Genomic DNA, 54739 nt, shown 5'->3' with positions numbered 1-54739 from the left:
ATCAGGATCGTTGGGCATCGATTCTCATCGAGGCGCGGGGTAGCTCCCCCACTCAGACGCCGAATAGATGAAAGCAAGCCAAACACGACATCAGAAACAGTATTGCAGAAAAGGGGGTAACCATAGATGTGGGAGCTGGCCGGGCGGCGCTCCGCTCGCCCGCGATGGGGCCGGTACATTCAGCATCGATGATGCCTGATATACCGCCATCGCTGGCAAGCGGAGCGCCGCCCGGCCAGCTCCCACAGTGTCATTTTTGTAGAACGGCTTTTACCGCCGCGACAACCCGCTCGACATCATCGGTGCTCATGCTCGAGAACATCGGCAGCGACACGATCAGCCGGCCAACCCGCTCGGCCACCGGAAACATCCCCTCCTTGAAACCGCGCTCGCGGTACAGACTCAGCAGGTGAATCGGCGGGTAGTGATAGCCGACGCCAACCCCCAGTGCCTGCATTTTCTCCATGAACGTGGCCCGTGCCGGTTGGCCATCCGCACGTTCCGGCAGCACCAGCTGGAACAGGTGCCAGTTGCTCTGGGTGAAATCGGCCGGCGGTAGTTGGGCACCGTACCGGGCCTCGAAATCACCGCCAAAACACGCGAAGTAATGTTGCGCCAGCATGCGGCGATGGGCGGTGATCGCCTCGATCCCGGCAAACTGGCCCAGGCCGATGGCGGCGGCGATATCGGTCATGTTGAACTTGCCACCCAGCACATCCACGTCCAGGCCATCAAAACCACTGCGGGTTACGCCTTGCAGACGGTACTTCTCGGCCAACTGCGCCTCTTGCGCGTTGTTCAGCACCAGGCAGCCGCCCTCGGAGCAGGTGACGTTCTTGTTCGCCTGGAAACTGAACGACACGAAGTCCCCCGTCGCCCCGATGCGTTGCCCATTCCAGCTGGAGCCCAGCGCCTGGGCGGCATCTTCGACGACGCGCAGGCCATGTTTGCGCGCGATGCCGTACAGGCGCTCCATGTCCAGCGGCAAGCCGGCCAGGTACACCGGGATTATGGCCTTGGTGCGTGGGGTGATGGCGGCTTCGAGCCGGTCCAGGTCGATGTTGCGGGTGATCGGATCGATGTCGGCAAACACCGGGGTAGCGCCGACCTCGAGAATCACGTTGGCCGTGGCCACCCACGAGATGGGGGTAGTGATCACTTCGTCGCCGGCGCCGATCCCGGCGATGCGCAAGGCGATCTCCATGGTGCAGGTGCCCGAGTTGAACGTCCGCACCGGCCGTCCGCCGAAGTACTCGGACAGTTGGGCTTCGAAGGCCTGGACCTTGGGCCCGCTGGTGATCCAGCCGGAGCGCAGGACATCGCCGACGGCGGCAATGGTGGCTTCATCGATGACGGGTTTGGAAAACGGCAGAAAAGGCTGTTGGCTCATGGCGATCAGGGGACCCGAGTGGCGGACGTGGGTGATGCGCTGCACAGAATGGCTCCGATTGGCCGAAGACACCATACCGTGCGCACAGGGCAGCTATGCTGCCAGAACCGAGTTGAACAGACGCTGAGCGCCATTCAAGAGAGAGCCCGTCATGTCCCAGTTGCCCAGCTTGAGCCAGTTACGCGATCCCAATGCCTTCCTGCGCCGCCACCTGGGGCCGGACGCCGCCGAACAACAGGCCATGCTCGACAGCCTCGGGCTTGGCAGCCGGGGCGAGTTGATCGAGCAGACGGTACCGCCGGCCATTCGCCTGAATCGGCCGCTGGACCTGCCGCCGGCCCTGGACGAGCAGAGCGCCCTGGCCAAACTGCGTGGTTATGCCGAACAGAATGAGGTCTGGACCAGCCTGATCGGCATGGGCTACCACGGCACCCTGACGCCCGCCGTGATCCTGCGTAACGTGTTGGAAAACCCCGGTTGGTATACGGCCTACACCCCGTACCAGCCGGAAATCGCCCAGGGCCGGCTCGAGGCCCTGCTCAATTTCCAGCAATTGACCATCGACCTGACAGGCCTGGAACTGGCCAACGCGTCGCTGCTCGATGAAGCCACGGCGGCGGCGGAAGCCATGGCCCTGGCCAAGCGTGTGGCCAAGTCGAAAAGCAATCTGTTCTTCGTCGACGAGAACTGCCATCCGCAGACCATTTCCGTGGTGCAGACCCGTGCCCAGGGATTTGGCTTCGAACTGATTGTCGACGCGGTGGATAACTTGCCCCGGTACCAAGTGTTCGGCGCGCTGTTGCAGTACCCCGACACCCACGGCGAGATTCGTGACCTGCGGCCCTTGATCGACCACCTGCACGCCCAACAGGCCCTGGCCTGTGTGGCCGCGGACCTGCTGAGCCTGTTGTTGCTGACCCCGCCAGGTGAAATGGGCGCCGACGTGGTGTTCGGTTCGTCCCAGCGCTTTGGCGTGCCCATGGGCTATGGCGGCCCGCATGCGGCGTTTTTCGCCAGCCGTGACGAATACAAACGGGCGATTCCCGGGCGCATCATCGGCGTCTCGAAAGACGCCCGGGGCAATGTTGCCCTGCGCATGGCCCTGCAAACCCGCGAGCAACATATCCGCCGCGAGAAGGCCAACTCGAACATCTGCACCGCCCAGGTGCTGCTGGCCAACATTGCCAGTTTTTATGCGGTCTACCACGGCCCGCAGGGGCTCAAGCACATTGCGCAACGGGTGCACCGCCTGACCTGCATCCTCGCCGCCGGCCTTGAGCGCAACGGCATTACCCGGCTCAACCAGCAGTTTTTCGACACCCTGACCCTGGACGTCGGCGGCAGCCAGACGGCAATCATCGAATCGGCCAAGGCCGTGCAGATCAACCTGCGGATTCTCGGTCGCGGCCAGGTCGGCCTGAGCCTGGACGAACGTTGCGACGAAAGCACGGTGGCGAAGCTGTTCGACGTATTCCTCGGTGCCGACCATGGACTGCAGGTGGCCGAACTGGATGGGCAGACGCTGGCCTCGGGCATTCCGGCAGAGTTGCTGCGCACCAGTCGCTATCTGCGCCACCCGGTGTTCAACGCGCACCACAGCGAAACCGAGATGCTGCGCTACCTCAAGCAACTGGAGAACAGGGACCTGGCGCTCAACCAGTCGATGATCCCGCTGGGCTCCTGCACCATGAAACTCAATGCCACCAGTGAGATGATCCCGATCACCTGGCCAGGTTTCGCCAACCTGCACCCCTTTGCCCCGAAAGAGCAGGCGATGGGCTACGGGTTGATGATCAGCGAGCTGGAGCGCTGGTTGTGCGCGATCACCGGTTTCGACGCGATCTGCATGCAACCCAACTCCGGCGCACAGGGCGAATATGCCGGGTTGTTGGCGATCCGCAAGTATCACGAAAGCCGTCAGCAGGGCGCGCGCGATATCTGCCTGATCCCGGCATCGGCCCATGGCACCAACCCGGCGTCGGCGCAGATGGCCGGGATGCAGGTGGTGATTGTCGAGTGTGACGCTGCCGGCAACGTCGACCTTGAAGACTTGAAGAGCAAGGCGTCGGCGGCCGGTGATAAGCTGGCCTGCCTGATGGCCACCTACCCCTCGACCCATGGGGTGTACGAGGAGGGCATCAGCACGATCTGCGACGTTATCCACAGCCACGGCGGCCAGGTGTACATGGATGGCGCCAACCTCAACGCCCAGGTTGGGTTGGCGCGGCCGGCGGATATCGGTGCCGATGTGTCCCACATGAATCTGCACAAGACCTTCTGCATTCCCCACGGCGGAGGTGGGCCGGGGATGGGGCCGATTGGCGTGCGCGCGCACCTGGCACCGTTCGTGGCCAATCACCCGGTGGTACCGCTGGACGGGCCGGACCCCAAGAACACCGCGGTCAGCGCCGCGCCCTGGGGCAGTGCGAGCATCCTGCCGATCAGTTGGATGTACATTGCGATGATGGGCCCGCAACTGGCTGATGCCAGCGAAGTGGCGATCCTGTCGGCCAACTACCTGGCCGAACACCTGTCTGGTGCCTTCCCGGTGCTGTTCAGTGGGCGTAACGGGCGGGTGGCCCATGAATGCATCCTCGATCTGCGACCACTCAAGGCCCAGACCGGGATCAGTGAAGAAGACGTGGCCAAGCGCCTGATGGACTACGGCTTCCACGCGCCGACCATGTCGTTCCCGGTGGCGGGGACCTTGATGGTCGAGCCCACCGAAAGCGAGTCCAAGGCGGAGCTGGACCGTTTTATCGGCGCGATGCTGAGTATCCGCGCGGAAATCACCGAAGTGCAGAACGGCAACTGGCCGGCCGACGACAACCCGCTGAAGCGCTCGCCCCATACCCTGGCGGACATTACCGGGGTCTGGGAGCGGCCCTACAGCATCGAACAGGCGGTGACCCCGGATGCCCACACCCGAGCGCACAAGTACTGGCCGACGGTGAATCGGGTGGACAACGTCTATGGCGACCGCAATCTGTTCTGTGCCTGTGTGCCGCTGGATGAGTACCGATAAAGGCTGATTTCCAGGCAAAAAAATGCCGCTCGAACGAGCGGCATTTTGGTCTCGGCAACCCGTTACTGTTGCGCGAGGGTGTTGCTGGCCAGGATCGCGTTGGCCAATTCCATATCAGTGGCCTTCAGGCCCGGGTTGTCGGCGCGGACCTTTTGCAGCGCCGATTCGAGGAACGGGCCACGAATGTTGCCGTCACTGGCCACGAAGCTCCCGGCGTCGTCCTGGGCAGCAAGTACCATCTTGTGGTCCTTGGAGGTCAGGTAGGTGGAGGCGGTGGTTGCCCCCGAGGAGATGACATTGCGCCAGAAGGTATCGGCCATGACGGACCCGGCAGACAGAGAGAGCAGGGCAAGGGTAGCGGCGGCCAGTTTGACACGCATGTAAGGTGACTCCAGTGGGTTCAGATTGACTGGCGGATTGGATCGGCAAAGCGCACTTGAGTTCCGTGACCGCTAATCAACCTGTTCAACCAGGATCACCACCCCCTCCAGGCCCACCACCCGTACTTTGGCCCCCGCCGGGGTATCCGGCCCCCTGGCCATCCAGACACCGTCAGCGACCTTGACTTTGCCACGTCCGTCGACAATCGCCTGGTGCACCACAAAGACCTTGCCGATCAGCTCCTGGCCCCGCAGGTTGAGGTTCGGCTGGTCGCTGGCGCGTACCGCGCTGCGCTGGCGATGCCACCAGTACAGCGCGGTGAGGATCGACAGCAAGCCGAACAACAGCAGTTGCAGTTCCCATGACAGGTCGGGCAGGACGAAGGTCAGCACCCCGACTGCGGCAGCGGCCAGGCCGATCCACAGCAGGTAACCCCCGGCACCAAACACTTCGAGGATCAACAGGACGGTGCCCAGTGCGAGCCAGTCCCAGAACGACAGGTGTTGCAGGAATGCCCACATAGCTCTCGCCTCAGGCTTTCTTGGAATCGAACGTGGCTTTGACGATCTCGCCGATACCGCCCACCGCGCCGATCACCTGGCTGGCTTCCAGCGGCATCAGTATCACTTTGCTGTTGTTGGCCGACGCCAGTTTGCCCAGGGCGTCGATGTATTTTTGCGCGACAAAGTAGTTCACCGCCTGCACGTTGCCATTGGCGATCGCCTCGGACACCACTTTGGTGGCCTGGGCTTCGGCTTCGGCTTGCCGCTCGCGCGCCTCGGACTCGAGGAATGCCGCTTGCCGGCTGCCTTCGGCTTCGAGGATTTGCGCCTGCTTCTTGCCCTCGGCGGTGAGAATCGCTGAAGCCCGCAGGCCCTCGGCCTCGAGGATTTGCGCACGCTTGATCCGCTCGGCTTTCATCTGCCCGGACATGGCCGCCATCAGGTCGGCGGGTGGGCTGATGTCCTTGATCTCGATCCGGGTGATCTTGATGCCCCAGGGGGCCGTCGCTTCGTCCACTGTGCGCAGCAGTTTTTCGTTGATCCCGTCACGCTGGCTGAGCATGGCATCCAGTTCCATCGAGCCGAGCACGGTGCGGATGTTGGTTTGCAGCAGGTTGCGGATAGCGTGTTCGAGGTTGTTCACCTCGTAGGCTGCCTGTGCGGTGTTGACCACCTGGAAGAAGCACACGGCGTCGATCTGCACCGTGGCGTTGTCGGCGGTGATGACTTCCTGCGGCGGGATATCCAGCACGCTTTCCATCACGTTGATCTTGCGGCCGATGCGGTCCATCACCGGGATAATGATGTTCAGGCCGGGCTTGAGGGTGTTGGTGTAGCGGCCAAAACGCTCCACGGTCCACTGGTACCCCTGGGGCACGACCTTGAAACCCATGAAGAGAATGGCGACCACCAGGCCGAGGAAAAGTAAAAGTACGCTACCGGTTTGCATGAAATGTCCCTATTCAATCAATGAAGGTGCAGGCCTGAGTGTAGCGGCGCGTGCTTGCCACGGGCACGCTTTACTTTGGTTCAGGCTGCGGCGTGACCCGCAACACTTCTTCGACGGTGGTCAATCCGGCCGCGACCTTCTCCGCCCCCGCCAGGCGCAGGCTGCGCATGCCGTCCAGGATGGCCTGGCGACGGATGGCCTGCAGATCGCAGTCGGCACCGATCAGGGCCTTGAGGCTGGTGCTCAACGGCATGATTTCATAGACCCCGGCGCGGCCGCGATAGCCGCTGTCGCGGCACTCCAGGCAACCGATGGCGCGTCGTGCCTGTTGGGGCGCTGGCACTTGAAGAGGCTGGTTGAGGCTGTGCCAGGTGTCGGCGTCCAGGGTCAGCGGCGCCTTGCAGTGCGGGCACAGGGTGCGCACCAGGCGCTGGGCCATGACGCCGAGCACGGTGGCCTTGATCAGGTAAGGCGCGATGCCCAGCTCCAGCAGGCGACTGATGGCGCCGGGTGCATCGGTGGTGTGCAGGGTCGACAGCACCAGGTGCCCGGTGAGCGCCGCCTGGATGGCCATCTCGGCGGTTTCCAGGTCGCGGATTTCGCCGATCATGATGATGTCCGGGTCCTGGCGCATCAGGGCACGCACGCCGCTGGCAAAGCCCAGGTCAATGTTGTGCTGGACCTGCATCTGATTGAATGCCGGCTCAAGCATTTCGATCGGGTCTTCGATGGTGCAGAGGTTGATCTCGGGTGTCGCGAGTTGCTTGAGGGTGGTGTAGAGCGTGGTGGTCTTGCCCGAACCCGTGGGCCCGGTGACCAGGATGATGCCGTTGGGCTGGCCGGTCATGGCCTGCCAGCGACGCAGGTCGTCGGCGCTGAAGCCCAGTTGATCGAAGTCCTGGAGCAGCACCTGGGGGTCGAAGATGCGCATCACCAGTTTTTCACCGAAGGCGGTGGGCAGCGTCGACAGGCGCACTTCCACTTCGCCGCCTTCCGGCGCCCGGGTCTTGACCCGGCCGTCCTGGGGTTTGCGTTTTTCGGCGACGTTCATCCGCCCCAGGTTTTTCAGGCGACTGACCATCGCCAGGGTGACCTGCGGCGGGAACTGGTAGACGTTGTGCAGCACCCCGTCGATGCGAAAACGCACCGTGCCTTGTTCGCGCCGGGGTTCGATGTGGATATCGCTGGCGCGCTGCTGGAAGGCGTACTGGAACAACCAGTCGACGATATTGACGATGTGCGCGTCATTGGCGTCCGGCTCCTGGTGACTGGCACCGAGGTTGAGCAATTGTTCGAAGCTGCCTTGGGGGGTGAGCGGCTGAGCTATATGGCTCGCGCCGTTGACCGATTTGGCCAGGCGATAGAACTCCACGCAAAAGCGCCGGATCTCTAGCGGATTAACCACCACCCGCCGGATCGGCCGTTGCAGGACATGGCTCAGGTCGGCTTCCCAACTGCGTACGTAGGGTTGCGCACTGGCCACGGTGACTGCCTCGTGGTCGACGGCCAGCGCCAGAATCCCGTGGCGCTGGGCGAAGGCGTAGGACATCAGCGGGGTGGTGCGCGCGACGTCGATTTTCAACGGATCGATGCGCACGTAGGGTTGGCCGGCCTGCCGTGCCAGCCACTGGGTCAGGCGTTCGAGATCCAGCGGGTGACCGCCGTGCAGGGCGTCGGGCAGGTGGTGGCTGGCGAGCAGTTCCAGGGGGTGCAGCGGCGGGTTGGCGGCGCTGCGGCGGGCGCTCAGGGCCTGTTCGGCCGCGGCGTGGCTGATCACGCCTTGAGCGAGCAGGTCGCGCAGTAATTGATGGAAATCCAGCCAGCGATCCTGGGGGGCGAGTTGAACGGACATCCGGACTCCTTGGGCAATGACCCTGCACTCGGTGCTGTCGCAGCGTTGAATGCCAAGCCTAGCCCCCGTCCAGGCCGCCCGTTCGAGCCTTGCCCGATCAAGCGTTGCGAGGTTTTGCCGGGACCTTCAGCCCGCCGCCTGCGCCGGCGCAAGCCATTGTGAATCAGCCGGTTGCAGTTGGACCGAGCAGACACAGATCAAGTTACGCAGTTTTTCCGCGAGCACCTCGGCGCGGTGCCAGCTCAGGCCGTCAATCACGATATCGAGTGACAACACGTCGCCCTCGCGGGTCATGTGGACCGCTTGCGGCAGCAGCAACTGCAAGGCAAACAGGTTCAGCGCCCGGCACAGCAGGTCCGGTTCGGCTTCGGCGAGCACCTGGTAGTGCACGCAGCAGTGGGCGTTGCCGGCGTGCCAGGCATCGGCGCGGCTGGGGGTGGTGCTGACGGCTTCGAGCGGGGGCATGGCGGGTCTCCAGATCAATGGAGGAATTTTTACATTCGAGGCCGGGTATTTCTTATCTATGATGGGATCTATTGGCTTTATTTCGAATAAAACAATTCATCAACTGCGTCTTCAAGGGTTTTTTTATGCACAGTGAGCTGGACGTTTATGACCGCCGGATTCTCGCGCTACTGCAAGAGGACGCCTCGCTGTCCAGCGCGCAGATCGCCGAGCAGGTTGGTTTATCGCAGTCACCCTGCTGGCGCAGGATCCAGCGGATGAAGGAGGAGGGGGTGATTCGCGGGCAGGTGACATTGCTTGACCGCAAGAAAATCGGCCTCAACACGCAGATCTTCGCCGAGGTCAAACTCAACGCCCACGGGCGTTCCAATTTCACTGAATTCACCGAGGCGATTCGCGGCTTTCCAGAGGTGCTGGAGTGTTATGTGCTGATGGGCGCGGTGGATTTCCTGCTGCGCATCGTCACCGCCGACATTGAAGCCTATGAGCGCTTCTTCTTCGAGAAGCTGTCGATGGTGCCGGGCATCCAGGAAGTGAACTCGATCGTGGCGTTGTCAGAGATCAAGTCGACCACCAGTTTGCCGGTGTTGCGAGGATAAAGACTTTTGGTGAATGAGCGGGCCTCATCGCGAGCAGCCCGCTTGCGGCCTGCTCGCGATGACGGTCTTACATGCGCAACAGCATTTTCCACGCACGGTTCTGGTACACCGCGATCGCCTGCTGCTTGCGTGCGTCCAACGCTTCGTCGGTGATCGGCTCGTTGGCCAATTGCGCCAGTTTGTTCAGTTCACCGTACAGGCGATCCATTTCCGGGATGTCCAGCACCGCGCGGGCGTGGTGCAACCAGGCCTGGATGCGCTCGATACGCGGCAGTTGCTCGGCGAGGTCTTCGGGCTGTTGCTGGTAGCGTTGCAACTGCAGTGAAGTGGCCTCTTCACCCAGCAGGCGTGGCAACCAGTTGCCCAACTGCGCGGCGCCCTGGCGATTGCCACGGGTGTTGCGCTCGGCTGTCCAGGTGCGGGCCAGCAGCCAGCGCGAGGCGTTCAGCGAGAACTGGCCCCAGCGCGGATCTTCAAGCTCTTCGAGGAACTGTTCTGGAGCGGCCTTGCGCACATCTTCGTCGTCCTGGCCGAACTGCACCAGCGGACGCCAGTCTTCGAGCAAGGCATCCAGGGCTACGCGCAGGTCGTGGGTCGACTGGCGCGGGGCGGCCTGGCCCAGGCTGCCGATCAGGGCGCGCAGTTCGGCGAGGCTCTCGACCCAGTCTTGCAGCAGGCGCCAGTGACCATTGAAGCGATACTGCTCGGCCAGGCGCTGGCTGCTGCCCAGCAGGTACCAGCCCAGCGCGGCGAAGGCGTCGTCCAGCGGCAGTTCGAAGCTCAGTTGCGGGGCTGGCAGGCTCAGCGAATAGCTGTGGGCGTCGAACAGGCGATAGCCGCGTTCAGCCTTGCTGATGTCGCACGGCATCAGCGCCAGGGTGGCGGCCAGCTCGGCGGCCAGTTCCAGCAATGCAGCCGGCTCGCCTTCGCGCAGCTCCAGCTCCAGTTCGCAGATTTCTTCTTTCTGCTTGCCGACTACCACGTGACCGAGGTCCAGGGCGGCTTCGATGACCACCTTGGCCTTGCCGCGACCCCAGGCGATTTCGGCGCGCTCGCGGACGAAGTCAGTGGTGAAGATCGGCTTGAGGGTTTTTTTGTCCAGCTCTGCCAGCTCTTGCGGCCAGCATTCGCCGTCGAGTTTTTTCACGTCGAGCTTGGCTTTGGCCAGGTTCCAGTCGTATTCGTTGCGCTCGGACAGACCCGCGACGCTTTGGCCACGGGTCTTGAGGGTCTGAATCACTTCTTCGCCGTCGCGGCGCAGGCGCAGGGCAACCTTGGCGCGGGCCAGGTCACGCTCTGGGGTGTCGAAGTACTGATTCATCAACTCACGGCGTTCCCAGCCACTTTTGTTGCGTTTTTTCAGTAACGGGTGCTCGCGCAGAGCGGCGAGGGTTTCGCGGCTGACGCGGAGTTTGATTTCGGTTTCTTTCTGCATGGCCGGAAAATCCAGGATCGGGAGCGCAGCCGGGGAAATGTGTGGCTGCCAAGGCCGTGCAGTGTACAGCACTCACTAAACCTGCGCGCCGCGACGGTTTATTCCGGTGACCGGATGGTTCTATGATGGACTTCAATCCGGGAGTTGGAGTCAGCGATGCCTTTGCCATCCATGAAAGACCAGTTCGCTGCGCTGATTGCCGCACCGTCTGTCAGTTGCACTCAAGCGCACCTGGATCAGAGCAATCGCCCGGTCATTGATTTGCTGGCCACCTGGCTCGGCGACCTGGGTTTTGCCTGTGACATCCAGCAGGTCAGCCCCGGTAAATTCAACCTGCTGGCCACCTTCGGCACCGGCCCCGGCGGCCTGGTGCTGGCCGGGCACAGCGATACGGTGCCCTTCGACGGCGCGCTGTGGCAGACCGACCCTCTGAAGCTCACCGAAGTCGACGGGCGCTGGATCGGCCTGGGCAGCTGCGACATGAAGGGCTTTTTCGCCCTGGCCATCGACGCCGTGCTGCCGTTGCTCGACCAGCCGTTCAAGCAACCCCTGATGATTCTTGCCACCTGCGACGAAGAAAGCTCGATGTCCGGTGCCCGCGCCCTGGCGGCGGCCGGCAAGCCGTTGGGCCGGGCGGCGGTGATCGGTGAGCCGACGGGGCTCAAGCCAATCCGCCTGCACAAGGGGGTGATGATGGAGCGCATCGACATCCTTGGGCAAAGCGGCCACTCCTCCGACCCGCGCCTGGGTCATAGTGCGCTGGAAGCCATGCACGATGCGATGGGCGAGCTGCGCGGCTTGCGCCTGCTGTGGCAGCGCGAGTTCCGCAACCCGCAGTTCAGCGTGCCGCAACCGACCCTCAACTTTGGCTGCATCCACGGCGGCGACAACCCCAACCGCATCTGCGGCCAGTGTTCCCTGGAGTTCGACCTGCGGCCCTTGCCCGGCATGGACCCGAACGCCCTGCGTGAGGCCATTCGGCAGAAGCTGGGGCCGGTCGCCGAGCGCCACCAGGTGAAGATCGACTATGCGCCGCTGTTCCCCGAAGTGCCGCCGTTCGAGCAGGCGCAAGACTCGGAACTGGTACGGGTGGCCGAAAGACTCACCGGGCATAGCGCCGAAGCAGTGGCGTTCGGCACCGAAGCGCCTTATCTTCAGCGCCTGGGTTGCGAAACCCTGGTGCTCGGCCCTGGCGATATCGCCTGCGCCCACCAGCCGGGGGAATTCCTGGAAATGTCACGTTTGACGCCTACCGTGCATCTATTACGGCAACTGATCGAACATTACTGCCTGACCCCGGCGTAAATCCCGGGGTCAACCACCCGTATTCATGAGGAGAGCGCGCGTGTCGCCAAGCCTGTTCCGACGATAACCATCAGCCCGCTGTGCGTTTTGCTTCGTCCTTTTTTCGGCTGCTATTTATTACAGGTGCAGGTGTTATGCCCGAATACGTCAACTGGCTTCGTCACGCTTCCCCTTACATCAACGCTCACCGCGACTGCACCTTTGTCGTCATGCTGCCCGGTGACGGCGTCGAGCATGCGAACTTCGGCAACATCGTCCACGACCTGGTGCTGCTGCACAGTCTCGGGGTGCGCCTGGTGCTGGTGCACGGTTCGCGCCCGCAAATCGAAACCCGCCTCGCCGCGCGCGGCCTGACCCCGCATTACCACCACGGGATGCGCATCACCGATGCCGCCACCCTGGAGTGTGTGATCGATGCCGTTGGCCAGTTGCGCATCGCCATCGAGGCGCGCCTGTCGATGGACATGGCGTCCTCGCCGATGCAGGGCTCGCGCCTGCGGGTGGCCAGCGGCAACCTGGTGACGGCACGGCCGATCGGCGTGCTCGAGGGGGTCGACTACCACCACACCGGCGAAGTGCGCCGGGTTGACCGCAAGGGCATCAACCGTCTGCTGGATGAGCGCTCCATTGTGCTGCTGTCGCCCTTGGGTTACTCGCCCACCGGGGAAATCTTCAACCTGGCCTGCGAAGACGTCGCCACCCGTGCCGCCATTGACTTGGGGGCTGACAAGCTGCTGCTGTTCGGCGCCGAAACGGGTCTGATCGACGAAAACGGCCGCCTGGTCCGTGAACTGCGCCCGCAACAAGTGCCAGCCCATTTGCAGCGCCTGGGTGCCAACTACCAGGCCGAACTGCTGGACGCGGCCGCGCAAGCCTGCAGCGCCGGTGTCGGTCGTAGCCACATCGTCAGTTATGCCGAAGATGGCGCGCTGCTCACTGAACTGTTCACCCGTGATGGTGGCGGTACGCTGGTGGCCCAGGAGCAGTTCGAATTGCTGCGCGAGGCGGCCATCGAAGACGTCGGTGGTTTGCTGGATTTGATCAGCCCACTGGAAGAGCAGGGGATCCTGGTGCGGCGCTCGCGCGAAGTGCTGGAGCGCGAGATCGAGCAGTTCAGCGTGGTCGAGCGCGAAGGGATGATCATTGCCTGTGCGGCCTTGTATCAGATTGCCGACTCGGATGCCGGCGAGCTGGCGTGCCTGGCCGTGAACCCGGAATACCGGCACGGCCGGCGTGGCGATGAACTGCTGGAGCGGATCGAAAGCCGGGCCCGGGCCCAAGGCCTCAAGACCCTGTTTGTCCTCACCACGCGCACTGCGCACTGGTTCCGCGAGCGCGGTTTTGTGCCCAGCAGCGTCGAGCGCCTGCCGTCGGCCCGGGCCTCGCTGTACAACTACCAGCGCAATTCGAAAATCTTCGAAAAAGCCCTCTGATCCTCCCGCTGATGCCCCGGCTTTTGTTGACAAAGGCCGGGGCTGACGGCCGCCGTGTGCCCGAGTGAGAAAGTATTTCACCCGATACACAAACTGTAACAATCCCCTTGGATGATGCGCGCCTCGCCCAATGAAGTCGCGTTTTTGATCGTGATTGACGATTGATGAAGGTCTTTTCAATCAAAAGATCTAAGGGCGTTCCGATAAATACCGATTAGTAATTACCCACGGGCGTTCGCTTCGACGAATGGGGATTTGCTATATTCCCGAATCGTATGAAAAACGATGAAATAATTCTTTTTGGGTTTATCGAAAATTCATTAACCTGAACCGACCGAATCATGCGGTTAGACCTTGGTCGTAGACACGCCTTGTTACGATTGACTTGGCTGTCACGCTCTGGCGCTAATCGCGCATCTGTGGATCCGGGGCATCAGACCCTGGACCAGGAAACACAAAAATTAGAAACGAGAGGAGTGAAACATGAACAAGTCCACCTTGGCCCTGGCAGTGGCCGTAGGGGTTGTCGCGCAGCAGGCAGGCGCCGCCGGTTTTATCGAAGACAGCAAGGCCACCCTGGGCCTGCGCAACTTCTACATCAACACCGATAACCGCGACAACAACACCAAAGCCGCTGGTGCACAGAGCAAACAGGAAGAATGGGGCCAAGGTTTCGATCTGCGCTTCACCTCGGGTTACACCCAGGGCACCGTGGGCTTCGGTCTGGATGCCATCGGCCTGGTGGGCGTCAAGCTGGATTCCGGCGGCGGCACCAACGGCGCCACCGCCACTTCCTACGGCGGCACAGTGTTCCCAAGCAAGTCCAACGGTGAAGCCGTGGACAACTTCTCCAGCCTGGGCCTGACCGCCAAGGCCAAGATTTCCCAGACCGAACTGAAACTCGGCACCCTGCAGCCAAAACTGCCGGTGATCGTGACCAACGACGGTCGCATGCTGCCGCAAACCTTCCAGGGCGGCCAGATCACCACCAACGAGATCAAGGACCTGACCCTGGTCGGTGGCCAGATCGAGCACGCCAAAGGTCGTAACTCCAGCAACAACGAAGAACTGTCGATCGCTGGCGCCAACAGCCCAACCGCTTCGGGCCGCGACAGCAATAAGTTCATCTACGGCGGCGGTGACTACAAGATCACCAAGGACCTGACCGCGCAGTACTACTACGGCAACCTGGACGATTTCTACAAGCAGCACTTCCTGGGCCTGGTACACAACTGGGCAATCGGCCCGGGCGTGCTGAAGTCGGACTTCCGTTACTTCAACAGCCGCGATGACGGTGCCAACGGCCACGATCCGGCTTACTACACCACCGGTGACTACGGCACTGGCATCACCAAGGGCAAGGTCGACAACAACCTGTTCAGCGGCCTGCTGCTGTACACGGTGTCTGGTCACACCTTTGGTGGCGGTTACCAGGTCAGCAACGGCGACAGCGATTTCCCTTGGCTGAACCAGGGTGATGGCTCGTCGGCTTACCTGACGACCGACATGCAGATTGCCAAGTTTGCCCGTGCTGGCGAACGTACCTGGCAAGCTCGCTACTCCTACGACTTCGCTCAAGTGGGCGCGCCTGGCCTGACCGCGGGTATCGTCTACCTGCGTGGCGACAACATCGACACCTCGGGTAACGTCGGCACCACCAAGCCACAGACCAAAGTCAATGCCACTGGCGCCAGCGAGTGGGAACGCGACCTGACCGTGGCTTACGTGATTCCGCAGGGTCCGCTGAAGAACCTGGGTCTGACCTGGAAAAACGCCATGTGGCGCAACGACATCCCGGGTCAACGCGACCAGGATGAAAACCGCCTGATCGTCAGCTACTCGATCCCGCTGTTGTAACAGCGCGCTCGCCTGACTGATAAAAAAAGCCCCGCCAGGCATGACGCCTGGCGGGGCTTTTGTTTGCCGGCAGACCCACCCCCGTGTGTCTGCCGGCTTCCCTTCTTACAGCAACTCAAGGCCTTCTCGAACCTTGGGCAGCAGCGTGGTCGCTGCGGGCGCAGGCGTCCAGTGAACAGATATTTAATATTCGTTATTGTTCTAAATAAATCGATATTTATTCTTTTTAATTAGGAGAAAGGCCGGGCACAGTAGGCTCATTCCGCACTCATCAGGAGCAGCACCATGAGCCTCAGACTGGGCGACATCGCCCCCGATTTCGAACAGGATTCCAGCGCCGGCACCCTTCGTTTCCACGAGTGGCTGGGCGACAGCTGGGGCGTGCTGTTTTCCCATCCGGCGGACTTCACGCCGGTGTGCACCACGGAGCTGGGGTTGACCGCCAAGCTCAAGGATGAGTTTGCCCAGCGCGGGGTCAAGGCCATTGCCTTGTCCGTCGACCCGGTGGACTCGCACCATCGCTGGATCGAAGACATCAACGAAACCCAGAACACCCTGGTCAACTTCCCGATCCTGGCTGACGCCGACCGCAAGGTCTCGGACCTCTACGACCTGATCCACCCGAACGCCAACGATACCCTGACCGTGCGCTCGCTGTTCGTGATCGATCCGAACAAGAAGGTGCGGCTGACCATTACCTATCCGGCCAGTACCGGGCGCAACTTCAACGAAATCCTGCGGGTGATCGACTCGCTGCAACTCACCGACCATTACAAGGTGGCCACGCCGGCCAACTGGCAGGACGGTGACGAAGTGGTGATTGTGCCCTCGCTCAAGGACGAAGCAGAGATCGCCCAGCGCTTCCCTAAAGGCTACCGCGCGGTGAAGCCGTACCTGCGCCTGACGCCGCAGCCGAATCGTTAACAATCACAGGCCGTGGGAGCAGCCGCAGGCTGCGATTTTTTCCAGATGAACAGCAAAGCAGGGGTTTTCAGGCCGTTTCGACGGCCTTTTTTTGTCCGAACCTGGACTGTTTTGATATTCATTTTGAGTATAAACAAATTAATAAATATGATTTATAGATATATGAATCACCTGTTAAGGTCATTCCATCACCGCGAGATCGCAAGCTGCGAATCGCCTACAACCTACAAGGAATCAAGGTAATGCTGGTCGTCTCACTCGGAGGAAGTCCCAGCCAACGCTCCCGTTCTGGGGTGCTACTGGATCGCTCCCAACGCTGGTTGCAACAACAAGGGGTGGAAGTGGTGAGCTACCAGGTGCGGGACTTCCCGGCCGAAGACTTGCTGCATGCCCGCTTCGACAGCCCGAAGGTGATCGACCTGCTGCAACAGATTGCCAATGCCGATGGCCTGTTGATCGCCACGCCGGTCTACAAGGCGTCCTTTTCGGGCGCACTGAAAACCGTACTGGACCTGCTGCCTGAACGCGCCCTGAGCCACAAGGTGGTGCTGCCAATGGCCACGGGTGGCAGTATCGCCCACATGCTGGCGGTGGATTACGCGCTCAAGCCGGTGCTGTCGGCGCTCAAGGCCCAGGAAATGCTGCACGGCATCTTTGCCGAAGACCGTCAGATTGCCTACGGCGAAGGCAGTGCCCAGGCGAAGTTGGCACCTGAGTTGGAGCAACGGTTGAACGAAGCCCTGGAGCAGTTTTTCAGCGCCATGGCCCGCCGTCCGAAGCCGCTCGATCCCCACCTGTTGAATGAACGTTTGTTGAGTGCTCGCTGGAGCATTTGAGTCCCACCCGAAGTTTGAAGTACTGGCCTTACTCGCCCGCTAACGGGCAAGCAGGTGCAGCCACAACCCCACTGCAAAAAGGAGAGCGCCATGCGCCCTGTCATTTTGCGTCGCGGTCTGGTCGCTCTGTTTGCTGCGGCTGTGTCCTTCGGCGCCATTACTCAAGCTCAGGCCGAGACGTTACGCATCGGCTATCAGAAATACGGCACCCTGGTGCTGCTCAAAGCCAAGGGCACCCTGGAAAAAAGCCTCGCCGCCCAAGGCGTCGACGTGCAATGGACCGAATTCCCCGGTGGCCCGCAACTGCTCGAAGGCTTGAACGTCGGCTCCATCGACTTCGGCGTGACTGGCGAAACCCCGCCAGTGTTTGCCCAGGCCGCCGGTGCCGATCTGCTCTATGTCGCCTACGAGCCGCCCGCTCCCCACAGTGAAGCGATCCTGGTGCCGAAGGACTCGGCAATCCAATCGGTACAGGACCTCAAGGGCAAGAAAGTCGTGCTCAACAAGGGCTCCAACGTGCACTACCTGCTGGTGCGCGCCCTGGAAGACGCCGGCCTCAAATACAGCGACATCCAGACCGTGTTCCTGCCCCCGGCCGATGCCCGCGCGGCCTTCGAGCGTGGCAGCGTCGACGCCTGGGTGATCTGGGACCCGTACCAGGCTGCCGCCGAACAGCAACTGCAGGCACGCACCCTGCGTGATGGCAAAGGCATCGTCGACAACCACCAGTTCTACCTGGCCACCCAGCCTTACGCCGAGCAGCACCCGGCCGTGATCAAGACCCTGGTGGATGAAGTCCGTGCTGTCGGTGAGTGGTCCCAGGCCAACCCCGAGGACGTGACCAAACAGGTGGCGCCACTGCTCGGCCTGCCCGCCGACATCACCCTGACCTCGGTGAAACGCCAGGGCTACGGTGCGCATTTCCTGACGCCGGAAGTGGTCGCGGCGCAGCAGAAAATCGCCGACAGCTTCTACCAGCTCAAGTTGATCCCCAAACCCTTGAGCATCAACGACGTGATCTGGACGCCGCCGGCGACCGTTGCCAAAACCCAGTAATTCGACTTTCCAAGGAGACCACTCCATGAGCCTCAATATTTTCTGGTTCCTGCCGACCCACGGCGACGGCCATTACCTTGGCACTGCCGAAGGCGCGCGCGCCGTTGACCATGGCTACCTGCAGCAAGTCGCCCAGGCGGCGGATCGCCTGGGTTTCGGCGGGGTGTTGATCCCCACCGGACGCTCCTGCGAAGACTCGTGGCTGGTGGCGGCCTCGCTGATCCCGGTGACCCAGCGCCTGAAGTTCCTGGTCGCCCTGCGCCCCGGGATCATTTCCCCGACGGTGGCGGCGCGTCAGGCGGCGACCCTGGATCGCTTGTCCGGTGGCCGGGCGTTGTTCAACCTGGTGACCGGCGGTGACCCGGAAGAGTTGGCGGGCGATGGCTTGTTCCTCAGCCATGAAGAGCGTTATCAGGCCTCTGTGGAATTCACCCGGATCTGGCGCCGCGTGCTGGAAGGCGAAACCGTCGATTACGACGGCCAACACATCAGCGTCAAAGGCGCCAAGCTGCTCTATCCACCGATCCAGCAACCGCGTCCAGCGCTGTACTTCGGCGGTTCTTCGGAGGCGGCGCAGGATCTGGCGGCCGAGCAGGTCGAGATGGTGTTGACCTGGGGCGAGCCACCGGCGGCGGTCGCCGAGAAAATCGCGCAAGTGCGGGAGAAGGCGGCCAAGCTGGGCCGTACCGTGCGCTTCGGCATTCGTCTGCACGTGATCGTGCGCGAGACCAATGACGAAGCCTGGCAGGCCGCGGACCGTCTGATTTCCCATCTGGATGACGACACCATCGCCCGGGCCCAGGCGTCGTTGGCGCGCTTTGACTCGGTGGGCCAGCAACGCATGGCCGCGCTGCACGGTGGCAGCCGTGACAACCTGGAAGTCAGCCCGAACCTGTGGGCCGGTGTCGGCCTGGTGCGTGGTGGTGCTGGCACGGCGCTGGTCGGCGATGGCCCGACCGTGGCGGCACGGGTCAAGGAATATGCGGACCTGGGCATCGACACCTTCATCTTCTCCGGCTATCCACACCTGGAAGAGTCGTACCGGGTGGCCGAACTGCTGTTCCCGCACCTCGAGATCGAGCGCCCGGAGTTGCCGAAAAGTGGCGGCTACGTCAGTCCGTTCGGGGAAATGGTGGCCAACGACATTCTTCCCAAAGCCGCGTCCCAGAGCTGAGGCGCGCCATGAAGAAGCAAACCCTTATCCACAGTCTCGCGCCCTGGGCCTTGCCGGTGCTGTTGCTGGCGGTGTGGCAGTTGTCGGTGTCGGCGGGCTGGTTGTCGACGCGGATTCTGCCGGCACCGATCGCGGTGATCGAGGCGGGCGTGAGCCTGGTGCAAAGCGGCGAAATCTGGAAACACCTGGCCATCAGCGGCTGGCGCGCTGGCGTCGGATTTGTCATCGGCGGCGGTATCGGCCTGGTGCTGGGTTTCATCACCGGCCTGTCGAAGTGGGGTGAACGCCTGCTCGACAGTTCGGTGCAGATGATCCGCAACGTGCCGCACCTGGCGCTGATCCCGCTGGTGATCCTGTGGTTCGGCATCGACGAGTCGGCGAAGATTTTCCTGGTGGCCCTGGGCACGTTGTTCCCGATCTACCTCAACACCTACCACGGTATTCGTAACGTCGACCCGGCGCTGGTGGAAATGGCCCGCAGTTACGGCTTGAGCGGTTTCAGCCTGTTCCGCCAGGTGATTCTGCCGGGGGCGCTGCCGTCGATTCTGGTGGGGGTGCGTTTTGCCCTGGGCTTCATGTGGTTGACGCTGATCGTGGCTGAAACCATCTCGGCCAGCTCCGGTATCGGCTACCTGGCGATGAACGCCCGGGAGTTCCTGCAGACCGACGTGGTGGTGCTGGCGATTGTGCTCTATGCGGTGCTCGGCAAGTTGGCCGACCTCGCGGCCCGAGGCCTGGAACGGGTGTGGCTGCGCTGGCACCCGGCCTATCAAGTGGCCAAGGGCGGTGCAGCATGACGGCTCAACAACCGCCGCGCCTGCTGCGCGGGATTCCCCTGGCGGTGCGCAAGCTGCAAAAAACTTTTGGTGCGCGGCAAGTGCTGCGTGACATCGATCTGCATGTTCCGGCCGGTCAGTTCGTCGCGGTGGTCGGTCGCAGCGGCTGTGGCAAAAGCACTTTGCTGCGTTTGCTCGCCGGCCTCGACCAGCCAACGGACGGGCAATTGCTGGCGGGCTCTGCAGCCCTCAGCGAAGCACGGCAAGACACCCGGCTGATGTTCCAGGAGGCGCGGTTGCTGCCCTGGAAAAAGGTCATCGACAACGTGGGCCTCGGCCTCAAGGGCAACTGGCGCCAGCAGGCCCTGGATGCCCTGGATGCGGTGGGCCTGGCCGACCGCGCCGATGAATGGCCGGCGGCCTTGTCCGGTGGGCAGAAGCAACGGGTGGCCCTGGCCCGGGCACTGATCCACCAGCCGCGCCTGCTGTTGCTCGATGAGCCGCTGGGTGCCCTGGACGCTTTGACCCGGATTGAAATGCAGCAACTGATTGAGCGCCTGTGGCAGCAGCATGGTTTTACCGTGTTGCTGGTGACCCACGATGTCAGCGAAGCGGTGGCGATTGCCGACCGGGTGCTGCTGATCGAAGAGGGCGAGATTGGCCTGGACCTGCACGTCGAATTACCGCGCCCCCGGGTCCGCGGTTCACATCGACTGGCAGCGCTGGAAACCGAAGTGCTCAACCGCGTGTTGGCCCTGCCGGGCGTGCCGCCCGAGCCGGAACCTGTTTCACCCTTGCCCACGCAATTGCGCTGGGCTCAATAACTCATCGTTCTTCCCACGACAGGAATCATCCCCATGACGATCAAAGCCATCAACGTTCGCAACCAGTTCAAAGGCACCATCAAGGAAATCGTCGAAGGCGATGTGCTATCGGAAATCGACGTGCAAACCGCTTCCGGCATCGTCACCTCGGTGATCACTACCCGCTCGGTGAAAGAGCTGGAACTGGTGATCGGCAGCGAAGTGATTGCCTTCGTGAAGTCCACCGAGGTCTCGATCGCCAAGTTGTAAACCGTGCGCTACGAACAACCCCGAAGGGTGCGAGCCCTTCGGGGTTTTGTTATGGGGTTACATGTTTGTGGGAGCTGCCGCAGGCAACGATCTTTTAAAGCGCAACCCGCTTAGGCAGATACGGCGGCAGATACAGCCCCAGGTACGCATCAAACACCCGCATCCCTTCTTCCGCCATGCGCGGGGTGATCTGCCCATGCTGCTGCACCGAGCGCGCATAAACCCGATCACCCAGCTCCATGGCCAGGGCAAACACGTCGACGTCCGTGGGCAGCGCCGGCAGTTCGAAGTGCTGGTCGAAGAGGGTGTGCATCAGGTCGCCCAGTTCGAGGTCGTGCTGGCGGTCGGCCTGGGTGACTTCGGTGAGCCCGTGCTGGGCCAGGATCAACTGGCGGGCGGCGGCGTCTTCGCTGTAGATCTGCAACATGCGTTGCTCCACCAGTCGCGACAGGTCGTGCCAACGGGTGAGCGCAGCCGTTTCTATCGGTGCCTGCAAGCAGGCGCGAAAGGCGCTGTGGACATCGGCCGTGAGGGCTTCGAGCAGCGCCGGGACGCTGGCGAAAAAGTGGTACACCGACGATGGCGGAATCCCGGCCCGCTCAGCCACGCTGTAGATCGACAGGCTGGCCACGCCTTCGGTGGCCAGCAGCGTGCGTGCGGCATCGAGGATCGAGTCGATCCGGGCCTGGCTGCGAGCGCGGGGTTTGCGAAGGGGGGCGGGGCGGGTCATTGAGGTCTCCTGCAGGGCAGGGGGCATTGTACGAGCAGGGGTGGGTGTTGTCTTGTCGGCTGCCATAAAAAAACGCCATCGGCCAATTAGGCGCGATGGCGTTTTTTCACTGCAGCCGCTTACACGGTATGCAGGTACCAGTTGTACTCGAGGTCGGAGATGGAGTGTTCGAACTCCTCCAGCTCGCTCTCTTTACAGGCCACGAAGATATCGATGTACTTCGGATCGATGTACTTGGCCATGACTTCGCTGTCGTCCAACTCGCGCAATGCATCGCGCAGGTTGTTCGGCAGGCTTTGCTCGTTCTGCTCGTAGCTATTGCCTTCCACCGGTGCGCCAGGCTCGATCTTGTTGACCAGGCCATGGTGTACGCCTGCCAGGACCGAAGCCATCAGCAGGTACGGGTTGGCATCGGCGCCGGCCACGCGGTGTTCGATGCGCACGGCATCGGCGGAACCGGTCGGCACGCGAATCGCCACAGTGCGGTTGTCCAGGCCCCAGCACGGCGAGTTCGGCACGTAGAACTGCGCGCCGAAACGACGGTAGGAGTTGACGTTCGGGCAGAGGAAAGCCATCTGCGCCGGTAGGGTCTCGAGCACACCGCCGATCGCGTGACGCAGTGCGGCGTTCTGCTCGGGATCCTCACTGGCAAAAATATTCTTGCCGTCTTTATCAAGGATCGAGATGTGGACGTGCAGACCATTACCCGCCTGGCCTGGGTAAGGCTTGGCCATGAAGGTGGTGTCCATCTCATGGTCGTAGGCGATGTTCTTGATCAGACGCTTGAGCAGTACCGCGTAGTCGCACGCCTTGATCGGGTCGGCAACGTGGTGCAGGTTCACTTCGAACTGCGCCGGAGCACTTTCCTTGACGATGGCGTCAGCCGGGATGCCTTGCTCTTTCGCACCTTCCAGGATGTCCTGGAGGCAGTCGACGTATTCGTCGAGGTCGTCGATCAGGTAGACCTGTGTCGAGTGCGGGCGTTTGCCGGAAACCGGCGAGCGAGGGGGTTGCGGACGACCGTTCACGTTCTCCTGGTCGATCAGGTAGAACTCCAGTTCGAACGCGGCGCAGATGGTCAGGCCCATTTCGTCGAACTTGCGTACCACGTTGGCCAGCACTTCACGCGGGTCGGCGAAGAAAGGCTCGCCTTCAAGTTCGTGCATGGTCATTAGCAGTTGCGCGGTCGGGCGCTTCTGCCAAGGCTCATTGCACAGGGTGTCGGGGATTGGATAGCAGATTCGGTCAGCATCGCCGATGTCCAGGCCCAGGCCGGTGCTTTCCACCGTCGAACCATTGATATCCAGAGCAAATAGAGAGGCCGGCAGGTTGATGCCTTTCTCGTAAACCTTGTGGAGACTGGTGCGTTCGATGCGCTTGCCGCGCACCACACCATTCATATCCGCAATCAGAAGGTCAACGTACAGAACCTCAGGATGTTCCTTAAGGAACGCGTTCGCTTCGTTAAGCTGAACGGCACGCGGGGGTACCGACATGATGCAACACCTTTGTTGTTAAAAATATCAATCATTGATCTTTTCAGATTCCAGTCAACCCGAACGGCATGCCGAAGTCAAGCGAGGCCTTTTTTGCCCTAAAAAAGCGCTCGAAGGGCATTTTTGAGGCAGTTTGGGGCGTTTTGATCCCTTTCCCTTCGTTGCCGCCCGCAGGCTTGAGCGAGCCGTGTTGTATTTTTTACGGGGGTGTTGTGTAAAAAAATGAACAAGGCTAAGCTCGAATCAAACCCATAACAGCAATAATACCGGGGTGCTTCATGTCTCGCCTGCCGTCAATCGGCGTGACCACCTGCTCCAGGCAGATCGGTCTGCATGCTTGCCACATCAGTGGCGACACGTCCGTCCGCGCGGTGGCCAAGGGCCTGCCGGCGTTGCCGGAGCCGCTGTCCCCGTCCGATATTCTGGACGTTGTAGAAGCCCTTCTCGTTAGTGGCACTTTCTCCAATATAGATCCTGTTCACTATAGCGGTCCTGCGAATACACCGGGAACTGCTCATGATTCTGCACGCGTTGCCACTTCCTGCCCATTGATTCGCGCCGTCGTTGCGGTTCCTGCACGCACGGCTTTTGCTGCAAGTATGCAAACCAGACCCCAATGGCAGGTAAGCTCTAACCTGCATGGCCTGGCCATGGTCCAGACACGACAACGCGACGCGGATGCGTCAAACATCGCCTGACTCTTAATGAAGTCAGGACACTCAGCCCAGAGGCATTTATGAGTAACAACCTCGACCAGCTCACCGATTGGTTGAAAGACCACAAGATCACAGAAGTCGAATGCATGATCGCCGACTTGACCGGGATCACCCGTGGCAAGATTTCGCCGACCAACAAGTTCATCGCCGAAAAAGGCATGCGCCTGCCCGAGAGTGTGTTGCTGCAAACAGTGACGGGCGACTATGTCGAAGACGACATCTATTACGAGCTGCTCGACCCGGCCGACATCGACATGATCTGCCGCCCCGACCAGAACGCAGTGTTCCTTGTGCCCTGGGCTATCGAGCCGACCGCCCAGGTGATCCACGACACCTACGACAAGCAGGGCAACCCGATCGAGCTGTCGCCGCGCAACGTGCTCAAGAAGGTCCTCAAACTCTATGCCGACAAGGGCTGGCAGCCGATCGTGGCGCCGGAAATGGAGTTTTACCTGACCAAGCGCAGCGACGACCCGGACTACCCGTTGCAACCGCCGATCGGTCGTTCCGGGCGTCCGGAAATCGGTCGCCAGTCGTTCTCCATTGAAGCGGCCAACGAATTCGACCCGTTGTTCGAAGACGTCTACGACTGGTGCGAACTGCAGGAACTGGACCTGGACACGCTGATCCACGAGGACGGCACGGCGCAGATGGAAATCAACTTCCGTCACGGTGACGCACTGTCCCTGGCCGACCAGATCCTGGTGTTCAAGCGCACCATGCGCGAAGCCGCGCTCAAGCACGACGTGGCGGCGACGTTCATGGCCAAGCCGATGACGGGCGAGCCGGGCAGTGCCATGCACCTGCACCAGAGCATCATCGACATCGAGACTGGCAAGAACGTCTTCTCCAATGAAGACGGGACCATGAGCCAGCTGTTCCTCAATCACATTGGTGGCCTGCAGAAGTTCATCCCTGAGCTGCTGCCGCTGTTCGCCCCCAACGTCAACTCGTTCCGCCGCTTCCTGCCGGACACCTCGGCACCGGTCAACGTGGAATGGGGCGAAGAGAACCGCACCGTGGGCCTGCGGGTTCCGGACGCGGGGCCACAGAACCGTCGGGTGGAAAACCGCCTGCCGGGTGCCGACGCCAACCCGTACCTGGCGATTGCCGCGAGCCTGTTGTGCGGCTACATCGGCATGGTCGAAGGCCTCAACCCAAGCGCCCCGGTGGTTGGGCGTGGTTATGAGCGACGCAACCTGCGCCTGCCGTTGACCATCGAAGACGCCCTGGAGCGCATGGAAAACAGCACGACCATCGAGAAGTACCTGGGTCACAACTTCATCACTGGCTACGTCGCGGTCAAGCGGGCCGAGCATGAAAACTTCAAGCGCGTGATCAGTTCGTGGGAACGGGAATTCCTGCTATTCGCCGTCTGACACGCCGGGTGCGGCCCACCAGCCGCACTCTTACCTCACTAGGAAGGAGCGCTTTATGACCAGCAACAACCCGCAAACCCGTGAATGGCAAAGCCTGAGCAACGACCATCACCTGGCGCCGTTCAGTGACTTCAAACAGCTCAAGGAAAAAGGCCCGCGCATCATCACCAGCGCCAAGGGCGTTTACCTGTGGGACAGCGAAGGCAACAAGATCCTCGACGGCATGGCCGGCCTGTGGTGCGTGGCCATTGGCTACGGTCGCGACGAACTGGCGGACGCCGCCAGCAAACAGATGCGCGAGCTGCCGTACTACAACCTGTTCTTCCAGACCGCTCACCCGCCGGTGCTGGAGCTGGCCAAGGCCATTGCCGACATCGCCCCGCAAGGCATGAACCACGTGTTCTTCACCGGCTCCGGCTCCGAAGGCAACGACACCATGCTGCGGATGGTCCGCCACTACTGGGCGATCAAGGGCCAGCCGAACAAGAAAGTCATCATCAGCCGCAAAAACGGCTACCACGGTTCGACCGTGGCCGGCGCGAGCCTGGGCGGCATGACCTACATGCACGAACAGGGCGACTTGCCGATCCCGGGCATCGTGCACATCCCGCAACCCTACTGGTTCGGTGAAGGTGGCGACATGACCCCGGAAGAGTTCGGGGTCTGGGCCGCCAACCAGTTGGAAGAAAAGATTCTCGAAGTGGGTGTCGACAACGTCGGCGCCTTCATTGCCGAGCCGATCCAGGGCGCCGGCGGCGTGATCGTGCCGCCTGAAAGCTACTGGCCGCGTATCAAGGAAATCCTCGCCAAGTACGACATCCTGTTCGTCGCCGACGAGGTGATCTGTGGTTTCGGCCGTACCGGTGAGTGGTTCGGTAGCGATTTCTACGACCTCAAGCCGGACATGATGACCATCGCCAAGGGCCTGACCTCCGGCTACATCCCGATGGGTGGCCTGATCGTGCGTGACAGCGTGGTCGAGGTGCTCAACGAGGGCGGTGATTTCAACCACGGCTTTACCTACTCCGGTCACCCGGTGGCGGCGGCAGTGGCCCTGGAAAACATCCGCATCCTGCGCGACGAAAAAATTATCGAGCGTGTCCATGCAGAAACGGCACCGTACTTGCAAAAGCGTCTGCGTGAACTGAACGATCACCCGTTGGTGGGCGAAGTTCGCGGAGTAGGGCTGTTGGGGGCAATTGAACTGGTTCAGGACAAGGCCACGCGCAAACGTTACGAAGGCAAGGGTGTGGGCATGATCTGCCGGCAGTTCTGCTTCGACAACGGACTGATCATGCGCGCAGTGGGCGACACCATGATCATCGCTCCACCTCTGGTGATCACACCGGCAGAAATTGATGAGCTGGTGGCCAAGGCACGCAAGTGTCTGGACCTGACCCTGAGTGCGTTGCAGGGCTAAGTGCTAGGCTCTGAGCGATGGAGCTGTTGCGCTGTCGCTCGTAGCTGTCAGAAAGGCGGGTCTTTTCTTGAAAGACCGCCTCGGATCTTGCCAGACTAGCCGCGGTTCCAGTTGTCCGGGTTCGGCCGCTGAACAAAGTGGTTCAAAAAAGAAAAATTTGGAGCATTAACGCATGAAGGCATTAGGCAAAAAGCTCGCTGGCAAGACTCTGATCGCCATGTCCCTGATGGGCGTGATGGCGGGTGCGGTTCAGGCGGACGACAAGGTGTTGCACGTTTACAACTGGTCCGACTACATCGCGCCGGACACGGTTGCCAATTTCGAGAAAGCCACGGGTATCAAAGTCGTCTACGACGTTTTCGACAGTAACGAAACCCTGGAAGCCAAGCTGCTGGCCGGCAAATCCGGTTACGACATCGTGGTGCCTTCCAACAACTTCCTGGCCAAGCAGATCAAGGCCGGTGTTTATCAGGAACTGGACAAGTCCAAGCTGACGAACTGGAAGAACCTCGACGAAGACCTGCTCAAGGCGGTTGGCGACGCCAGCGACCCGGGCAACAAACACGCGTTCCCGTACATGTGGGGTTCGATCGGCATCGGCTACAACCCGGAGAAGGTCAAGGCCGCGCTGGGCGTCGACAAGATCGACTCCTGGGACATCGTGTTCAAGCCTGAAAACATCGAGAAGCTGAAAAGCTGCGGCGTGAGCTTCCTCGACGCCCCGACCGAAATGATTCCGGCGGCTTTGCACTACCTGGGCAAACCGACCAACAGCAAAGACAAGGCTGACTTGAAAGCCGCCGAAGACCTGTTCCTCAAGGTGCGTCCTTCGGTTGCCTACTTCCACTCCTCGAAGTACATCTCGGACCTGGCCAACGGCAACATCTGCGTGGCGGTCGGTTACTCGGGTGACCTGGAACAATCCAAGGCCCGCGCCAAGGAAGCCGGTGACAAGGTCAAACTGGCCTACACCATTCCCAAAGAAGGTGCCGGTACTTTCTACGACATGGTCGCCATTCCCAAGGATGCCGAAAACGTCGAAGCCGCCTACAAGTTCATGAACTACCTGCTCGAGCCGCAAGTGATGGCGGGCATCACCAACGCCGTGCGTTTCCCGAACGGCAACAAGGCTGCCACGCCGATGGTGGACAAGGACATCACCAGCGATCCGAGCATCTACCCTTCGGCTGAAGTGAAGAAGCAACTCTATGCGATCAGCGATCTGGACGCGGCCACCCTGCGCCTGATCACGCGCAGCTGGACCAAGATCAAATCCGGTAAATAAGCCGGTTTGAAGCAGCCACCGCTGGCCGTCGTCTGCGCGAAGGCGGCCAGCGGTGCAATTAAATGACAGAAAGTTTTGCTGGAACGGTTTTTCGAGGGTAAGTTGCGCGCCGGTTTTGTTGCCGGGCAGCCATGGCTGTCATGCAACGGGGGGCAACTTGGGCCCAACTAAACTAGAGGACCTCCACTTGCCTATTTTTTCTTCTTTGCGCAATGCCCTGCTGGCCGCTGCCGGCCTGACGTTCGCTGTCGGTGCCCAAGCTGCCGGTACTGTGCATATTTATAACTGGTCGGATTACATCGGCGAGACCACCCTGGCCGATTTCCAGAAAGACACCGGGATCAAACCGGTCTACGACGTGTTCGATTCCAACGAAACCCTGGAAGGCAAACTGCTAGCCGGGCGTACCGGTTACGACGTGGTCGTGCCGTCGAACCACTTCCTCGGCAAGCAGATCAAGGCGGGCGCGTTCCAGAAGCTCGACAAGGCGCAGTTGCCGAACTATGCCAACCTCGATCCGGTGCTGCTCAAGCGCCTGGAACAGAACGACCCGGGCAACCTGTACGCCGTGCCGTACCTGTGGGGCACCAACGGCATCGGTTACAACCCCGAAAAGATCAAGGCAGCGCTGGGTGTCGACACGATCGACTCCTGGGCTGCGGTCTTCGAGCCGGAGAACATCAAGAAGCTGCAGAGTTGCGGTGTGGCGTTCCTCGATTCCGCCGATGAAATGATGCCCACGGTTCTCAACTACATGGGCCTGGATGCCAACAGCACCAACCCCGACGATTACAAAAAGGCCGAAGCCAAGTTGCTCGCGGTGCGGCCTTACGTGACCTACTTCCACTCCTCCAAATACATCGCGGACCTGGCCAACGGCGACATCTGCGTGGCCATCGGGTTCTCCGGCGACATGTTCCAGGCCAAGGCCCGGGCAACGGAAGCCGGTAAAGGCGTGAACATCGCCTACTCGATCCCGAAAGAGGGCGGCGCCCTGTGGTTCGACATGCTGGCGATTCCCAAGGACTCGTCCAACGTCAAAGAGGCCCATGCCTTCATCAACTACTTGCTCAAGCCTGAGGTGATTGCCCAGGTCAGCGATTACGTGGGCTACGCCAACCCGAACCCGGGGTCGGACACGTTGATGGAACAGTCGATCCGCGAAGACGAGTCGGTGTATCCACCCCAGGCGGTCCTCGACAAGACCTACGTGTCGATTGAACTACCGCCAAACATTCAACGTTTGATGACCCGCAGCTGGACCAAGGTCAAGTCGGGTAAATAGTGACAAAGGCTCAGCCTATCCAAGGTTTCGCCCGTATTGGGCGAACTGCACTCTTTTTGTTGGGAGTTTCGTAAATGGCAGTTGCCTCCGGCGCCTACAAGAAAGCCCTCGAGGGCGACCAGACACCTAAACAGGTGCTGGTCAAAATCGACCGGGTCACGAAGAAGTTCGACGAGACGATTGCTGTGGACGATGTGTCCCTGGAAATCAAGAAAGGCGAAATCTTCGCCTTGCTCGGCGGTTCGGGTTCGGGCAAATCGACCTTGCTGCGCATGCTCGCCGGTTTCGAGCGACCGACCGAGGGGCGGATTTTCCTCGACGGCGTGGACATCACCGACATGCCGCCGTACGAGCGGCCGATCAACATGATGTTCCAGTCCTACGCACTGTTCCCGCACATGACCGTGGCGCAGAACATCGCCTTCGGCCTCAAGCAGGACAAGATCCCGGCCGCTGAAGTCGACGCCCGGGTGGCCGAGATGCTCAAGCTGGTGCAGATGAGCCAGTACGCCAAGCGCAAGCCGCACCAGCTGTCCGGTGGCCAGCGCCAGCGTGTGGCCCTGGCCCGCTCCCTGGCCAAGCGGCCGAAGCTGTTGCTGCTCGACGAGCCGATGGGCGCGCTGGATAAAAAACTGCGCTCGCAAATGCAGCTGGAATTGGTGGAAATCATCGAGCGCGTCGGCGTGACCTGCGTCATGGTGACCCACGACCAGGAAGAGGCCATGACCATGGCCGAGCGCATCGCGATCATGCACCTGGGTTGGATTGCCCAGATCGGCAGCCCGATCGACATCTACGAAACCCCAACCAGCCGCCTGGTCTGCGAGTTCATCGGCAACGTCAACATCTTCGAAGGTGAAGTGGTGGACGACGCCGAGGGCCATGCGCTGATTACCTGCAAGGACCTGGACCGCAACATCTACGTCGGCCACGGCATCAGCACCTCGGTGCAAGACAAGTCGGTGACCTACGCGATTCGTCCGGAAAAACTGCTGGTCACCGCCGATATGCCGACCTGCGAGCACAACTGGTCGAGCGGCAAGGTCCACGACATCGCCTACTTGGGTGGTCACTCGGTGTTCTACGTCGAATTGCCGAGCGGCAAGCTGGTGCAATCGTTCGTCGCCAACGCCGAGCGCCGGGGCCAGCGTCCGACCTGGGGTGATCAGGTCTACGTCTGGTGGGAAGACGACAGCGGCGTGGTACTGCGCTCATGAATACGCGAAAACTCAAGCGTCGACTCAGTCGAATAATTCCTGGTGGCCGTCAGTTGGTCATCGGCGTTCCGTTCCTCTGGCTGTTCCTGTTCTTCATGCTGCCGTTCTTCATTGTCCTGAAGATCAGCTTCGCCGAAGCAGACGTAGCCATTCCGCCGTACACCGAGATCTACAGCTTCGTCGAGCAGAAGCTGCAGTTGCTGCTCAACCTGGGCAACTACGTGATGCTCAGCGAGGACGAGCTGTACATTGCCGCTTACCTCGGCTCGTTGAAGATGGCGCTGATCAGCACCACTCTGTGCCTGTTGATCGGCTACCCGATGGCCTACGCCATCGCCAGTGCGCGCAAGGAAATGCAGACCGTACTGGTCCTGCTGATCATGATGCCGACCTGGACCGCGATCCTGATCCGCGTGTACGCGTGGATGGGCATCCTCAGCAACAACGGCCTGCTCAACGGCTTCTTGATGACCATGGGCTTGATCGACGAACCGCTGCAGATCCTCAACACCAACCTGGCGGTCTATATCGGCGTGGTCTATTCCTACCTGCCGTTCATGATCCTGCCGCTCTACGCCAACCTGGTAAAACACGACACCAGCCTGCTGGAAGCCGCGTCCGACCTGGGTTCGAGCACCTTCAACAGTTTCTGGAAAATCACCATCCCGCTGTCGAAGAACGGCATCATCGCCGGCTGCATGCTGGTGTTCATCCCGGTGGTGGGTGAGTTCGTGATCCCGGAACTGCTGGGCGGTCCGGAGACCCTGATGATCGGTAAAGTGCTCTGGCAAGAATTCTTCAACAACCGCGACTGGCCGGTGGCGTCTGCCCTGGCGGTGGTGATGCTGTTGATCCTGATTGTGCCGATCATCCTGTTCAATCGTAGTCAGGCCAAGGAAATGGAGGGTAAAGAATGAAGCGCTTCCGTTTCTCCAGCCTGATGCTGGTAGTGGGCCTGTTGTTCATCTACCTGCCGATGCTGATCCTGGTGATCTACTCGTTCAACGCCTCGAAACTGGTGACGGTGTGGGGCGGCTGGTCGATCAAGTGGTACGTCGGCCTGCTGGACAACAGCCAACTGATGGGCTCGGTGGGGCGCTCGCTGGAAATCGCCTGCTACACCGCGATCGCAGCCGTCGCCCTGGGAACGCTGGCCGCGTTCGTCCTGACCCGGATCACCCACTTCAAGGGCCGTACGCTGTTCGGCGGCCTGGTCACCGCGCCGTTGGTGATGCCGGAAGTGATCACCGGTCTGTCGCTGTTGCTGCTGTTCGTGGCCATGGCGCAGATGATCGGCTGGCCACAGGAGCGGGGCATCGTCACCATCTGGATCGCCCACACTACGTTCTGTGCCGCCTATGTGGCGGTGGTGGTGTCGGCGCGCTTGCGTGAGCTGGACCTGTCCATCGAAGAGGCGGCCATGGACCTGGGGGCGCGGCCGTGGAAGGTGTTCTTCCTGATCACCATCCCGATGATTGCGCCTTCGCTGGCAGCGGGCGGCATGATGTCGTTCGCCCTGTCGCTGGACGACCTGGTACTGGCCAGCTTCGTCTCGGGCCCGGGGTCCACCACCTTGCCGATGGAAGTGTTCTCGGCGGTGCGTCTTGGGGTCAAGCCCGAGATCAACGCCGTGGCCAGCCTGATCCTGTTGGCGGTGTCGATCGTCACTTTCCTGGTCTGGTTCTTCAGCCGCCGCGCCGAAGAAAACCGCAAGCGGGCGATCCAGCAGGCCATCGAGGAAAGTGCTGCCGACTCCTGGAAACAGCCCGACGTACGCCGGGCCCAGGCGCCGGAAGCCGTTTGAGTCGGGAGGGTTGACCGCAATCCTGTGGTCAACCCCCAACCCCTGTAGGAGCGAGCTTGCTCGCGAAGAACCCAAGGACACCGCGTTAAGCCAGGCTTGACGCGTCATCGTTGACGACCATCGCGAGCAGGCTCGCTCCCACAGTAGCTTTTGGTGCTCACAGATCCTGCATTCACCCATTGATGTTTACGCAGCCCAAGGGGATTGGCGGATGACCTGGACGAAGTTCATCGGCTGGAACCCCGGTTCCTGATCCATCAGGACATCCGTCTTGACGTTGCCGAACGTTGTCTGTGGACGATGGCGCAAGCCGTCGGCAAACGCGCAGATGATGCACTCCTTGAATCCTTCACCCCGCGGGTGGGCATGCACCACGGCGTCGCGCTGCACGCTGGTAAAGGCCGCGTAGTCCAGGCCCAGCACGTCCATTTCGACCCCGGCGGTCACCAGTGCAACGGTCGGGCGCAGGTGTCTGGGCACGCCGGGGGTGGTGTGCAGGGCAATCGACAGCCAGACCTGCTCAATGTCGTCATCGCTCAAGCCATAGGGTTTGAGAAAGGCGGCTGCGGCGTTGGCGCCATCGACTTCAAAACGCTCATCATCACTGCGATGCCCAGCCACCAGGCCCAGGTCGTGGAACATCGCACCGACGTACAGCAACTCCGGATCGTAGGCCAACTGCTGGCGCTCGCCGCTCAAGGCACCGAACAGGAATACCCGACGCGAATGGTGGTACAGCAGGTCAGACTCGCTGTCGCGGATGTACTCGGTGGTGGCCCGGGCGAGGGCGCTGTCAGGGATCCTGATGCCGGCGATGCTGCTCATGGTGTTGACCTCCTGGGAACGCCGGGTTGGCGTCGATGAGTCCAGTCTCAATCCACAGGCCCCAGGCAACAATCGGCACAGGGTAACGATCCCGGCCAATCAACCTGCAATTCGTGCCAGTTGGCTGCCTGGGCCTGAATTGGCTAGGGTTCAATCGTGGCCTGTGACACGGTGTGCGGCGGCTCACACTCATTCAATGCCCAAGAAGGCGATCCAGCCCATGAGCAAAACTGTTGCCATCGTGGTGTTCTCCGGCGTCCAGGCGCTGGACGTGACCGGTCCCATGGATGTGTTTTCCGAGGCCAACCGCTTTCTCGAGCCCGAGGAGCATTACCAGTTGCAGGTGATCGGCGTCGAACAGGGTCTGCTGCCATGCTCCAACGGCCTGACCCTGCAGGCTCACCAGCACTTCAGCGCGGCGCTGCAGGCCTACGATTTGCTGCTGGTGGCCGGTGGGCCGCAATTGCCCTTTGTCGATTTTGGTCCGGCATTCGACCATTGGCTGCGCGATGCCAGCGCCCGGTCACGGCGCTTTGGCTCGATCTGCAACGGCGCCTTCCTGCTGGCCCGCGCGGGATTGCTCGACGGCAGGACGGTCACCACCCATTGGGGTGATGCCGCGGCGCTGGCGGCACTGTGCCCGACCACTCGCGTCGAGGCCGACCGGCTGTATGTCGAGGACGGCGCGCTGTTCACCTCGGCCGGGGTCACGGCGGGGATCGACCTGTCGCTGTACCTGCTGGCCAAGGACCACGGTCCGCAGGTGGCCTTGAGTGTGGCCAAGCGCCTGGTGGTGTTTACCCAGCGCACGGGTGGCCAGTCGCAGTTCAGTCCATTTCTCACGCCCTACGCCGAGGAAACCTCACCGGTGGCGCGGGTCCAGCATTACGTCATGGCCAACTTGACGGGCGACCTGGCCATTGTCGACCTGGCCGTGGCGGCAAACATGAGTGCGCGCAACTTCTCCCGGGTGTTCACCCGGGAAGCCGGGGTGACCCCGGCCGAGTTCGTGGAGCAGGCGCGGGTGGACGCCGCGCGGGTCATGCTGGAGAGCTCGCGGGCCGCACTCAAGACTATCGCGTACCAGTGTGGGTTTCGCGATGCCCAGCACATGCGCAGCGTGTTCAATCGACGCCTGGGCGTGACGCCGTTGCAGTTCCGGCTGAACTTTTCGTCGGCGGTTTGAGAGGCGTCGCCTGCCCACTCCGTGCCGCCACTGTCCGCCAGCCGGGTGCCAGCCGCTTCAGCGGGCCGGCAACAGCTTCAAGGTGCTGCGCGTATTGGCGCTCACTTCTTCCTCGCTGAAATGCGCCTGGTGGTAGACACCCTCGATGTACGCCTCGGCCTGGTCTTGGTAGTGCGCATCGAAAGGCACGCCGCTCTGGCCGATCGGGTTGATGGTCAGGCCGTGGGCCGGGTCGGCGAAATCGATGATGCGCCGGGTCGACGGGCCATAGGTCACGGGCCAGGGTGCCGGGCCGATTTTCGCCGACAGGTTGTTCGGCACTTCGTGACTGCCCGGGGCTTCGAACGGACCGACGTTAAAAATGCGCTCCAACGGTTTTTGCGTGCCCAGCGGATGGCCGTGGGTGAGGGTGTGGGCCTTGCCCCATTGCCATTGTGTGGCGTCTGCGCCGAGAGTGGTTTTCAGGTGAGCGATGCTGGCGTGCCACGCGGCCTTGACCACGTCGGCGCGGGTTTCCTTGCCCAGGGTGTCGCGGTTGTCCCACCAAGGGGAATCGGGGTTGGCAGCCAGTCGGGGCAGGGCGGCGTCGATCACCCGGGTCGAGAGCAGGGTGTCGAAAAAGCTATCGCCCAGTTCATCGTGCAGCGCACCGTCGGCCAGGTTGAACAGGAACTGGTTGAACAGCGTGGCACGGGTGGATTCCAGCGGGTAATCGCCTTGCCAGGCGGCCAGTTGATCCAGCCATTGCCGCTCCTGCGGGTCGCTGACCACCTCGCGCAATACCGGCAGCAACGGTGCCAGCAGGCGCGGGCCGTACCCGGTGGTGGTGCCCAGTTGCAGTGCCTGGGTGTTGTCCAGGTCCCACTTGAAGTTCTTGTCGCTCAATTGCAGGTTGAGCTGCTGGCCGCGGTCGGCCAGGTTGTAGTAACCGGGAATCTCCATGCCGGTGGGTGACAGCGGCTGGAAGTTGGCGGAGACGATGTAGCCGCGGGCCGGGTTCTCTTCCTGCGGGTTGGCGCTGAAGGGGTAGAAGCCGTCCTTGTCCGCCTGATTGCTGCTGCCGTCGAGGATGAAGCCCGGCTTGACCCCCGCCGGACGCTTGGGCAGTTGCGCGGCCGCCCACCAGCCGATATCCCCCTTGGCGTTGGCCCAGACGATGTTCAACCCCGGGGCCTGGACCTTGGCGGATGCGGCCCGGGCCTTGGCCAGGGTGTCGGCGCGGTTGAGTTGGTAAAAACCTTCGAGGATCGGGTTCTGGGTATCGAGGAACGCCCACCACATGGCGATCGGCGTCTTGCCGGCGCTGGCCCCCAGGACATCGTTGATGATCGGGCCGTGGGGCGATTGGCGCAGGGTCAGGGTGACGGGGGCCTGGCCCTTGACGGCAATCTGTTGCTCGCTGTTGATCAGATCGACCCACTTGCCGCGGTACCAGACCTGGTTGGCGTTGTCCGGATTGACCTTCTCGGCGATCAGGTCGAGGTCGTCGTTCTGGAACATCGTCAGGCTCCAGCCGAAGTCCAGGTTGTGACCAAGGAAGGCGAACGGCACCAGCGCCTGATGGTGCCCGTAGAGTTCGAAACCGGGGGCTGACAGCTGCGCTTCGTACCACACCGAAGGCGTCGAGAACCGAATGTGCGGGTCGCCGGCCAGCAATGGCTTGCCGCTCTTGGTGCGACTGCCGGCCACCACCCAGGCATTGCTGCCCTCGAATTGTGGCAGGCCATGCTCGGCCAGCGCCTGCTGGCTGAGGCGGGCAATGGCGTTGAGGTCTTGCCAGTCGGTGCTGCTGAGGGCCGGCGCGCTGCTGTGTTGCTGGGCCAGCACGCCTTTGGGCTGCCAGTCGAGGTCGAAGATGTTCAGGTAGTCATTACCCAACTGATCGCGCACGTAGGTCAGCAGGGGCTCGGTGCGAAAGGCCGCGGCAAAGCTGTAGGCCATGTAGCCGGCGACACTGACGGTGTCCTGGGCGGTGAACGGCCGCTTGGCGATGCCCAGCACGTCGAACTCAATGGGCGCGGCGTGTGTGTCCTGATACTGGTTGATCCCATCCAGATAGGCCTGTAGGGCCTTCCACGCCGTCGACTCCTTATCCAGTGCGGCCACATAAGTCTCGGCACGCTCGCGAATGCGCAGGCTGCGGAACAGTTTGTCGGTATCCAACAGTTTTGGCCCGAGCACCTCGGCCAGTTCACCCCGGGACAGGCGTCGCATGATTTCCATCTGGAACAGCCGGTCCTGGGCCTGGACATAACCGAGGGCGCGATACAGGTCGATCTCGTTGCCGGCACGCAAGTGCGGGATGCCACGCTCGTCGTAGCGCACAGTCACTGAGCCCTCCAGGTGCTGCAACTGCACCTGACCCTGACGCGATGGTTGTTTGCTGTACACATACCAACCGGCCGCGGCGGCCAGCAGCACGAGTAACAGGGCCAGTAAGCTCAGGGCGCGTTTCATGGTGACTCCTTGTTCTTGTCAGGGTACCGCCTGTCGGGGCGGTCAACATGTAGCACAGAGCTGACGCACCGGGCAGGCAATACCTCGAAAAGTCCGGAATGCCCTAGGGCGCGTCACTGGCCCAGGGGCAGTAACACCCCACCGCCAGGGTATTGATGGCGTTTACCGGGCGGTCTTCGCTCAGGGCCTGCAGGATCGGTTCGATAAAGCTGTTGCTCGAATTGCACGTCAGGCCTTCGCTGTAGGGGCCGAAGTACGCCAGTTTGCCGCCGCGGTCCCAGATCGCTACGGCGGGGCTGGCAGGGACTTGCTCGGAGCCTGGGAGGACTTCGAGGGGTTTGAGGCTGCTCAAGGTGCTGGGCAATTGGCCCTGGCTACCGGGCTTTTGCACCGCGTAGAACTGCACGCCTTGTGGCCCGTAGTGCTCGAGCAGTTCGGCCAGGTGCTGTTGATTGCCGACGTTGCACGGGCAGGCCGGGTCCCAGAAGTGCACCACGCGAATCGCCCCGGGGCCGGCCAGGTGCTCGGGAAGGCGCAAGGGGTCGCCGGAAAACACCGCCGTGTGCGAACTGAAGGCCCGCAAGTAGCGTCCCTGGAACCAGTCATACGCCGCCCAGAGGACGCCGGCGCATAGCAGGGCGAGCAGGGTGGCAAGCAATGTCGTGCGGGCGTGCGGGCGCATGGGAAAGCTTCCTCGAAGGTCGCGTAGCTTGCCATGCTTGGCGCGACAGAAGAATATCGCAGGCCCATAAAGTCTGTTTCGCGCTGGAATCCCGATATGCCCGCCACCTTCAATGCCGATCATTTGCGTGCCAGCCTGCAAGCGCTGGCCTGCGCGCAGCCGTTGTCGGAGGAGGGCCGGGCCTATCAGCAGTTCTACGGCCTGGACTTTGCGGACCGCACTCTGCGCACCGGGCTGGGACGGTTCGAGGTCGATGGTTATGAGTTGGTCAGCCAGTTCTGGTGGCCCGAGCGAGCCAAGGCGACGCTCTTTCTGTTTCACGGTTTCTACGATCACACCGGGCTCTATCGGCATGTGATCGAGTGGGCGCTGGACCAGGGGTTTGCGGTGATTGCCTGTGACCTGCCGGGGCACGGCCTGTCCAGCGGTGAGCGCGCGAGCATCCGCGATTTTGCCGAGTACCAGGACACCCTGCAGGGGTTGTTCGTCGAGGCGCACTCCATCGATTTGCCGCAGCCGTGGCACCTGTGCGGCCAGAGTACTGGCGGGGCGATCGTGATCGATCATGTGCTTTACCAGGGGCAAGACAGCCCGGCGCAGGGCCAGGTGGTGCTGCTGTCGCCGCTGGTGCGGCCGCGTGCCTGGGGCTGGTCACACCTGAGTTACTACCTGCTCAAGCCCTTCGTCAAAGGCATCGCCCGGCGCTTCAGTGAAAACTCCAGCGACCCGGCGTTCCTGCCGTTCCTGCAAGCCGACCCGCTGCAGCCGCTGCGTCTGCCGACCGCCTGGGTCGGCGCGCTGGCCCGCTGGATCAAACGCATCGAAGCGGCCCCGCGCAGTCCCCGGCGGCCGCTGATCATTCAGGGCCAGGCGGATATGACCGTGGATTGGCAGCACAACCTTGAAGTGTTGGCGGGCAAGTTCGACCGGCCCCAGGTGTTGACGCTGCCCGAGGCTCGCCATCATTTGGCCAATGAAACCCAGGCGTTGCGCCAGGAGTATTTCGGGTTTCTGACCAAGCGGATCAAGGGGCGTAATCCGTAACGCCCCTGCCGGCGCCGACCTTTACTGATTCAGGTTCGAGGTGCTTTGGCCGACAGCCAGGCCCGCGCGGATCGCGGCCAGTGCTGCCTGGTAATACGCCTGGCCTTCGGGTGATTCGGCAAAGTTGGCGAACTCCTCCAGTTCCGCGTCCGACAGGTCGCGATAGACATACAGCAGGGTGTTGTTCAGGTCGCTGCCGATCTGCTCCATCAGGCGCTGGCGCTGGCCGTTCAACATACTCTGGGCCTGACCGCCGCCGAGCAGGCCGGGAATCATCTGGCTCAGGCTGTCCGCCGCCACACCGGCGATCGCCAGGCTGACTTCGGCACCGGCTTCACGGGCCGGCAGTGCTCGGGCCAGATGACCAATGATCAACTGACGGGTGTCGCTGGCTTCGATTTTCGGCAGGCCCTTGGCATTTTTCGCCAACTGGTCGCGCCGGGTCGCCAGCAGTTCGGCGGCAATGATCTTGCGGCCCAGCGGCGACTGGAAAAAAACCAGCGCTGGTGTGGGGTCGGCGAGGTTCTTGCGCAATTGCGCTTCGGCCCGGCGATCCATGGCCTGCGGCGCAAAACGCTGATTGCTGTTATTGACCAACGCCTGGAACACTGCCGGCGGCAAACTGCTTTGGTAGCGTTGCTGGGCGGCGCTGAGGGCATCGCTAAAATGCGCGCGCTGGTCGGGCCAGCCGGCGACCTTGTACAACTGGTCGTGGCCGTCTGCCCAGGAGGGAAAAGTGCAGAGCATCAACAGTGAAAAAAGCAAACGGCGCATAAGGACTCCTGTCGGCAGGCGACTATTCTCCGGGGCCAGACACAGGTTGTCGAGAATTCGTATCATGTTCATCAGCTTATCCGACGATCCTCCGCTATGTGGTGCTGTCGGATTTGCTGGCGCAGGAATACTATGCGCGCCATGCAAATACCCTCCGATCACCCGCTGCTGTTACGTATCGTGGACGACCTCGCTGTGCGCGGCTGGTCGCAGCAGCCAATTTTCCTGCCTCAGGTTCTGACCGGAGCACTGGCGGCTGAGTGCCGTAAACGTGCGGCCGAGGGTGAACTGGCGCCAGCGGCCGTCGGGCGCGGGCCGTTCTCGGAGATTCGCGAGGGCATTCGCGGCGATCACATCCAGTGGCTGGAGCCGGGTCAGGTCGAGGCGTGCGACCTTTACCTGGGCTTGATGGACAGCCTGCGCGAAGCCATGAACCGCGGCCTGTACCTGGGCCTTGAGGATTTCGAGAGCCATTTCGCGCTGTACCCACCTGGGGCGTTCTACCGCAAGCATGTCGACCGCTTTCGCGACGACGACCGGCGGATGGTCTCGGCGGTGATCTACCTCAACGACGCCTGGCTGCCGGAGCATGGCGGTCAGTTGCGTATGTACCTGGAGGAGGGCGTGGAGCACGATGTGGTCCCCATCGGCGGTTGCCTGGTGGTCTTCCTGTCGGGTGAAGTGCCCCACGAAGTCCTGCCCGCAACCCGCGAGCGCCTGTCATTGACCGGCTGGTTTCGTCGACGCGGTAACGAGTTGTTCTGATGATGCAGAAAATCCTGGTCAGCCGCTGCCTGCTCGGCCACCGCGTACGTTACGACGGTGGTGCCAGCGGGCCGTTCGATCAATTGCAGCAGTGGATCGCCGAAGGGCGGGTGGTCGCGCTGTGTCCGGAAGTGGCCGGTGGCCTGCCTACGCCACGGGCGGCCGCGGAGATTCCCGGTGGGCAAGGTGCTGAGGTGCTGGACGGTAGCGCGCGGGTGATCACCACTGAGGGCGAGGATGTCAGTGCCGAGTTTCTGTCAGGTGCGCAGCAGGCCCTGGCGCTGGTGCAACAGCACGCCATCCGGATCGCTGTGCTCAAGGCCAACAGCCCGTCCTGCGGCAATCTGCTGACGTATGACGGGACCTTCAGCGGGGTCAAGGTCAGCGGCGAAGGCGTCACCGCCGCCCTGCTGACCCGGCATGGGGTGCAGGTATTCAGCGAGCTGCAACTGGCTGAAGCGGCGGCGGCCCTGCAAACCGACCCCGACCTTTAAGGTTTTGGCGGCTGGCTCGCGTCCATGCCGAACCATTTTTCCGACAGCGCCATCAGGCGTCCATCTTTCTTGATCTGTTGCAGGGCTCGGTCGAGGCTGGCCTGGAAGGCTGGGTTGCCCTTCTGGAAGGGAATTGCCAGGCTCAGGGTCGGGCCGACCTTGGCGCCTTCTTTCACCGGCAGACGGCTGTCGCGGATCGCATAGGGGATCAGCAGGCGATCGCTGATGGCGGCGTCGAGCTGCTTGTCGGCCACGCCCTTGAGGGGTTGCTGGGCGTCGGGGTAGCTGTGCAGGTCGATGCCTTCGACGCTGCGGGCCTGGTCGACGAACTGACTGCCTTGCGCCACGCCCAGGGCCTTGCCGTTGAGGGCCAGCAGGGAGCCGAATGGACGCTGTTCTTCCTGGCGCACGATCAGTTGAGCGCTGGAATAGCTGTAGGGTTCGCTGAAATCGAAACGATCCTTGAGTTCCGGGGTCAGTGCTATGTGGTTGATGGCGATGTCGTACTTGCCGCTCTCGACGCCTGGCAGCAGGTCCGTGGAGTCGGTCACCACGAAGTCGGCGCGCACATCCAATTCACTGGCCAGCAGTTGGCCGAGTTCGACTTCGAAGCCGGTGAGGCGGCCGTCATCCTTGAAATTGAACGGTGGGGTGTCGGCTTCCAGCGCTATGCGTAATTCACCGCGGTCGTTTACATCGTCAATCAGTTCAGCGTGCGCCAATGGGCTCACAAGGGGCAGCAACAGTATCAGGCCAGGCAAAAAGCGCATGGTCACTCCTTGAATTCGTTATGTGCGGCGCGCTGCTGCGGCGCGCTTTGCTATGGTGTTGAGGTCCTTCGACAACGAATCGCCACGAAGTTGTCACACTCATCAAGATTAAGCGTAAAACTGGAGAAAAGAATGAAAACCTTTATGTCACGTGCTGTTTTGGCCAGTCTGTTACTCGGTGCTTCGATGATGGCCAGCGCTGCGACCCCCGCCCCGGCTGGCGCCAAGGCGTTTATTGTGACCCCGGAAAATGGTGCCACCGTGGACAAGACCTTCAAGGTCAAATTCGGCATTGAAGGCGTGGCGCTGGCCCCGGCGGGCGATACCACCAAAAACACCGGCCACCACCACCTGCTGATCGACACTGGCCCGATCGCCGCGGGCCAGGTGATCCCGGCTGACGCCCAGCATGTGCATTTCGGCAAGGCCCAGACCGAAACCGAGCTGACCCTGACGCCTGGCACGCACACCTTGCAACTGGAGTTGGGCGACAAGAACCACATGGCCTTCGAGCCGCCGATCGTTTCGGAAAAAATCACTGTGACGGTGAAGTAATTCGCCAGGCATAAAAAAGGGAGCCCCGCGGGGCTCCCTTTTTATTGACGCTTGAGCGTTAGAACAACACGCGGCAGCGAATGGTGCCGTTGATGTGTTGCAGCTTCTCTTGCGCCAGGTCCGAGTACTCGGCGTCGACGTCGATCACGACATAGCCGACTTTCTCGTTGGTTTGCAGGAACTGACCGGAAATGTTGATGCCGTTTTCGGCGAAGACCTTGTTGATCTCGCTCATCACACCCGGGATGTTCTCGTGGATGTGCAGCAGGCGGTGCTTGCCAGGGTGAGCCGGCAAGGCCACTTCCGGGAAGTTGACCGAGGATACCGACGTACCGTTGTCGCTGTACTTGACCAGCTTCTCGGCCACTTCCAGGCCGATGTTGGCTTGCGCTTCAGCGGTGGAGCCGCCGATGTGCGGGGTCAGGATCACGTTGTCCAGGCCACGCAGCGGGCTTTCGAACTCTTCGTCGTTGGAGCGAGGCTCCACCGGGAATACGTCGATGGCGGCGCCGATCAGGTGCTTGTCCTTGATCGCAGCGGCCAGGTGGTCCAGTTCAACCACGGTGCCGCGTGCAGCGTTGATCAGGATGCCGCCCTTCTTGATGGCGCGGATTTCCTTCTCGCCGATCATCCACTGGGTCGCAGCGGTTTCCGGAACGTGCAGGGTGACGATGTCGGACATGCCCAACAGCTCGTGCAGGTTGCCGACCTGGGTGGCGTTACCCAGTGGCAGCTTGGTCACGGTGTCGTAGAAGTAAACCTGCATGCCGAGGCCTTCAGCCAGCACCGACAGTTGAGTACCGATCGAACCGTAGCCGACGATACCCAGCTTCTTGCCCCGGATTTCGAAGGAGTTGGCCGCACTCTTGATCCAGCCGCCACGGTGGCAGGAGGCGTTCTTTTCCGGGATGCCGCGCAGCAGCAGGATCGCTTCGGCCAGCACCAGCTCGGCAACGGAGCGGGTGTTGGAGTATGGCGCGTTGAACACGGCGATACCGCGTTCGCGGGCCGCGTTCAAATCCACCTGGTTGGTGCCGATGCAGAAACAGCCGACGGCGACCAGCTTCTTCGCGTGATCGAAGATCTCTTCGGTCAGTTGAGTGCGGGAGCGAATGCCGATGAAGTGCGCATCAGCGATCTTTTCCTTCAACTGGGCTTCCGGCAGAGAACCCGTGAGGTACTCGATGCTGGTGTAGCCAGCCGACTTGAGAACGTCGACAGCCGATTGGTGGACGCCTTCGAGAAGAAGGAACTTGATCTTGCTCTTATCGAGAGAAGTCTTGCTCATCTGCGTAAACCTGTATCCCGGAGAAAAATGGCAGGAAATGGTCAACAGACGCTGACCCAGACGGCAAGAAAGCCGTCACCGCAGAACAGCCTTTGGGCACTACCCTGCGGGGGCGGTATGCTAGCATACGCACCCCGCTAAACACTCATTCCTGCGACGTGAAGCGTTCTCAGGATGACCATGAATTGTTCGAGAGTTCTTTCGATGACCAATCCTGCCCTGATTGATGAGCTGAAGACCCTGGTTGAGCCTGGCAAGGTGCTGACCGACGCCGACTCCCTGAATGCTTACGGTAAGGATTGGACCAAGCATTTCGCCCCGGCCCCGACGGCTATCGTGTTCCCCAAGACCACCGAGCAGGTCCAGGCCATCGTGCGCTGGGCCAACCAGCACAAGGTCGCCCTGGTGCCGTCCGGCGGGCGTACCGGGCTGTCGGCTGCTGCGGTGGCCGCCAATGGCGAAGTGGTGGTTTCGTTCGACTACATGAACCAGATTCTCGATGTGAACCTGACGGATCGCACGGTGGTGTGCCAGCCTGGGGTGGTCACCGAGCATCTGCAGAACGTGGCTGAAGAAAAGGGCCTGTACTACCCGGTGGACTTCGCGTCGGCCGGTTCCAGCCAGATTGGCGGCAACATCGGCACCAATGCCGGCGGGATCAAGGTCATTCGCTACGGCATGACCCGCAACTGGGTGGCGGGCATGAAAGTCGTCACCGGCAAGGGCGACCTGCTGGAGTTGAACCGCGACCTGATCAAGAACGCCACCGGCTACGACATGCGCCAGCTGTTCATCGGCGCCGAAGGCACCCTGGGTTTTGTGGTCGAAGCGACCATGCGCCTGGACCGCGCACCGAAAAACCTCACCGCGATGGTCCTGGGCGCCGCCGATTTCGACTCGATCATGCCGGTGCTGCACGCCTTCCAGAGCAAGCTGGACCTGACCGCCTTCGAATTTTTCTCCGACAAGGCCCTGGCCAAGGTCCTGGCTCGTGGCGACGTGCCGGCGCCCTTCGAATCCGAATGCCCGTTCTACGCGCTGCTGGAATTCGAAGCGACCACCGAAGAGGTGGCCAACCACGCCCTGGAAACCTTCGAACACTGCGTTGAACAGGGCTGGGTGCTCGATGGCGTGATGAGCCAGAGCGAATCCCAACTGCAAAACCTGTGGAAACTGCGCGAGTACATCTCCGAGACCATTTCCCACTGGACTCCGTACAAAAACGACATTTCGGTCACGGTGTCGAAAGTCCCGGCGTTCTTGAAGGAAATCGACGCGATCGTCGGCAAACACTACCCGGACTTCGAAATCGTCTGGTTCGGCCACATCGGCGACGGCAACCTGCACCTGAACATCCTCAAGCCAGAAAACCTGAGCAAGGACGAGTTCTTTGCCAAGTGCGCGACGGTCAACAAGTGGGTGTTTGAAACCGTCGAGAAGTACAACGGCTCGATCTCGGCCGAACACGGCGTGGGCATGACCAAGCGCGATTACCTGACCTACAGCCGTTCGCCGGTGGAAATCGAATACATGAAAGCCGTCAAGGCGGTGTTCGATCCGAACGGCATCATGAACCCGGGCAAGATCTTCGCTGTTTGAAGGTGCGGTACCTGAAGAATCCCTAAGGCAGGAGGCGGTAATGAGCTATCAGCACCAGTATGTCGACGGTACCCGCATTCATTTCCCGCTAGGGAAAGTGGTGTGCATCGGGCGCAACTACGCCGAACACGCCAAGGAACTGGACAATCCGGTACCGACCGAGCCGTTGTTGTTCATCAAGCCGGGCAGTTGCGTGGTGCCGCTGGAAGGTGGCTTTGCGATTCCAACTGAACGCGGCTCGGTGCATTACGAGGCGGAAATCGCGGTGTTGATTGGCAAACCCTTGTCGACCAAGCCAAGCCGTGAAGAAGTGCTGGATGCGATCTCCGGGTTTGCCCCGGCCCTGGACCTGACCCTGCGCGACAAGCAGGCCGAGCTCAAGGCCAAGGGGCTGCCGTGGGAAATCGCCAAGTCGTTCGACGGCGCCTGTGTGCTGGCGCCATTCGTGGTCAGCAGCACCTTTGCCGACCTGACCGACATCGGCATTCGCCTGACCATCAATGGCGAAGTCCGCCAGGACGGCAACAGCAGTGCCATGCTCAACCCGATCGTGCCGATGATCCAGCACATGGCCGGCTGCTTCTCGCTGCAGGCCGGTGACGTGATCCTGACCGGTACGCCAGTGGGCGTCGGCCCGCTGAATGTCGGGGACGAACTGGTCCTGGAATTGCCGGGTGCCGGTAGCTTCGCCAGCAGCGTGCGCTGAATCAAGACACGGCATAGGGAGACCCTGTGGGCGCGGCAAGCCTGCTCCCACAGGGTCTCCCTATGCCATGGGGCGTGGCGACAAACCCAACTCCATTAAGCTTGAATTCATCAACGCGTGATATTCCATCCGCCCGATTGGTTTTTGAGCTCGCCCCATGCGCCGACTTGCCCGCCCCAAGCCCCTTGCCTTGATGTTGTTGATCGCCGCTTTGCTGGCGTTGGCCATGCTGGGCCAGTACTACCGCCTTTACGAGCGCACCTGGTTCAACCTGCAAGCCTGGCTGCACCCGGTCAGTGAGCATTCGATGGCACTCAATGACTATCGTGTGGTGCTCGAGGCGAAGCCGATCGAAGGCCTGGACGATGACGTCTCGGCCTTGACCTATGATCCGGTGCGCAAAAGCCTGTTCACCGTCACCAACAAGAATTCCGAACTGGTCGAGATGTCCCTCGACGGGCGCATCCTGCGCCGGGTCGCGCTGATCGGTTTTGGCGATCCGGAAGCCGTGGAGTTCATCAGCGCCGACACCTACGTGATCAGCGATGAGCGCCAGCAGCGGCTGATCAAGATTCATCTCGAAGACGACACGGCCTTCCTCGATGCCGCCGATGCCGAACAGATGACCCTGGGCATGCACATGACCCGCAACAAGGGGTTCGAGGGCCTGGCCTACGACTCCAAGGGCAAGCGCTTGTTTGTCGCCAAGGAGCGCGACCCGATGCTGATCTATGAAGTGCAGGGTTTTCCCCACTACAACCCGGAAAAATCCTATGCCGTGCACGTGATCAACAACCCCAAGCGCGATGCCGGGCTGTTTGTGCGCGATCTGTCGAGCCTGCAATACGACGAGCGCAGCGGCCATTTGCTGGCGCTGTCGGACGAGTCGTTTCTGGTGCTGGAGTTGGATATCGACGGGCGGCCGTTAAGCACCATGTCGTTGACCAAGGGGCGCCAGGGCCTGCAAAAGACCGTGCCGCAAGCGGAGGGGATCGCCATGGATGACGATGGGACCTTGTACCTGGTGAGCGAGCCGAACCTGTTCTACGTATTCAAGAAACCCAATCCGTAGGAGCAAGCCTGCTCCCACGGGGTGTATGCAAAACCTGTGGGAGCGAGCCGGGCGGCGCTCCGCTTGCTCGCGATGAGGCCGGCACAGCCAACACCCATGGTGCCAGACACACCGTCATCGCGGGCAAGCCGCAAGTCGCAAGCGAGCGCCGCAAGCGGGTACCCGCTACAGCATCAGGCCTTGAGGGTCTTCACGCCTTCGCTGGTCCCCAGCAGCAGCAGGTCCGCCGGGCGGGCGGCGAACAGGCCGTTGGTGACCACGCCGACGATGGCGTTGATCTGCTTCTCCAGCTCCACCGGGTTGGTGATCTGCATGTTGAACACGTCGAGGATGATGTTGCCGTTGTCGGTCAACACGCCTTCACGGTACACCGGGTCGCCGCCCAGCTTCACCAGCTCGCGAGCCACATGGCTGCGGGCCATCGGGATCACTTCAACCGGCAGCGGGAAGTTGCCCAGCACCGGCACCAGCTTGCTCGCGTCGGCGATGCAGATGAAGGTCTTGGCCACGGCTGCGACGATCTTCTCGCGGGTCAGGGCGGCACCACCGCCCTTGATCAGGTTCAGATGCTCGTCACTTTCATCGGCGCCGTCGACGTAGAACTCCAGGTCGCTGACCGTATTGAGCTCATACACCGGGATCCCGTGGCCCTTGAGGCGCGCGGCGGTGGCTTCGGAGCTGGCGACCGCGCCGTCGAAGGCACCCTTGTGCTGGGCCAGGGCGTCGATGAAGCAGTTGGCGGTGGAGCCGGTGCCGACCCCGACGATGCTCTTGTCGTCGAGTGTGGGAAGGATGAAATCGACGGCGGCCTGTGCCACTGCCTGTTTGAGTTGATCCTGGGTCATGCGGGCTCCGAGGTGCCGTGAGGGGGACAGAAGGCCGGCATTATAGCGCCATGGCCGGCTAAAACCTCTGGATTCGTGTGGTCGCCTGGGCAAAAGCCGGGTTAGACTCCGTGGTCCTGCCCAACCCGCTCAGTGATGCTTTCCGATGCTTGAACAGTACGTCAAAAAGATCCTCACCTCGCGCGTTTATGACGTTGCCGTAGAAACCCCTTTGCAGACTGCCCGCCAGCTCTCCGAGCGGCTGGGCAACAAGATCTGGCTCAAGCGCGAAGACTTGCAGCCGGTGTTCTCGTTCAAGATTCGCGGCGCTTACAACAAGCTGACTCAGTTGACCGACGAAGAGCGTGCACGCGGCGTGGTCACCGCCTCAGCGGGTAACCACGCGCAAGGCCTGGCCCTGGCGGCCAAGGTGCTGGGGGTCAAGGCGACCATCGTGATGCCCAAGACCACCCCGGAAATCAAGGTCGAAGGCGTGCGTTCGCGCGGCGGCAAAGTGGTGCTGCACGGAGATTCGTTCCCGGAGGCCCTGGCCTATTCGCTCAAGCTGGTCGACGAAAAAGGCTACGTCTACATTCACCCCTATGACGATCCGCACACCATTGCCGGGCAGGGCACGGTGGCCATGGAGATCCTGCGCCAGCATCCGGGTCCGCTGGACGCGATCTTCGTGCCGGTGGGGGGCGGTGGCCTGATCGCCGGGATCGCGGCCTACGTCAAATACCTGCGCCCGGACATCAAGATCATCGGCGTCGAGCCGGACGACTCCAATTGCCTGCAAGCGGCCATGGCCGCTGGCGAGCGGGTGGTGCTGCCGACCGTGGGGATCTTTGCCGACGGTGTAGCCGTGGCGCAGATCGGCCAGCACACCTTCGACATCTGCAAAGACTATGTCGATGAAGTGATCACCGTCAGCACCGATGAAATCTGCGCGGCGATCAAGGACATCTACGACGATACCCGCTCGATCACCGAGCCGGCCGGCGCCCTGGGCGTGGCCGGGATCAAGAAATACGTCGAGTTGCGCGGTGTCACCGGGCAGACCCTGGTGGCCATCGACTCCGGCGCCAACGTCAATTTCGATCGCCTGCGCCATGTGGCCGAGCGCGCCGAACTGGGCGAGGGCCGCGAAGCCATTATCGCGGTGACCATTCCAGAGCAGCCGGGCAGCTTCAAGGCGTTCTGCGAAGCCATCGGCAAGCGCCAGATCACTGAATTCAACTACCGCTACAACACGGGCAGCGAAGCGCACATCTTTGTCGGCGTGCAGACCCATCCGGAAAACGATCCGCGCAGTGCGCTGATCGCCAGCCTCAGCGAGCAGGGTTTCCCGGTGCTCGACCTGACCGACAACGAGTTGGCCAAGCTGCACATTCGCCACATGGTCGGCGGTCGTGCAGCCCATGTGGTCGATGAAGTGATCCTGCGTTTCGAATTTCCGGAGCGTCCCGGGGCGCTGTTCAACTTCCTCAACAAGCTCGGCGGGCGCTGGAACATCTCGATGTTCCACTACCGTAACCACGGTGCGGCCGACGGCCGGGTGGTCGCGGGCCTGCAGGTGCCCCACGACGAGCGCCACTTGGTGCCGGCGGCGTTGGCGCAAATCGGCTACCCGTATTGGGATGAGAGCGACAACCCGGCCTACCAGCTGTTTCTGGGCTGAACGGCTACGCTGATGCACAGGACTTGAGGGAAATTGACGTATGGAAACCTTAACCGCGCTGAAAATGGCTCATATGGTGGCCACCGTGTTGCTGCTGGCCGGTGCACTGGGCCTGGCGGTCTGGGTCTGGCGGACCCGGCGCAACGGTGATGCCACGGCGCCGGTGCGCACCTTGCAACGGCCACGGCTGTTCGTCTGGCTGCTGATGGGCCTGGCGTTGCTGAGCATGCCGTTCACCGGCTGGTGGATGGTGCACCTGATTGGCTGGCCGCTGGGGCAAACCTGGCTGCTGGCGTCCAGCGTGCTGTATGCCGTGACGGCGCTGAGCGGTTTCTGGTTACTGGCGCGGCTCAACCGCCAGCGTACGGCGCCGGGTGGCAGCGGCAGGTTCACTTTTGCCCTGGCGTTGGTCAGCTTGGTTAGCTTGATCGCGATCGCCGGGTTGATGGGCGCCAAGCCGGTTTAACCGCCCGATACCGAGTTGACCCCAATCGCGGGCAAGCCCGCTCCCACAGGTTTTGCCGGGTGGCATCAATTGCAGTCACACCCAGGCTCCCTGTGGGAGCGGGCTGGCCCGCGATGGCGTATTCAGCCGCGCAACGAAATTACCGGCCAGCCGCGCTTATCGGCTTCGGCCCGCAGGTTCGGGTCCGGGTCCACGGCCACCGGGTTCGCCACCTGCTCCAGCAGCGGCAGATCGTTCATCGAGTCGCTATAGAAATAACTGCCTTCCAGCGACAACCCGGTTTCCTCCAGCCAACGATTCAAACGCGTCACCTTGCCTTCGCGAAAGCACGGTACATCGGTGCTGCGCCCGGTGTAGCGACCCTCGTGCATTTCGCATTCGGTGGCGATCAGGGTTTCCACCCCCAGGTGCTCGGCAATCGGCGCGGTGACGAAGCGGTTGGTGGCGGTGATGATCACCAGCTTGTCACCGGCGGCGCGGTGCTTGGCCAACAGTTCCACAGCCTTGGGCAGCATGAGCGGTGCGATGCAGTCGCGCATGAAGTCGCGGTGCCATTCATCAAGCAGGGCCATCTCGGTGCGGCCGAGGATTTCCAGGCAGAAGTTCAGGTAGGCGGCATTGTCCAGCTTGCCGGCCAGGTAATCCTGGTAGAACTCGTCGTTGCGCGCTTTGTACGCGACGGGGTCGAGGATCTCCCGTTCACACAGGTAATCGCCCCATGCGTGATCGCTGTCGCCGCCCAAAAGTGTGTTGTCCAGATCGAATAAAGCCAGGCGCATTGCAGTTACCCGCTGATTAGTCAGTAAAAAGGGGTTAAGAATACGGTCTTTTCACAAGAGTGCACATAAGGTAGGAAGCTTCGTTGCCGCCTTCACAACCTTTGTGGAACAATGCGGCGACATGCGTTTGCGAGGTTGTTGCCGTGATCGACCCCGATGGTTTCCGCCCCAATGTGGGGATCATTCTGACGAATGATGCCGGCCAGGTGCTATGGGCTCGCCGTATCAATCAAGATGCCTGGCAGTTTCCTCAAGGTGGAATCAACCCTCAGGAAACGCCGGAAGACGCCTTGTATCGCGAGCTGAACGAAGAAGTCGGCCTGGAGCGCGAAGATGTTGAAATTCTCGCCTGCACACGTGGCTGGTTGCGCTATCGTTTGCCGCAACGTCTGGTCCGCACCCACAGCCAACCGCTGTGCATCGGCCAGAAACAGAAATGGTTTCTCCTGCGCCTGGTCTCCAACGAGCAGCGGGTGCGGATGGATTTGACCGGTAAACCGGAGTTCGATGGCTGGCGCTGGGTCAGTTATTGGTATCCGTTGGGCCAGGTGGTGACATTCAAGCGCGAAGTGTATCGCCGCGCTCTCAAAGAGCTTGCCCCGCGCCTTCTAACGCGCGACTGACGACGGAGTTCGACCCCGAGCCATGCTCAATACGCTGCGCAAGATCGTCCAGGAAGTTAACTCCGCCAAGGATCTCAAGGCGGCGTTGGGCATTATTGTATTGCGCGTCAAAGAGGCCATGGGCAGCCAGGTCTGCTCGGTCTACCTGCTCGACCCCGAGACCAACCGTTTTGTGCTGATGGCCACCGAAGGCTTGAACAAGCGCTCGATCGGCAAAGTCAGCATGGCGCCCAACGAAGGCCTGGTGGGCCTGGTGGGCACGCGTGAAGAACCGTTGAACCTGGAAAACGCCGCCGGCCACCCGCGCTATCGCTACTTCGCCGAGACCGGTGAAGAGCGTTATGCCTCGTTCCTCGGCGCGCCGATCATCCACCACCGCCGCGTCGTCGGCGTCCTGGTCATCCAGCAAAAAGAGCGGCGGCAGTTCGACGAGGGCGAAGAAGCCTTCCTCGTGACCATGAGCGCCCAGCTCGCCGGGGTAATTGCCCACGCCGAGGCCACCGGTTCGATCCGCGGCCTGGGGCGCCAGGGCAAGGGCATCCAGGAAGCCAAATTCATCGGCGTGCCGGGTTCGCCGGGTGCGGCGGTCGGTACCGCGGTGGTCATGCTGCCACCGGCGGACCTCGATGTGGTGCCGGACAAGACCATCACCGACATCGACGCCGAGCTGGGCCTGTTCAAGACCGCCATCGAAGGCGTGCGCGCCGACATGCGCGCCTTGTCCGCCAAGCTGGCGACCCAGTTGCGCCCGGAAGAGCGCGCCCTGTTCGACGTCTACCTGATGATGCTCGACGATGCCGCGCTGGGCAGCGAAGTCACCACCGTGATCAAGACCGGCCAATGGGCCCAGGGCGCGTTGCGCCAGGTGGTCACCGATCACGTCAACCGTTTCGAACTGATGGACGACGCCTACCTGCGTGAGCGGGCCTCGGACGTCAAGGACCTCGGACGCCGCCTGCTGGCCTACCTGCAGGAAGAGCGCCAGCAAAACCTGGTCTACCCGGAAAAGACCATTCTGGTCAGCGAAGAACTGACGCCGGCCATGCTCGGCGAGGTGCCGGAAGGCACGCTGGTCGGCCTGGTTTCGGTCCTGGGGTCTGGCAACTCCCACGTCGCTATCCTGGCGCGAGCCATGGGCATTCCGACGGTAATGGGCCTGGTCGACCTGCCGTATGCCAAGGTCGATGGCATCGAATTGATCGTCGACGGTAATCGGGGTGAGGTCTACACCAACCCCAGCGACGTGTTGCGCAAGCAATTCGCCGAGGTGGTCGAAGAAGAGAAACAACTGGCCCTGGGGCTCGACTCCCTGCGCGACCTGCCCTGCGTGACCCTCGATGGCCACCGCATGCCGCTGTGGGTCAACACCGGCCTGCTGGCGGACGTGGCGCGGGCGCAGAAGCGCGGCGCCGAAGGGGTGGGCCTGTATCGCACTGAAGTACCGTTCATGATCAATCAACGGTTCCCTAGCGAAAAGGAGCAGCTGGCGATCTATCGCGAGCAACTCGCCGCCTTCCACCCGCAACCGGTGACGATGCGCAGCCTGGACATCGGCGGCGACAAGTCACTGTCCTACTTCCCGATCAAGGAAGACAACCCGTTCCTCGGTTGGCGCGGGATTCGCGTCACCCTCGACCACCCGGAAATCTTCCTGGTCCAGACCCGCGCCATGCTCAAGGCCAGCGAAGGCCTGAACAACCTGCGCATCCTCCTGCCGATGATCTCCGGCACCCACGAACTCGAAGAAGCCCTGCACCTGATTCACCGTGCCTGGGGTGAAGTGCGCGACGAAGGCACCGACGTGCCAATGCCGCCGGTGGGCGTGATGATCGAGATTCCGGCGGCGGTCTACCAGACCAAGGAACTGGCGCGGCAGGTGGACTTCCTGTCGGTCGGCTCCAACGACCTGACCCAGTACCTGCTGGCCGTGGACCGCAACAACCCGCGGGTGGCAGACCTCTACGACTACATGCACCCAGCGGTGCTGCAGGCCCTGCAGACCGTGGTCCGCGATGCCCACGCCGAAGGCAAGCCGGTGAGCATCTGCGGCGAGATGGCCGGTGACCCGGCAGCGGCCGTGCTGTTGATGGCGATGGGTTTTGACAGCCTGTCGATGAACGCCACCAACCTGCCGAAAGTGAAGTGGATGCTGCGCCAGATCAACCTCAGCTGGGCCAAGGACCTGCTGGCCGAACTGATGACCATCGACAACCCGCAAGTTATCCACAGCTCGCTGCAATTGGCGCTGAAGAATCTTGGCCTGGCGCGGATGACCAGTCCGACGGCGATCAAGCCGCTCTGAACCTGCGGCGGTTTCATCGCGGGCTTGCCCGCGATGGGGCCAGTCCAGGCAACACCACATCACATCAAAGCCTGATCTGCACCTCCCCAAGATGCCCGCCATAGGGCCCGAAACTGCGCTCCACCATCACCCGTGAACCATCGGCCTGGACGATCAGCGCGGTGCTCGCACGGGTGCCATAGGTGGGGCTGGCAATAAACACGCTGGACAATAGGCTCTCGGTCGCCAGCCCGACCCCGGTATCCGGCAAGTCACCGAATGGAGCTGTCTGTGGATCACCCAGCAAGGCCAGCAGCGCTTGCGGTTGCGGATCATCGAGCACCTCACGCAGCGCCGCCTTGGCCTTGAGCAGCTTGGGCCAGGGGGTATCGAGCCCGGCGTTGGACAATCCATAGACCCCCGCCGCCAGTTGGCTCGGCTCAGCCTCTTGTGCGTTGTAGTGCCAGAGCGCCTGGCAATTGCCGATCAGCAGGTTAAAACCGGCATATTCCAGCGATCTGCCGACAACATCGGCCAAATACTGATCAATGGGCAGTTCGCCGGTAAGAAACCGCGCCACCAGTTCGCCACGGGATTTGCGCGCCGGCGGCTGGTGTGGATTGCGGATGTTGGTCAGGGCGGCAAAACGTCCGTCTGCGCCAATGCCCAGCCAGGTGCCTCCGGCCTCCAGGTCTCGCCCGGCATGCACCTGCGGCGCTTCGGGCCATGCTGCCAGCGGCAGGCTGGGGCGGGCATAGAACTCGTCACGGTTGGCCGCGACGATCAGGGGAGTGGCGTGGTCCGGGCGCCAGGCAAAAACAATCAGGCACATAAGGTGGTCCTTGTGTGTTTTTTGCCCACTGTACGCAGACATCGCTCATCGAGCCATCGTCATCCACAGTGGAGCCCGGGGCCTCGCATCCGTTACCATGCGGCTGCTTTTTTGCGAAGCGGACAAGGACGATCATGGAATTTTTGCTCTATCTGTTGCTGGGCGCCTGTGCAGGCGTGCTGGCCGGGCTGTTTGGGGTCGGTGGCGGGATCATCATCGTGCCGGTGCTGGTGTTCAGCTTCACGTTGCAGGGTTTCGATGCGTCGGTGCTGACCCACCTGGCCGTTGGCACTTCGTTGGCCACCATCATTTTCACCTCGATCAACGCGGTGCGTGAGCACCAGCGCAAAGGCGCGGTGCGCTGGCCGATCTTTGCCTGGATGACCCTGGGGATCCTGCTCGGGGCCGGCTTCGGCGCGTTGACCGCCGAGGCGATTTCCGGTCCGCACCTGCAGAAGATCATTGGTGTGTTTGCCCTGGTGATTGCCGTGCAGATGGCCCTGGAGCTCAAGCCCAAGGCCAGTCGAACGGTTCCCGGCAAGTTCGGTCTGACCGTGGCCGGCAGCGTGATCGGCTGGGCCTCGGCGATCTTCGGGATTGGCGGCGGCTCGCTGACCGTACCATTCCTGACGTGGCGCAGTGTGCCGATGCAGCAGGCCGTGGCGACGTCG

At 61.8% G+C, this 54739-nt stretch carries 50 protein-coding genes and 1 pseudogene (1 of these 51 running past the window's edge); 33 read left to right on the top strand and 18 right to left on the bottom strand.

The genetic code is table 11. From position 1 onward, the window contains the following. Positions 1 to 250: 250 nt before the first annotated feature. Complete coding sequence (locus AACY45_RS03600) at positions 251 to 1390, bottom strand: DegT/DnrJ/EryC1/StrS family aminotransferase (protein ID WP_339544189.1); 1140 nt, start codon at positions 1388 to 1390, stop codon at positions 251 to 253. A 151-nt stretch (positions 1391 to 1541) separates the two neighbouring features. Here AACY45_RS03600 and gcvP point away from each other — a divergent pair, with 151 nt between their 5' ends. Further along, positions 1542 to 4415, top strand: coding sequence for an aminomethyl-transferring glycine dehydrogenase (gene gcvP, locus AACY45_RS03595; RefSeq protein WP_339544181.1), 2874 nt, complete (start codon positions 1542 to 1544; stop codon positions 4413 to 4415). A gap of 62 nt (positions 4416 to 4477) precedes the next feature. Here gcvP and AACY45_RS03590 read toward each other — a convergent pair whose 3' ends face one another. From AACY45_RS03590 to AACY45_RS03570, 5 genes are all read right to left on the bottom strand, one after another. Further along, the gene (locus AACY45_RS03590) at positions 4478 to 4795 is read right to left on the bottom strand and encodes a DUF2388 domain-containing protein (protein ID WP_339544180.1); all 318 of its coding nucleotides are present in this window, start codon (positions 4793 to 4795) and stop codon (positions 4478 to 4480) included. A gap of 72 nt (positions 4796 to 4867) precedes the next feature. Then, the gene (locus AACY45_RS03585; protein ID WP_339544179.1) at positions 4868 to 5317 is read right to left on the bottom strand and encodes an NfeD family protein; all 450 of its coding nucleotides are present in this window, start codon (positions 5315 to 5317) and stop codon (positions 4868 to 4870) included. 10 nt (positions 5318 to 5327) lie between these two features. Beyond that, the gene (locus AACY45_RS03580; protein ID WP_159998499.1) at positions 5328 to 6248 is read right to left on the bottom strand and encodes an SPFH domain-containing protein; all 921 of its coding nucleotides are present in this window, start codon (positions 6246 to 6248) and stop codon (positions 5328 to 5330) included. Positions 6249 to 6318: 70 nt separating this feature from the next. Continuing rightward, the gene (locus tag AACY45_RS03575; protein WP_339544178.1) at positions 6319 to 8100 is read right to left on the bottom strand and encodes a GspE/PulE family protein; all 1782 of its coding nucleotides are present in this window, start codon (positions 8098 to 8100) and stop codon (positions 6319 to 6321) included. Between the two features lie 126 nt (positions 8101 to 8226). Next, the gene (locus AACY45_RS03570) at positions 8227 to 8565 is read right to left on the bottom strand and encodes a hypothetical protein (RefSeq protein ID WP_339544177.1); all 339 of its coding nucleotides are present in this window, start codon (positions 8563 to 8565) and stop codon (positions 8227 to 8229) included. Between the two features lie 125 nt (positions 8566 to 8690). Here AACY45_RS03570 and AACY45_RS03565 point away from each other — a divergent pair, with 125 nt between their 5' ends. Next, the gene (locus tag AACY45_RS03565) at positions 8691 to 9164 is read left to right on the top strand and encodes an Lrp/AsnC family transcriptional regulator (protein ID WP_166589198.1); all 474 of its coding nucleotides are present in this window, start codon (positions 8691 to 8693) and stop codon (positions 9162 to 9164) included. Between the two features lie 67 nt (positions 9165 to 9231). Here the strand turns inward: AACY45_RS03565 and AACY45_RS03560 are convergent, their stop codons facing one another. Next, a complete protein-coding gene (locus AACY45_RS03560; protein WP_339544176.1) occupies positions 9232 to 10599 on the bottom strand; it encodes a CYTH domain-containing protein in 1368 nt (455 codons plus the stop codon). 156 nt (positions 10600 to 10755) lie between these two features. Between AACY45_RS03560 and argE the strand changes: the two genes are divergently transcribed. The 10 genes from argE to AACY45_RS03510 all read left to right on the top strand — a co-directional run bounded on the left by argE (position 10756) and on the right by AACY45_RS03510 (position 21033). Continuing rightward, positions 10756 to 11904 (top strand): acetylornithine deacetylase, encoded by a 1149-nt coding sequence (argE, locus tag AACY45_RS03555; protein ID WP_339544175.1) that lies wholly within the window; start codon positions 10756 to 10758, stop codon positions 11902 to 11904. Between the two features lie 134 nt (positions 11905 to 12038). Next, positions 12039 to 13337: an amino-acid N-acetyltransferase gene (gene argA, locus AACY45_RS03550; RefSeq protein WP_339544174.1), complete on the top strand. Its 1299-nt coding sequence runs from the start codon at positions 12039 to 12041 to the stop codon at positions 13335 to 13337. Between the two features lie 483 nt (positions 13338 to 13820). After that, positions 13821 to 15194 (top strand): OprD family porin, encoded by a 1374-nt coding sequence (locus tag AACY45_RS03545; protein WP_339544173.1) that lies wholly within the window; start codon positions 13821 to 13823, stop codon positions 15192 to 15194. A 285-nt stretch (positions 15195 to 15479) separates the two neighbouring features. After that, positions 15480 to 16118, top strand: coding sequence for a peroxiredoxin (locus AACY45_RS03540; protein WP_339544172.1), 639 nt, complete (start codon positions 15480 to 15482; stop codon positions 16116 to 16118). A gap of 242 nt (positions 16119 to 16360) precedes the next feature. Continuing rightward, positions 16361 to 16954, top strand: a complete 594-nt coding sequence (ssuE, locus tag AACY45_RS03535) for an NADPH-dependent FMN reductase (protein ID WP_339544171.1) — start codon at positions 16361 to 16363, stop codon at positions 16952 to 16954. A gap of 90 nt (positions 16955 to 17044) precedes the next feature. Then, the gene (locus AACY45_RS03530) at positions 17045 to 18010 is read left to right on the top strand and encodes a sulfonate ABC transporter substrate-binding protein (RefSeq protein WP_339544170.1); all 966 of its coding nucleotides are present in this window, start codon (positions 17045 to 17047) and stop codon (positions 18008 to 18010) included. Positions 18011 to 18035: 25 nt separating this feature from the next. Further along, positions 18036 to 19184 (top strand): FMNH2-dependent alkanesulfonate monooxygenase, encoded by a 1149-nt coding sequence (gene ssuD / locus AACY45_RS03525; RefSeq protein WP_339544169.1) that lies wholly within the window; start codon positions 18036 to 18038, stop codon positions 19182 to 19184. An 8-nt stretch (positions 19185 to 19192) separates the two neighbouring features. Further along, complete coding sequence (gene ssuC / locus AACY45_RS03520; RefSeq protein ID WP_339544168.1) at positions 19193 to 19981, top strand: aliphatic sulfonate ABC transporter permease SsuC; 789 nt, start codon at positions 19193 to 19195, stop codon at positions 19979 to 19981. Beyond that, positions 19978 to 20784 (top strand): aliphatic sulfonates ABC transporter ATP-binding protein, encoded by an 807-nt coding sequence (gene ssuB / locus AACY45_RS03515; protein WP_339544167.1) that lies wholly within the window; start codon positions 19978 to 19980, stop codon positions 20782 to 20784. Before ssuC ends, ssuB begins: the two co-directional genes overlap by 4 nt. Before the next feature lie 33 nt (positions 20785 to 20817). Continuing rightward, complete coding sequence (locus tag AACY45_RS03510; protein WP_003213899.1) at positions 20818 to 21033, top strand: TOBE domain-containing protein; 216 nt, start codon at positions 20818 to 20820, stop codon at positions 21031 to 21033. Between the two features lie 94 nt (positions 21034 to 21127). On the opposite strand, the gene AACY45_RS03505 is transcribed toward AACY45_RS03510, so the two are convergent. After that, positions 21128 to 21763: a TetR/AcrR family transcriptional regulator gene (locus tag AACY45_RS03505; protein WP_339544166.1), complete on the bottom strand. Its 636-nt coding sequence runs from the start codon at positions 21761 to 21763 to the stop codon at positions 21128 to 21130. Positions 21764 to 21882: 119 nt separating this feature from the next. Beyond that, a complete protein-coding gene (locus AACY45_RS03500; protein ID WP_015097275.1) occupies positions 21883 to 23259 on the bottom strand; it encodes a glutamine synthetase family protein in 1377 nt (458 codons plus the stop codon). Positions 23260 to 23537: 278 nt separating this feature from the next. Between AACY45_RS03500 and AACY45_RS03495 the strand changes: the two are divergent. The 8 genes and pseudogenes from AACY45_RS03495 to AACY45_RS03460 form a co-directional block, all read left to right on the top strand. Further along, positions 23538 to 23828 (top strand): annotated as a pseudogene (locus tag AACY45_RS03495) (gamma-glutamyl-gamma-aminobutyrate hydrolase family protein); the annotation flags it as partial. A 167-nt stretch (positions 23829 to 23995) separates the two neighbouring features. After that, positions 23996 to 25354 (top strand): glutamine synthetase family protein, encoded by a 1359-nt coding sequence (locus AACY45_RS03490; RefSeq protein WP_339544165.1) that lies wholly within the window; start codon positions 23996 to 23998, stop codon positions 25352 to 25354. A 55-nt stretch (positions 25355 to 25409) separates the two neighbouring features. Continuing rightward, the gene (locus tag AACY45_RS03485) at positions 25410 to 26774 is read left to right on the top strand and encodes an aspartate aminotransferase family protein (RefSeq protein ID WP_339544164.1); all 1365 of its coding nucleotides are present in this window, start codon (positions 25410 to 25412) and stop codon (positions 26772 to 26774) included. A gap of 172 nt (positions 26775 to 26946) precedes the next feature. Further along, complete coding sequence (locus AACY45_RS03480; RefSeq protein WP_339544163.1) at positions 26947 to 28059, top strand: polyamine ABC transporter substrate-binding protein; 1113 nt, start codon at positions 26947 to 26949, stop codon at positions 28057 to 28059. Positions 28060 to 28246: 187 nt separating this feature from the next. After that, the gene (locus AACY45_RS03475) at positions 28247 to 29344 is read left to right on the top strand and encodes a polyamine ABC transporter substrate-binding protein (RefSeq protein ID WP_339544162.1); all 1098 of its coding nucleotides are present in this window, start codon (positions 28247 to 28249) and stop codon (positions 29342 to 29344) included. Between the two features lie 74 nt (positions 29345 to 29418). After that, on the top strand, positions 29419 to 30561 hold the full coding sequence (locus tag AACY45_RS03470) for an ABC transporter ATP-binding protein (RefSeq protein WP_095164689.1): 1143 nt from the start codon (positions 29419 to 29421) through the stop codon (positions 30559 to 30561). A 35-nt stretch (positions 30562 to 30596) separates the two neighbouring features. Next, the gene (locus AACY45_RS03465; protein ID WP_339544188.1) at positions 30597 to 31478 is read left to right on the top strand and encodes an ABC transporter permease subunit; all 882 of its coding nucleotides are present in this window, start codon (positions 30597 to 30599) and stop codon (positions 31476 to 31478) included. Beyond that, positions 31475 to 32365 (top strand): ABC transporter permease subunit, encoded by an 891-nt coding sequence (locus tag AACY45_RS03460; protein WP_339544161.1) that lies wholly within the window; start codon positions 31475 to 31477, stop codon positions 32363 to 32365. The genes AACY45_RS03465 and AACY45_RS03460 overlap by 4 nt, the downstream gene beginning before the upstream one ends. A gap of 186 nt (positions 32366 to 32551) precedes the next feature. On the opposite strand, the gene AACY45_RS03455 is transcribed toward AACY45_RS03460, so the two are convergent. After that, positions 32552 to 33190 (bottom strand): HD domain-containing protein, encoded by a 639-nt coding sequence (locus AACY45_RS03455; RefSeq protein ID WP_339544160.1) that lies wholly within the window; start codon positions 33188 to 33190, stop codon positions 32552 to 32554. Positions 33191 to 33410: 220 nt separating this feature from the next. Here AACY45_RS03455 and AACY45_RS03450 point away from each other — a divergent pair, with 220 nt between their 5' ends. After that, entirely contained in the window at positions 33411 to 34376 is a 966-nt protein-coding gene (locus AACY45_RS03450) for a GlxA family transcriptional regulator (protein WP_339544159.1), read from the top strand. 57 nt (positions 34377 to 34433) lie between these two features. On the opposite strand, the gene AACY45_RS03445 is transcribed toward AACY45_RS03450, so the two are convergent. Then, a complete protein-coding gene (locus AACY45_RS03445) occupies positions 34434 to 36833 on the bottom strand; it encodes a penicillin acylase family protein (protein WP_339544158.1) in 2400 nt (799 codons plus the stop codon). 103 nt (positions 36834 to 36936) lie between these two features. After that, positions 36937 to 37515: a DUF6436 domain-containing protein gene (locus AACY45_RS03440; RefSeq protein ID WP_339544157.1), complete on the bottom strand. Its 579-nt coding sequence runs from the start codon at positions 37513 to 37515 to the stop codon at positions 36937 to 36939. Positions 37516 to 37611: 96 nt separating this feature from the next. Here AACY45_RS03440 and AACY45_RS03435 point away from each other — a divergent pair, with 96 nt between their 5' ends. Then, positions 37612 to 38559, top strand: coding sequence for an alpha/beta hydrolase (locus AACY45_RS03435; RefSeq protein ID WP_339544156.1), 948 nt, complete (start codon positions 37612 to 37614; stop codon positions 38557 to 38559). Positions 38560 to 38580: 21 nt separating this feature from the next. Here the strand turns inward: AACY45_RS03435 and AACY45_RS03430 are convergent, their stop codons facing one another. Further along, the gene (locus tag AACY45_RS03430) at positions 38581 to 39333 is read right to left on the bottom strand and encodes a DUF2059 domain-containing protein (protein ID WP_339544155.1); all 753 of its coding nucleotides are present in this window, start codon (positions 39331 to 39333) and stop codon (positions 38581 to 38583) included. Positions 39334 to 39465: 132 nt separating this feature from the next. On the opposite strand from AACY45_RS03430, the gene AACY45_RS03425 reads away from it, so the two are divergent. Further along, complete coding sequence (locus AACY45_RS03425) at positions 39466 to 40098, top strand: 2OG-Fe(II) oxygenase (RefSeq protein ID WP_339544154.1); 633 nt, start codon at positions 39466 to 39468, stop codon at positions 40096 to 40098. A 2-nt stretch (positions 40099 to 40100) separates the two neighbouring features. Continuing rightward, complete coding sequence (locus tag AACY45_RS03420; RefSeq protein ID WP_339544187.1) at positions 40101 to 40592, top strand: DUF523 domain-containing protein; 492 nt, start codon at positions 40101 to 40103, stop codon at positions 40590 to 40592. Here AACY45_RS03420 and AACY45_RS03415 read toward each other — a convergent pair. Next, a complete protein-coding gene (locus tag AACY45_RS03415; RefSeq protein ID WP_339544153.1) occupies positions 40589 to 41362 on the bottom strand; it encodes a transporter substrate-binding domain-containing protein in 774 nt (257 codons plus the stop codon). The two genes, AACY45_RS03420 and AACY45_RS03415, sit on opposite strands and share 4 nt — an antisense overlap. 132 nt (positions 41363 to 41494) lie before the next feature. Between AACY45_RS03415 and AACY45_RS03410 the strand changes: the two genes are divergently transcribed. Continuing rightward, positions 41495 to 41917, top strand: coding sequence for a DUF4399 domain-containing protein (locus AACY45_RS03410; protein WP_339544152.1), 423 nt, complete (start codon positions 41495 to 41497; stop codon positions 41915 to 41917). Between the two features lie 58 nt (positions 41918 to 41975). Here the strand turns inward: AACY45_RS03410 and serA are convergent, their stop codons facing one another. Then, complete coding sequence (gene serA, locus AACY45_RS03405) at positions 41976 to 43205, bottom strand: phosphoglycerate dehydrogenase (protein WP_095164654.1); 1230 nt, start codon at positions 43203 to 43205, stop codon at positions 41976 to 41978. 204 nt (positions 43206 to 43409) lie between these two features. Here serA and AACY45_RS03400 point away from each other — a divergent pair, with 204 nt between their 5' ends. The 3 genes from AACY45_RS03400 to AACY45_RS03390 all read left to right on the top strand — a co-directional run bounded on the left by AACY45_RS03400 (position 43410) and on the right by AACY45_RS03390 (position 46582). Continuing rightward, positions 43410 to 44804, top strand: a complete 1395-nt coding sequence (locus AACY45_RS03400; protein WP_339544151.1) for an FAD-binding oxidoreductase — start codon at positions 43410 to 43412, stop codon at positions 44802 to 44804. Between the two features lie 40 nt (positions 44805 to 44844). Further along, positions 44845 to 45510 (top strand): fumarylacetoacetate hydrolase family protein, encoded by a 666-nt coding sequence (locus AACY45_RS03395; protein WP_095164652.1) that lies wholly within the window; start codon positions 44845 to 44847, stop codon positions 45508 to 45510. Between the two features lie 157 nt (positions 45511 to 45667). Next, positions 45668 to 46582, top strand: coding sequence for an SdiA-regulated domain-containing protein (locus AACY45_RS03390; protein ID WP_339544150.1), 915 nt, complete (start codon positions 45668 to 45670; stop codon positions 46580 to 46582). A 173-nt stretch (positions 46583 to 46755) separates the two neighbouring features. Here the strand turns inward: AACY45_RS03390 and rpiA are convergent, their stop codons facing one another. Further along, positions 46756 to 47427: a ribose-5-phosphate isomerase RpiA gene (gene rpiA / locus AACY45_RS03385; protein WP_339544149.1), complete on the bottom strand. Its 672-nt coding sequence runs from the start codon at positions 47425 to 47427 to the stop codon at positions 46756 to 46758. A gap of 145 nt (positions 47428 to 47572) precedes the next feature. Between rpiA and ilvA the strand changes: the two genes are divergently transcribed. Together ilvA and AACY45_RS03375 are read left to right on the top strand one after the other, a co-directional pair. Beyond that, positions 47573 to 49087 (top strand): threonine ammonia-lyase, biosynthetic, encoded by a 1515-nt coding sequence (gene ilvA, locus AACY45_RS03380; protein WP_339544148.1) that lies wholly within the window; start codon positions 47573 to 47575, stop codon positions 49085 to 49087. 40 nt (positions 49088 to 49127) lie between these two features. Beyond that, positions 49128 to 49553, top strand: coding sequence for a DUF2269 family protein (locus AACY45_RS03375; RefSeq protein WP_339544147.1), 426 nt, complete (start codon positions 49128 to 49130; stop codon positions 49551 to 49553). A 122-nt stretch (positions 49554 to 49675) separates the two neighbouring features. Here the strand turns inward: AACY45_RS03375 and AACY45_RS03370 are convergent, their stop codons facing one another. After that, positions 49676 to 50332: an HAD family hydrolase gene (locus AACY45_RS03370; protein ID WP_339544146.1), complete on the bottom strand. Its 657-nt coding sequence runs from the start codon at positions 50330 to 50332 to the stop codon at positions 49676 to 49678. Between the two features lie 143 nt (positions 50333 to 50475). Between AACY45_RS03370 and AACY45_RS03365 the strand changes: the two genes are divergently transcribed. Then, complete coding sequence (locus tag AACY45_RS03365; protein ID WP_095083604.1) at positions 50476 to 50955, top strand: RNA pyrophosphohydrolase; 480 nt, start codon at positions 50476 to 50478, stop codon at positions 50953 to 50955. Between the two features lie 22 nt (positions 50956 to 50977). Next, positions 50978 to 53257: a phosphoenolpyruvate--protein phosphotransferase gene (ptsP, locus tag AACY45_RS03360; RefSeq protein WP_339544145.1), complete on the top strand. Its 2280-nt coding sequence runs from the start codon at positions 50978 to 50980 to the stop codon at positions 53255 to 53257. Positions 53258 to 53321: 64 nt separating this feature from the next. On the opposite strand, the gene AACY45_RS03355 is transcribed toward ptsP, so the two are convergent. Next, positions 53322 to 54068 (bottom strand): NRDE family protein, encoded by a 747-nt coding sequence (locus AACY45_RS03355; protein ID WP_339544144.1) that lies wholly within the window; start codon positions 54066 to 54068, stop codon positions 53322 to 53324. Between the two features lie 134 nt (positions 54069 to 54202). Between AACY45_RS03355 and AACY45_RS03350 the strand changes: the two genes are divergently transcribed. Continuing rightward, positions 54203 to 54739: the 5' portion of a sulfite exporter TauE/SafE family protein gene (locus tag AACY45_RS03350; protein ID WP_095164642.1), read on the top strand. It continues 246 nt past the right edge of the window; the window shows 537 of its 783 coding nt (coding positions 1-537); its start codon is at positions 54203 to 54205; the stop codon falls past the right edge of the window.

This window comes from Pseudomonas sp. RA_35y_Pfl2_P32 (assembly GCF_963970735.1).
In the GTDB taxonomy this organism is placed as follows: Bacteria; Pseudomonadota; Gammaproteobacteria; order Pseudomonadales; family Pseudomonadaceae; genus Aquipseudomonas.
The sequence above is the reverse complement of the archived record's forward strand: the minus strand, read 5'-3'. Positions and strand labels throughout refer to the sequence as shown.

Excerpts from the sequence above, each read along its gene's own strand:
- AACY45_RS03600 (WP_339544189.1), bottom strand. The coding sequence starts at position 1,390 with ATGAGCCAACAGCCTTTTCTGCCGTTTTCCAAACCCGTCATCGATGAA.
- gcvP (WP_339544181.1), top strand. The coding sequence starts at position 1,542 with ATGTCCCAGTTGCCCAGCTTGAGCCAGTTACGCGATCCCAATGCCTTC.
- AACY45_RS03590 (WP_339544180.1), bottom strand. The coding sequence starts at position 4,795 with ATGCGTGTCAAACTGGCCGCCGCTACCCTTGCCCTGCTCTCTCTGTCT.
- AACY45_RS03585 (WP_339544179.1), bottom strand. The coding sequence starts at position 5,317 with ATGTGGGCATTCCTGCAACACCTGTCGTTCTGGGACTGGCTCGCACTG.
- AACY45_RS03580 (WP_159998499.1), bottom strand. The coding sequence starts at position 6,248 with ATGCAAACCGGTAGCGTACTTTTACTTTTCCTCGGCCTGGTGGTCGCC.
- AACY45_RS03575 (WP_339544178.1), bottom strand. The coding sequence starts at position 8,100 with ATGTCCGTTCAACTCGCCCCCCAGGATCGCTGGCTGGATTTCCATCAA.
- AACY45_RS03570 (WP_339544177.1), bottom strand. The coding sequence starts at position 8,565 with ATGCCCCCGCTCGAAGCCGTCAGCACCACCCCCAGCCGCGCCGATGCC.
- AACY45_RS03565 (WP_166589198.1), top strand. The coding sequence starts at position 8,691 with ATGCACAGTGAGCTGGACGTTTATGACCGCCGGATTCTCGCGCTACTG.
- AACY45_RS03560 (WP_339544176.1), bottom strand. The coding sequence starts at position 10,599 with ATGCAGAAAGAAACCGAAATCAAACTCCGCGTCAGCCGCGAAACCCTC.
- argE (WP_339544175.1), top strand. The coding sequence starts at position 10,756 with ATGCCTTTGCCATCCATGAAAGACCAGTTCGCTGCGCTGATTGCCGCA.
- argA (WP_339544174.1), top strand. The coding sequence starts at position 12,039 with ATGCCCGAATACGTCAACTGGCTTCGTCACGCTTCCCCTTACATCAAC.
- AACY45_RS03545 (WP_339544173.1), top strand. The coding sequence starts at position 13,821 with ATGAACAAGTCCACCTTGGCCCTGGCAGTGGCCGTAGGGGTTGTCGCG.
- AACY45_RS03540 (WP_339544172.1), top strand. The coding sequence starts at position 15,480 with ATGAGCCTCAGACTGGGCGACATCGCCCCCGATTTCGAACAGGATTCC.
- ssuE (WP_339544171.1), top strand. The coding sequence starts at position 16,361 with ATGCTGGTCGTCTCACTCGGAGGAAGTCCCAGCCAACGCTCCCGTTCT.
- AACY45_RS03530 (WP_339544170.1), top strand. The coding sequence starts at position 17,045 with ATGCGCCCTGTCATTTTGCGTCGCGGTCTGGTCGCTCTGTTTGCTGCG.
- ssuD (WP_339544169.1), top strand. The coding sequence starts at position 18,036 with ATGAGCCTCAATATTTTCTGGTTCCTGCCGACCCACGGCGACGGCCAT.
- ssuC (WP_339544168.1), top strand. The coding sequence starts at position 19,193 with ATGAAGAAGCAAACCCTTATCCACAGTCTCGCGCCCTGGGCCTTGCCG.
- ssuB (WP_339544167.1), top strand. The coding sequence starts at position 19,978 with ATGACGGCTCAACAACCGCCGCGCCTGCTGCGCGGGATTCCCCTGGCG.
- AACY45_RS03510 (WP_003213899.1), top strand. The coding sequence starts at position 20,818 with ATGACGATCAAAGCCATCAACGTTCGCAACCAGTTCAAAGGCACCATC.
- AACY45_RS03505 (WP_339544166.1), bottom strand. The coding sequence starts at position 21,763 with ATGACCCGCCCCGCCCCCCTTCGCAAACCCCGCGCTCGCAGCCAGGCC.
- AACY45_RS03500 (WP_015097275.1), bottom strand. The coding sequence starts at position 23,259 with ATGTCGGTACCCCCGCGTGCCGTTCAGCTTAACGAAGCGAACGCGTTC.
- AACY45_RS03490 (WP_339544165.1), top strand. The coding sequence starts at position 23,996 with ATGAGTAACAACCTCGACCAGCTCACCGATTGGTTGAAAGACCACAAG.
- AACY45_RS03485 (WP_339544164.1), top strand. The coding sequence starts at position 25,410 with ATGACCAGCAACAACCCGCAAACCCGTGAATGGCAAAGCCTGAGCAAC.
- AACY45_RS03480 (WP_339544163.1), top strand. The coding sequence starts at position 26,947 with ATGAAGGCATTAGGCAAAAAGCTCGCTGGCAAGACTCTGATCGCCATG.
- AACY45_RS03470 (WP_095164689.1), top strand. The coding sequence starts at position 29,419 with ATGGCAGTTGCCTCCGGCGCCTACAAGAAAGCCCTCGAGGGCGACCAG.
- AACY45_RS03460 (WP_339544161.1), top strand. The coding sequence starts at position 31,475 with ATGAAGCGCTTCCGTTTCTCCAGCCTGATGCTGGTAGTGGGCCTGTTG.
- AACY45_RS03455 (WP_339544160.1), bottom strand. The coding sequence starts at position 33,190 with ATGAGCAGCATCGCCGGCATCAGGATCCCTGACAGCGCCCTCGCCCGG.
- AACY45_RS03450 (WP_339544159.1), top strand. The coding sequence starts at position 33,411 with ATGAGCAAAACTGTTGCCATCGTGGTGTTCTCCGGCGTCCAGGCGCTG.
- AACY45_RS03445 (WP_339544158.1), bottom strand. The coding sequence starts at position 36,833 with ATGAAACGCGCCCTGAGCTTACTGGCCCTGTTACTCGTGCTGCTGGCC.
- AACY45_RS03440 (WP_339544157.1), bottom strand. The coding sequence starts at position 37,515 with ATGCGCCCGCACGCCCGCACGACATTGCTTGCCACCCTGCTCGCCCTG.
- AACY45_RS03435 (WP_339544156.1), top strand. The coding sequence starts at position 37,612 with ATGCCCGCCACCTTCAATGCCGATCATTTGCGTGCCAGCCTGCAAGCG.
- AACY45_RS03430 (WP_339544155.1), bottom strand. The coding sequence starts at position 39,333 with ATGCGCCGTTTGCTTTTTTCACTGTTGATGCTCTGCACTTTTCCCTCC.
- AACY45_RS03425 (WP_339544154.1), top strand. The coding sequence starts at position 39,466 with ATGCGCGCCATGCAAATACCCTCCGATCACCCGCTGCTGTTACGTATC.
- AACY45_RS03420 (WP_339544187.1), top strand. The coding sequence starts at position 40,101 with ATGCAGAAAATCCTGGTCAGCCGCTGCCTGCTCGGCCACCGCGTACGT.
- AACY45_RS03415 (WP_339544153.1), bottom strand. The coding sequence starts at position 41,362 with ATGCGCTTTTTGCCTGGCCTGATACTGTTGCTGCCCCTTGTGAGCCCA.
- AACY45_RS03410 (WP_339544152.1), top strand. The coding sequence starts at position 41,495 with ATGAAAACCTTTATGTCACGTGCTGTTTTGGCCAGTCTGTTACTCGGT.
- serA (WP_095164654.1), bottom strand. The coding sequence starts at position 43,205 with ATGAGCAAGACTTCTCTCGATAAGAGCAAGATCAAGTTCCTTCTTCTC.
- AACY45_RS03400 (WP_339544151.1), top strand. The coding sequence starts at position 43,410 with ATGACCAATCCTGCCCTGATTGATGAGCTGAAGACCCTGGTTGAGCCT.
- AACY45_RS03395 (WP_095164652.1), top strand. The coding sequence starts at position 44,845 with ATGAGCTATCAGCACCAGTATGTCGACGGTACCCGCATTCATTTCCCG.
- AACY45_RS03390 (WP_339544150.1), top strand. The coding sequence starts at position 45,668 with ATGCGCCGACTTGCCCGCCCCAAGCCCCTTGCCTTGATGTTGTTGATC.
- rpiA (WP_339544149.1), bottom strand. The coding sequence starts at position 47,427 with ATGACCCAGGATCAACTCAAACAGGCAGTGGCACAGGCCGCCGTCGAT.
- ilvA (WP_339544148.1), top strand. The coding sequence starts at position 47,573 with ATGCTTGAACAGTACGTCAAAAAGATCCTCACCTCGCGCGTTTATGAC.
- AACY45_RS03375 (WP_339544147.1), top strand. The coding sequence starts at position 49,128 with ATGGAAACCTTAACCGCGCTGAAAATGGCTCATATGGTGGCCACCGTG.
- AACY45_RS03370 (WP_339544146.1), bottom strand. The coding sequence starts at position 50,332 with ATGCGCCTGGCTTTATTCGATCTGGACAACACACTTTTGGGCGGCGAC.
- ptsP (WP_339544145.1), top strand. The coding sequence starts at position 50,978 with ATGCTCAATACGCTGCGCAAGATCGTCCAGGAAGTTAACTCCGCCAAG.
- AACY45_RS03355 (WP_339544144.1), bottom strand. The coding sequence starts at position 54,068 with ATGTGCCTGATTGTTTTTGCCTGGCGCCCGGACCACGCCACTCCCCTG.